We start from the raw sequence: 56,228 nt of genomic DNA, 5'->3' as shown, positions 1-56,228 counted from the left end.
GCGCGACGCCATGGACCAGCGGCGCGAGCATCATATAGCACAGGGCGATGCCGTGCGGCAGCAGAATGGACGCATTCTCTATCGGCGCAACCTGCTCGCCAATCTGCGCGAACGGGAAGTGGCCCGCGTTGGTGCGGAAATGGCCAGCAGCAAAGGCTTGCCGTTCCGGGCGGCTGTCGATGGCGAAAATGTCAGCGGCAAGTTCACCGGGACCGCACATCTATCGAGTGGCAAGTTCGCCATTGTCGAACAGAGCCACGAGTTCACCCTTGTCCCATGGCGGCCGGTGATCGACCGCCAGCTAGGGCGTGAAGTCATGGGCATGGTTCTGAACGGATCAGTTTCGTGGCAGCTTGGACGGCACAAGAGCTTGTCACTGTAGTCGCAACTGTCCTTAACGAATTTGCGAATCGCGGATTTGCTCGACGTTCAACATATCGCTTGGTTGCCATCGATAAAGCTACTGGTTGTCGTCATCATAGACGCGCCTGCATTCCTCAATTCGGGGAAGATTTTTCCATATCCAAGAGTTAACGCTTTCAAGCACCTGCAATAACTCGGAGCCCATATCGGTCAATTGATATTCAACGCGTGGCGGCACTTCGGGGAAATAGTGCCGTATCACCAAGCCATCTCGCTCAAGATTCCTCAGGGTAAGAGTCAACATACGATGTGTGATCCCTTCAATCTCGGACTGAAGCGCTGAGAAACGAAGTGTTCGTCCGTTAGCGAGCGAAAGATGCCAGATTACTTGAGCCGTCCATTTGTCTCCAAGCTTTCCACAAATCCCGTTGGATGGGTATGGCTGGAAGTGGCGACCATCATCCGCATGGTTACTTGTTTTACTGACCATCATCTTCTCCAAAACGCACATCTTTGTGCCTGACGCTAAGAAATGTGCGGTCTTCCGACCTGTTCGGAATTGTATATATGGATAGCTCTTGTTCAACACGAGGGTATCCCATGATAAACGATCGACGTCCAATCTTGGTTTTTGGCGCCACTGGCCGGCAGGGCGGATCAGTTGCCAAAGCATTGTTGAAGGCCCGCTGGCCTGTTCGTGTTCTTGTGCTCGATCCTTCAGGTCTCGCGTCCGTTGCGTTGCGAGATGCAGGTGCCGAGCATGTGCATGGGTCGCTCGCGGACACGGACGTGATTGCTTCCGCGATGAGAGATGTCCATGGCGTCTTCAGTGTGCTGCCAGCTAACCTGTCGGCGGAGGAAGAGGTTCACTATGGAACTTCGATTGCTGATTTGGCGGCGCAAAGCCGCATCGAACACTTCATCTATTCCTCGGGTGCAAGTGTTGGTGACAGGTTGACTGGCGTTCCGCGGTTCGATGCGAAGCCGCGGATCGAAGCACATATTCGCGCCTTGTCAATCACGGCAACCATTGTCCGGCCAATGATTTTCATGGAGATGCTCGTGCGGCCCGGCTTCGGCCTGGATGAAGGACGGCTGATCTCCCTGATCCGCCCCGATCACTCGATACAACTCACTGCCGTGGAAGACATCGGAAAAATTGTTGCAGCGATGTTTGCGGACAAACCGCTGTTTGCTGGCGTGACGCTAAAGATTGCGAGCGACAGAGTTACAGGCCACGAGTTAGAAGCCGCCTTTACCGAAGTTGCCGGCAGAACCATCACGTATTCCCGATTTCCAGATGAAGTCCTAGCAGCCAATGTTGATCTCCGACATATGGCGTCGAGCTTGGAGGATGGGCCGCTTGCGGAGCATGTCGATCTGACCGCTATGCGGAAACTCAATCCAGAGCTGCTTTCATTGAGGTCTTGGCTTGCTGGCAGCGGCCGCGATGCCCTCAACAGGGCGCTGAGCAAAGTGAGCGAGTAATAGTGGTCAATTGTGGGGCTCGCTCCTACCTATCCGCAGGGAGGTCGGTCGATGCGAGCATACTCAGCAACGCTTTGTCGATGACCCCACGGAGAAGCTGGTCACCTTTCGCAAGCAGGCGGCGAGCTTGCTGATGATCGATGAGTAGGAGACGTGTATGCGGCGGCGAAGGCAAAAAGAACATGTCGGCGAAGCGATCCCCCTGTCCTCTTTGCGCAGTGGTCGTTTCCCCATGGCTGTCCTTGTTCAGACGCTTGCTGTCGCTGAATATCTCAGCTTTCACCGCGCCGCCTTGGCGCTCGGCGTCAGCCAGTCGAGCGTTAGCGCTCGGATAAAGGCGCTGGAGGAAGACCTTGGCATTGTTCTCTTCGACCGCAACACGCGCGGCGTCCGACTGACGGAAGCCGGACACTGTTTCGTCGATCAGGTTGGCGAGGCCATGGGCATCATCGACCGCGCCATCAAGATCGCCGGGATGCAGGCGCGCGGCGAGGCCGGAGAACTTCGCATCGGCGTGCATGCGCTCACCCCAGGCTGTTTTCTCGACCGGCTATTGGAGCGCTTCCACATCGACCATCCCGGTATCCGGCTGCAAGTTGCCGAGGGAACGGCGAGAGAGGCTCAGTTCATGATCCGCGAAGGCAGGCTTGATGTGGCCTTCGGTGCTTGTATGCATGAGACACCTGATCTCAGTTCTTGCGTGATCTGGCGCGACCGCCTGATGGCCGCGATGCCGGTAGAACATAGCTTGGCGTCACAACCAGTTGTCGATTGGGACCAGCTTGTGGATGAAACGTTCCTAGTTTGTTATAGCGGCACTGGGCCACAGGTTCACGACCTGATCGTGGCTCGGGCCGCCGGCAAATGGCTGACGCCAACAATCCAACGATTAGATGTTGAGCGCAGCACGCTGCTGTCCATGATAGCGAATGGGCACGGCATCTCGATTTTCGCCAAGGAAGGTGCGGCGGACAGTACGGCGAATGTTGCTTTCCGACCGATTCGGGACGAGCCTGAAACCATCCCGTTTTCCGCTATCTGGTCGCCGTCCAATCGCGCGCCCGCTCTTCTCAAGTTGCTCGCGCTGGCGAAGAATATGCGCTGATCATTTCCAATGACCCGATAGCAACCAATCACCAGAAGAGTGCCGGAAGAATACCGCGACAGCCCGCCCTATTTGCCGCCGATAGTATCCTACATCCCTTGGGCAATGCCTTTGCTGTTGCAGAACCGATGATTGCCTATTCTCTGATCAGCTCCGTCTCTCTTGCCGATTGGAGCCTGTATGCGCGGAGGCCGAATACTCTGGGGGCAGATTGCTGTCGTATTAACCATTGTCATGGTGATGACATGGGCCGCGACGCAATGGGTGGCGTTCCGGCTTGGCTTTCAGCCGCAGCTCGGAAGCCCGTGGTTTGATCTGGCCGGTTGGCCGTTCTACCATCCGCCCGCCTTCTTCTGGTGGTGGTTTTCCTTCGACGCCTATGCGCCCGCGATTTTCATGCAGGGCGCGGCGATTGCCACGTCAGGCGGTATCCTCGCCATTGCCGCCGCCATCCTCATGTCGATCATCCGGGCACGCGAGGCCCGCAACGTCGCGACCTATGGTTCGGCGCGATGGGCCGAGGACAAGGAAATCCGCAGCGCCGGGTTGCTCGGCCCGGATGGCGTCTTGCTCGGCCGATACGATCGCGACTATCTGCGTCATGACGGGCCGGAGCACGTCCTATGTTTTGCTCCCACGAGGTCGGGCAAAGGCGTCGGCCTTGTGGTGCCGACGCTGCTGACCTGGCCGGGAAGCTGCATCGTCCACGACATTAAAGGGGAGAACTGGACGCTGACAGCGGGCTTTCGCTCTCGGCACGGTCGCGTCCTGCTGTTCGACCCGACCAACGCGAAGTCATCGGCCTACAACCCGTTGCTGGAAGTGCGGCAGGGCGAATGGGAAGTCCGCGACGTGCAGAATATCGCGGACATATTGGTCGATCCCGAAGGCAGCCTCGACAAGCGAAACCATTGGGAAAAAACCAGCCACAGCCTGCTGGTCGGCGCGATCCTCCACGTCCTCTATGCCGAGAAGGACAAAACCCTGTCCGGCGTCGCCAACTTCCTGTCCGATCCTCGTCGTCCGGTCGAGGCGACCTTGCGCGCGATGATGGACACGCCGCATCTGGGCGATGCCGGCGTGCATCCCGTCATCGCCTCATCAGCCCGCGAGCTGCTGAACAAGAGCGAGAACGAACGGTCGGGCGTGCTGTCCACCGCCATGTCGTTCCTCGGCCTCTACCGCGATCCGGTCGTGGCGCGCGCCACAGACCGTTGCGACTGGCGGATTGCTGATCTGGTCGACAGCCGCCGGCCGGTCACACTCTACCTTGTCGTGCCGCCGTCCGACATCAACCGGACCAAGCCGCTGATCCGGCTCATCCTCAACCAGATCGGCCGCAGACTGACCGAGGAACTGACGCTATCCGGCAAGCGGCATCGCCTGCTCATGATGCTGGACGAGTTTCCGGCATTGGGGAGGCTCGACTTTTTTGAAACCGCGCTCGCTTTCATGGCAGGCTACGGCCTCAAATCCTTCCTGATCGCGCAGTCTCTCAACCAGATTGAGCGCGCCTACGGGCCGAACAACAGCATTCTCGACAACTGTCACGTACGCGTCGCCTTCGCCACCAATGACGAGCGCACCGCCAAACGGGTATCGGATTCCCTCGGCACCGCGACCGAAATGCGCGATTCCACCAACTATGCAGGACATCGGTTGGCTCCGTGGTTGGGGCATCTGATGGTGTCGCGGCAGGAAACAGCGCGGCCGCTCTTGACCCCCGGCGAGATCATGCAGCTTCCGTCCGCCGACGAGATCGTCATGGTCGCGGGAACGCCGCCGATTCGGGCGAAGAAGGCTCGCTATTTCGAGGATGCTCGATTGCAGGAGCGCATCCTGCCGCCGCCCGAGCTGCCATCTGTTCCGGCGACTAAGCCGGCAACCGATGACTGGACGAGCCGCGTTATCCTAGCGGCGGACAGGCCAGCGATGACCCCTGCCAGTGGCGCGGAGGGCGATGCCGACAATGCTGGCATCCGCCGCGAGCCGGAATTGCCCGAGCATGAGGAGATCATCCCGCCGCCACTAACGCCCGCCCAAGAGTTCGACATTCTGGACGAAGATCCGGATGTGGACTCCGCCAAGGCCCGCGCACTGCGCTCGCGGATGCGGATGATCGCCCGGCAGGCCTCGATGACCCCCGATGACGGTATAGAACTTTGAGAGGCCGCCCATGACGACGCGCACCCGCATGAATGTCTATTTCGACCCAGAACTGCTCAAACAGGTCGAGGCGCTTTCGTTGCGCCGCCAGATATCGAAGTCCGCCATTGTCGAGGCAGCCGTCGCGTCGTTCTTGTCGGGCGACACGTCGGATCGGCTGGAAGCGGCCATGTCGCGCCGCCTCGACAAGATCGGCCGACAAATCGACACGCTGGACGAAGATCTCGCCGTGCTCGGCGAGACCCTATCCTTGTTCGTCCATTTCTGGCTGACGATGGCCCCGCCGTTGCCCGACAGCGTCAAGCAATCCGCACGGATTAAGGGGAATGAGCGGTTCGAGGGCTTCATGCAGAACCTCGGTCGCAGACTGGCGAACGGGGACAGATTTCTCAAGGAACTATCAAGAGATGTGCCACAAAAATTCGCTGCAGAAGCGTTCTCTCAAGAAGGTAATACTACTCCAGATGATCAAGTCGGCACCACTTCAGCGAGATGATGGGTATAGAGACCGCGCTATCGAGTGCCTTGGGGAACGCGAAGGACCGCCCTTCCTACTATCTCTTTGCCAAGAACGGCGCGCGCGACTGCATCGGTGTTGCGCCAATCCTCGACAATCGCAATGCTCGGATTCAGTCGGCCGCTCCCAACTTTCTCAGCCAGACTACTCAACACCGATGTGGTGTCGATGCGTCCTAGTTCGTTACCCAGAAAAAAACCGTACAGCATTGTGCCGCCATATGCAGTTCCGGGACGTAGTCGAAAGGCGTCGGGTCGAAAAGTCGTGACATCGTCATGTGCTGCGTTGCCGAACAGAACGCAAATTCCCTCCGATGTCAGATTCACGAGGGCCTCGGCCAGTAGCGTACCTCCAACGCCTTCCAGTATGAGATCGAAAGGTTGCTTCGAAAAAATTCCATCTTCCAGTAGCACGATGTCCCGCGCACCGAGAGATCGAACCAGGGTGTCATCAGCCGGGCTTCTTATAAGAGCGGTTACATGTGCATTTGCTTCGCTCGCGAGCTGAATTGCTAACCGTCCCACGGCACCCGTGGCCGCCGTGATCAAGACTCTGTTCCCTGGCCCCAATTGTTTTTTGGAAAGGGCTAACATTGCAGTCATTCCCGCCACGGGCAATGAAACAACCGTCTCGAATTCAACGTTGTCCGGAACTGCGGCAGCTAACTGTTCGGGTGCTGCAATCTGTTCTGCCCATGCTCCCTCCAGCATTAGTCCAAACACCCTGTCCCCGGGCAGAAACCGGCTGTCTGTATCGGACTCCAATACAATGCCTGCGTATTCCCAACCGGGACGCCAGCCCGCCGGAGAATCATTGAGAGCGGTATGGATTTCACCATGGTTTAACGAGATAGCATTTACCGAAACGAGTATCTCGCCTGCCTTGCGCGCCGGCGGGGGAGCTTCCGATAGAATGAGATGACGTCGGTTTTCCTGTAGATCGACATGAACGGCTTGCATGTAGCATATCCTGGGTGTTTAGTTTCTCAAGGATACTTAGCAACCCACACACGGCGATGTAAGAAGGAACCAACTGGCAACATGGGAACCGCGGAGAAACCACCCTCTCAAGTTTTGCAACCAAGTGGCTGTGGTCTTGCGACTGTCCTTGAAGCAGTTTCAGGAAAATGGGCGCTGATGGCTGTTGGCGCCTTATGTGAGGGACCTCTTCGTTTCAATACTTTGCGACGAACAATAGGCACTGTCTCGCAGAAGACGCTGACTCAGACTCTGCGCACTCTGGAGCGGAATGGGCTGATTCATCGAGAAGTCATTGCTACCGTTCCGGTAACAGTGATCTACTCGCTTACAGATTTAGGCGCGGAATTTGCTGCAGCCTCTCAGCCTCTTCGTCGCTGGTCCGAGAAAGTTGAGTTACGTATTCTGTCCAGTCGGGCATCATACAGATCCGAACCAGATATTTCGTGATCAATCCTATTCACCGCCATGCCCCGCCGATGGCCGCACGCGCGTAAACACCTGTTGAAACAGCCCAAAATCAGGTTCTTTTAATCGACCCCGATCCGGGGTCCGTCTTTTGCGCGCCCCGTCATGAACGGGGCCGCTATGACTGCATCATATCAGAAACCGGAAACGATCGCCCGTGGCGCGCGGATGCTGCGCACTGCGCTTGGAGCATCCATCGCCCGGTTTCTGGAAGATCCTGGTGTGGTTGAGGTGATGCTGAACCCGGATGGCCGGATCTGGATCGACCGTTTGTCCGAAGGGCTGGCCGATACGGGGGAGAGGCTGTCCGCCGCCGATGGCGAACGGATTGTGCGCCTCGTCGCCCATCATGTCGGGGCAGAGGTTCACGCCCGCAGCCCGCGTGTGTCGGCAGAGCTTCCCGAAACCGGCGAGCGGTTTGAGGGGCTTCTGCCGCCTGTTGTCGCCGCACCTGCCTTCGCCATCCGTAAGCCCGCCGTCGCGGTGTTCACGCTCGACGATTATGTGGCTGCCGGGATCATGACCGGTCTTCAGGCGGAGGTGCTGCGCCTGAACGTCGCCACGCGCGCCAACATCCTCGTCGCAGGCGGCACCTCCACCGGCAAAACCACACTGACCAATGCGCTCTTGGCCGAGGTGGCGAAGACCTCGGATCGTGTCGTCATCATTGAAGACACGCGCGAGCTGCAATGCGCCGCGCCCAATCTCGTGGCCATGCGGACCAAGGATGGCGTTGCCACGCTTTCCGATCTGGTGCGCTCATCGCTGCGCCTGCGCCCTGATCGCATTCCGGTCGGTGAGGTCCGCGGGTCCGAAGCCCTTGATCTGCTCAAAGCCTGGGGAACAGGCCATCCCGGCGGCATTGGCACCATCCATGCCGGTTCCGGCATCGGTGCGCTGCGCCGCCTCGAACAGCTCATCCAGGAAGCCGTCATCACCGTCCCGCGCGCTCTGATCGCCGAGACCATCGACCTTGTTGCTGTCCTCGCCGGACGCGGATCGTCGCGACGGCTGGTCGAACTCGCCCGCGTTGATGGGCTGGGACCGGACGGCGATTACGCCATTACCCCCGCTACCACCTCGAAAGGAGGCCCATCATGATCCCCACACTTTCCCGCGCCTGCCGCTTCATGGCGACATCGGCGGCAGCCGTTTCCATCAGCCTGATGCTGGCGCCCGCCGCTCATGCCTCCGGCTCGTCGATGCCCTGGGAAGCGCCGCTGCAATCCATCCTTCAGTCGATCGAGGGGCCGGTCGCCAAGATCATCGCCGTCATCGTGATTATCGCCACCGGCCTGACGCTGGCATTTGGCGACAGCTCCGGCGGCTTCCGTCGCCTGATCCAGATCGTGTTCGGCCTCAGCATCGCGTTTGCGGCGTCGAGCTTCTTCCTGTCGTTCTTCTCGTTCGGCGGCGGGGCGCTCATCTGATGGCGGGCGGCCTCGAACAGCTCGACGCGGTGCCGGGCTTCACTGTCCCGGTCCATCGGGCGCTGACCGAGCATATTCTGCTCGGCGGCGCTCCGCGCTCCATCGCGATCATGAACGGCACACTGGCCGGGGCCGTCGGCCTCGGCCTGCGCCTCTGGCTGGTCGGCCTCGCCATCTGGGCCATCGGCCACTTCGCTGCCGTCTGGGCGGCGAAACGCGATCCGCTCTTTGTCGAGGTCGGGCGCAGGCATCTGCGCATCCCCGGTCATCTGTCGGTGTGAGGGCGCGACCATGATGAACCTTGCCGAATATCGCCGCACCTCTGCTCGGCTTTCCGACTATCTGCCATGGGCAGCCCTGGTTGGGCCCGGCGTCGTGCTGAACAAGGACGGCAGTTTCCAGAGGACCGCGAAGTTTCGAGGGCCGGATCTGGATTCTGCTGTCGCCGCCGAACTGGTCGCGGTCGCCGGTCGCATCAACAACGCCGTGCGCCGTCTGGGTTCCGGCTGGTCGATCTTCGTCGAGGCACAACGCTCCGAGGCTGCGACCTATCCCGACAGCCGTTTTCCAGATGCAGCCTCCGCACTGGTCGATGCCGAGCGCAAGGCCGGGTTCGAGGAAGCGGGCACGCATTTCGTGTCGGGCTATTTCCTGACCTTCCTCTGGCTTCCGCCCGCCGAAGATGCCGCCCGTGCCGAAACCTGGCTCTATGAAGGCCGAGAGCAATCCGGCGTCAATCCGCATGAACTGATGCGCGGCTTCATCGACCGCACCGACCGCGTGCTGGCGCTGCTCGACGGCTTCATGCCGGAATGCCGCTGGCTCGATGACGCTGGCACGCTGACATACCTCCATTCGTCGATTTCCACGAACCGGCATCGCGTGCGCGTGCCCGAAGTGGCCATGCACCTCGATGCGCTGCTGACCGACCAGCCCCTGACCGGAGGACTGGAGCCGCGCCTGGGCGATCAGCATCTGCGGATCCTGACCATCATCGGCTTCCCGACCGCGACCACGCCCGGCCTGCTCGACGAGATGAACCGACTGGCCTTTCCCTATCGCTGGTCCACCCGCGCCATCCTGATGGACAAGACGGACGCGACGAAGCTCCTCACCAAAATCCGCCGCCAATGGTTCGCCAAGCGCAAGAGCATTGCCGCGATCCTCAAGGAGGTGATGACCAACGAACAATCGGCGCTGGTGGACACCGATGCGTCCAACAAGGCGCTCGATGCCGACATGGCCTTGCAGGAACTGGGTGCTGACGTCGCTGGCATGGCCTATGTCACCGCCACCGTCGCCGTTTGGGATGCCGATCCGCGTATCGCCGACGAAAAGCTGAGTCTGGTCGAGAAGATCATTCAGGGCCGCGATTTCACGGCGATGCCGGAAACCGTCAATGCCGTCGATGCCTGGCTCGGCTCGATCCCCGGACATGCCTACGCCAATGTCCGGCAGCCGCCGATCTCGACGCTAAACCTTGCCCACATGATCCCGCTATCGGCCGTGTGGGCGGGGCCGGAACGGAACGAACACCTCGGAGCGCCCCCCTTGCTTTACGGCAAGACCGAAGGTTCGACGCCGTTCCGGCTTTCCCTTCATGTCGGTGACGTGGGCCATACCCTCGTCGTCGGTCCGACCGGCGCAGGCAAGTCCGTACTTCTGGCGCTGATGGCGCTGCAATTCCGCCGCTATGAACGCAGCCAGATATTCGCTTTCGATTTCGGCGGCTCGATCCGGGCATCCGCACTCGCCATGGGTGGCGACTGGCATGACCTCGGCGGCGGTTTGACCGAGGGATCGGAGGTTTCCGTCTCCCTGCAACCGCTAGCGCGAATTGGTGATGCTTATGAGCGGTCATGGGCCGCTGACTGGATCGCTGCGATCCTGATGCGTGAGGGCATGACCATCACGCCGGAGGTGAAAGAGCATGTCTGGACGGCACTGACCTCGCTGGCATCCGCACCCGTTAGCGAGCGCACCATCACCGGCCTTGCGGTCCTGCTGCAATCCAATGACCTGAAGCAGGCGCTGCGACCCTATTGCGTCGGCGGCGCCTATGGCCGGTTGCTCGATGCCGAGGCTGAACATCTCGGCCACGCCGATGTGCAAGCCTTTGAGATCGAGGGACTGGTCGGAACCGGCGCGGCCCCGGCCGTGCTCGCCTATCTGTTCCACCGGATCGGCGACCGCCTCGACGGTCGACCCACGCTGCTCATCATCGACGAAGGCTGGCTGGCCTTGGACGATGAAGGCTTCGCCGACCAGCTCCGCGAATGGCTGAAGACGCTCAGGAAGAAGAATGCTTCCGTGATCTTCGCCACGCAGTCGCTCTCGGACATTGACGGGAGCAACATCGCATCCGCCATCATCGAAAGCTGCCCGACACGGCTGCTCCTGCCGAACGAACGCGCGATCGAGCCGCAGATCACTGCGATCTATCGGCGGTTCGGCCTCAATGACCGGCAGATCGAGATCCTCGCACGGGCAACGCCCAAGCGGGACTATTACTGCCAGTCGCGGCGTGGCAACCGCCTGTTCGAGCTGGGCCTGTCCGAAGTCGGCCTCGCGCTCTGCGCAGCATCATCCAAAACCGATCAGACCCGCATTGCCGATCTCGTCGCCGAGCATGGGCAGGAGGGCTTCCTCGCCGCCTGGCTGCGCGATCGCGGCGTCGAATGGGCGGCGGAGCTGATCCCCGATCTCACCAATCTCATCGCCCAGACTGAAAAGGAGTCCTGACCATGACTATCCGTCTTTCCCGTTCGCGCGCCATGCTCATGGCCGCAACACTGCTTGCCGCGCCGCTTGCGCTCTCGCCCCTGCTGACCAGCCCGGCCCACGCGCAATTCGGTTTCGGTCGCATCGTCTATGACCCGACCAACTACGCGCAGAACCTTCTGACCGCCGCGCGCACGCTGGAGCAGATCAACCACCAGATCACTTCGCTTCAGAACGAAGCACAGATGCTCATCAATCAGGCGCGCAACCTGACCAGCCTGCCATATTCCTCGCTCCAGACCTTGCAGCAGAACGTGAGCCGCACACAGCAGCTTCTCGCCCAGGCGCAGAACATCGCCTTCGACGTGCAGAACGTCGATCAGATGTTCAGCCAAAAATACGGCAATGTCTCGCTGTCGGCCACCGACACCCAGCTTGTCGAAGATGCCCGTTTGCGCTGGCAGAACACAGTTGGCGGTTTGCAGGATGCCATGCGTGTGCAGGCCGGCGTGGTCGGCAATATCGACACCAATCGTGCCGAGATGTCGGCCTTGGTCGGCCAGAGCCAGAACGCCACCGGCGCTTTGCAGGCTACGCAGGCGGGCAATCAGCTTCTCGCCCTCCAGTCGCAGCAACTTTCCGACCTGATCGCGCTGATGTCGGCGAATGGCCGGTCCGAGGCGCTGATCGAGGCCGAGCGTGCCACCGCCGCCGAACAGGGCCGCGTCCAACGTGAGCGCTTCCTGACGCCGGGATCGGGCTACCAGCCCGGCAATGCCCGGATGTTCGGCAACGGCAACAACTGACCGGACAGGAGGGGCGCGACATGGACGACAAGATGCTCGCACGACTGGGCGCGATCATATTCGTTGCCATCGCCATCACCGCAACGGTGATCGAAATGACCCGCGAGGATGAACCGGCGCAGAACCGACCGGTGCCATCGCTTCAGCCCTCTGCCGATCCGCTGCGCCAGAGCCTGCGCAGTTGCCAGCAGCTAGGTGAGGCCGCCGTGAGTGATCCCGGTTGCCTCGCCACCTGGGCCGAGAACCGCGACCGCTTTCTCGGCCGGACGTCGGTGCCAGCCGCCCCTCATCAGAACGGGGGAGAGTGAACCATGGGTGGCACCGGCGTCATCGACAATTTTCTGGACGTATTCACCAGCTATATCGACAGTGGCTTTGGTCTGCTTGGCGGGGAAGTCGCCTTCATCGCCACCACGCTGATCGTCATCGACGTGACGCTGGCGGCGCTGTTCTGGAGCTGGGGTGCTGATGACGACATCATCGCTCGGCTGGTCAAGAAAACGCTCTTCGTCGGTGTCTTCGCCTATCTGATCGGCAACTGGAACAATCTCGCCCAGATCATCTTCGACAGCTTTGCGGGTCTGGGCCTGAAGGGATCGGGCACCAGCTTTTCCGCCGCCGATCTGCTGCGTCCCGGCAAGGTGGCGCAGACCGGCCTTGATGCCGGTCGCCCGCTGCTCGAATCCATCTCCGACATGATGGGCTACTGGTCGTTCTTCGAGAACTTCATCCAGATCGCCTGCCTGATGTTTGCCTGGGTGCTGGTGCTGCTCGCCTTCTTCATTCTCGCCGTGCAGCTCTTCGTCACGCTGATCGAGTTCAAGCTGACCACGCTGGCAGGCTTCGTGCTGATCCCCTTCGGCCTCTTCGGCAAGACCGCCTTCATGGCCGAGCGCGTTCTCGGCAATGTCGTTTCCTCCGGCATCAAGGTGCTGGTCCTGGCCGTCATCATCGGCATCGGATCGACCCTGTTTTCACAGTTCACGGCAGGCTTCGGCGGCGTGACGCCGACCATCGACGATGCCATGGCGATCGTGCTGGCAGCCCTTTCCCTTCTCGGCCTCGGCATATTCGGTCCCGGCATCGCTTCCGGTCTGGTTTCCGGCGGCCCGCAGCTTGGCGCCGGTGCTGCCGTCGGAACCGGCCTCGCCGCAGGCGGCATGATGATTGCCGGGGGCGCCGCCGCTGGCATGGCCGCGAAGGGAGGAGCTGCTGCGCTCTCTGGTGGAGCGGCTGCCGTCCGGGGTGGTGCTGCCGCCGCAGGTGCGGCGAGCGCCGCCTACAGTGTCGGTTCGCTTGGCCAGTCTGGTGCTGCCGGCGTCGCCTCCGGTCTGGGCGGTGTTGCCCGTGCGGCAGGCTCCGCCGCCGCATCGCCCCTGAAACGTGCGGCTTCCAAAGCCTCCGAAAGCATCAAGTCCAGCTTTTCCGACGGAGCGCGTGCCGGCTTCGGCGTCACCGGCGGCTCTTCGACGGCTGGAACAGTCGGAGGCGCAAACGAGGCTGCAAGCGCTGCCCCGTCACCCGCCGCGCAGGCTGGCGGCTCTCCGGCATGGGCAAAGCAGATGCAGCGCAAACAGACACTCAGCCACGGCACGTCGATGGCCGCCCATGCCGTGCGCTCCGGCGACAGCCATGGCGGCGGCTCCTCCATCAATCTTTCTGAAAGTGACCGCTCATGAACATCTTCAAACGTCCATCTGCCCATTACGGCAAATCGCCCGAACCCGAGACGCCCTATCAGAAAGCTGCCCAAGCCTGGGACGAGCGTATCGGTTCGGCTCGCGTGCAGGCAAGGAACTGGCGCATCATGGCCTTCGGTTCGCTGATTCTCTCGGCCGGCTTCGCCTCTGCCCTTGTCTTGCAGTCAGCACGCGGGACGGTAGTGCCCTGGGTGGTGCAGGTCGATAATCTCGGCCAGTCGCAGGCCGTCGCGCCTGCCGTGGCTGAATATCGTCCGACAGATCCCCAGATTGCGTTCCATCTCGGCCGCTTCATCGAGCAGACGCGCTCGATCCCGTCCGACGCCATCATCGTGCGGCAGAACTGGCTGCGCGCCTATGAGTTCACCACGGACCGGGGTGCTGTAACCCTCAATGATTATGCCCGCGCCAACGACCCGTTCACAAAGGTCGGTCGGCAGCAGATTGCGGTCGAGGTTTCCAGCGTCATCCGCGCCTCGAATGACAGCTTCCGTGTCGCCTGGACCGAACGCCATTACGAAAACGGCCAACTCTCCACCACCGAGCGATGGACCGCAATCCTGACCATCGTGATCCAGACGCCGCGCGATGCGGAACGCCTGCGCGCCAATCCGCTCGGCATCTACGTCAATGCAATTTCATGGTCGCGGGAGATGAGCCAATGACCCGCATGATGGCCCGCAATTCCGGCTTGCCGGTTCTCCGTAAACCCGCTTTGGCGGTTTTGTTGCTGTCCGCCACGATGCTGGCCGGTTGCGCAACCAACCGCACCCCGCAGTTCAGCTATGATGCTGATGTACCCGCCATGCCCGTGGTGTCAGCAGCCGTCACTGATGACCGGCCCCGGCCTTTGCACACACCCCCGGCATGGACTGTGGCGCGCGGCGGAACCGCTGCCGGAACGCCGACTGGCCGCGTCGAGAATGCCAATGCTGCCGCCCGTGTCGAACCGCGCCGGGAAAGCTATTACAACGCCATCCAGATCTACCCCTGGTCGGAAGGGGCGCTGTTTCAGGTGTATGCCGCACCGGGGCAGATCACGACAATCGCACTTGAACACGGCGAAAGCCTGACCGGCGCGGGGCCGATTGCGGCAGGCGACACCGCCCGATGGATCATTGGTGATACCGAAAGCGGATCAGGTACAAGCCGCCGCGTCCATATCCTCGTCAAACCGACCCGTGAGGATATTTCCACCAATCTTGTCATCAGCACGGATCGCCGCGTCTATCTCATCGAGCTTCGCGCCCGCGCGGCGCTCTATATGCCCGCTGTGGCCTGGGCCTATCCCGCGATACCTGCCGGTCAGCGCCAGAGCGTTCCGGCAGCCCCCATCATTCCTGTCGAGACGGCCCGCAACTATCGTTACGGGTTGACCGGAGACACGCCACCGTGGCGGCCGATTTCCGTCTTTGACGATGGACGCCGTGTCTATGTCGTCTTCCCGCGCGGCATCGTGCAGGGCGAGATGCCGCCGATCTTCGTCATAGGCTCCGAGGGCGAAACGCAGATCGTCAACAGCCGCATTCACCAGAACATTCTGATCGTGGATCGCCTGTTCGGGGCTGCCGAGCTGCGCCTTGGCAGCGGCGATCGCCAGCAGACCGTCAGGATCGTCCGCGTTGAACAAAGGCAGGCGGCCCAGCCTGCAAAGACCGGGGAGAATCCGTCATGAGCGAAGAGACGACCACCAATGCGCCTCCCATGCGTCTGCGCTCCGAGCCGCCGCGCGTCACCCGGCTGTCGCGCAAGATGCTGGCCGGTGTGGGTGCCGTCGCGCTCCTCGGCATTGGCGGCGCATTGATCTATGCGCTCCAGACCCGCGACATGAGTGGAGATGGCGAGGAACTTTATTCAACCGAGAACCGCCCCACAGCGGACGGGCTGGCCGGTCTGCCGCGCGATTATACTGGCCCCGTCCTGGGACCAGCTTTGCCGGGCGACCTTGGCGGCCCGATCCTTGACGCTCAGAACAGGGGGCAACCCGTTACGCCGCCCGCTATGGCAACACCTGCTCGTGATCCTGCCGAGGAGCGTCGTCTCGCCGAGGAAGAAGCCGCACGTCTTAGCACCGTGTTCTTCCAGTCGGGCCAAAGGACGGCGACGACACCAGGCTCTAACATGCCGGGCCTTACGGGCCTTGACCTTGGCGGTCAGCCCGCAACGCAGGACCGACACACGGCATTCCTGAACGGGCCGGTGGATCGTCAGACCGTTGCCATGGATCGGATCATGGCACCCGCGTCTCCCTATATCCTTCAGGCAGGGGCCGTGATCCCGGCGGCGATGATTACCGGCATCCGTTCCGATCTGCCTGGCCAGATCACCGCGCAGGTCACGGAAAATGTCTATGATAGCCCGACCGGCAGCCTGCTCCTGATCCCGCAGGGCACCCGCATCATCGGCAAGTATGACGCCGGAGTGCAGTTCGGCCAGCGCCGTGTGCTGCTGGTCTGGAACCGCCTCATCCTGCCCAATGGCCGCTCTATCGTGCTGGAGCGCCAGCCGGGTGCTGACGCTTCCGGCTATGCCGGTCTTGAAGATGGCGTCGATTACCACTGGTGGGATCTGATGAAAGCCGCGGGCCTTTCCACGCTGCTCGGCATCGGCACGGAACTGGCGACCGACGACGAAGACCGCCTGATCCGCGCCATCCGCGACGGGGCACAGGACACCATCAATCAGGCCGGACAGCAGATCGTCCAGCGCCAGTTGCAGGTTGCCCCAACGCTGACCATCCGACCTGGCTATCCCGTCAGGGTCATCGTCACCCGCGACCTGGTACTCGAACCCTACAGGAATTGACTATGACGAAGCTGAAACTTGGGCCACTCGTTGAAGACAAACCCGTGAAAGTGACGGTGGAACTGCCCGGTTCGCTCCACCGTGATCTGATCGCCTATGCAGAGGTGCTGGCCCGCGAAAGTCGCCAGCCCACTGCCGATCCCGTCCGGCTCATCGTGCCGATGCTGGAGCGGTTCATCGCCACAGATCGTGGGTTTGCAAAGGCGCGGCGGGGCAGGGGATAAGAAAGATAGATGACGAATTCTTTGAATGATAATGCTGGCAATGTTTGCATGCATTTTCGTCCTTGAATACAGGTCGACATCGATGCCTCTCGGTTTTCTAGCCGCATGGGCTTAAAGCATATTTTTATATCCGATAGTCCCAAGGAGCGGAAACGAAGCGGTATCCTTGTTCGGCGCGATCGACGTATCCGAACCCCGGAAAGTCCAAATGCGCACCAGCGACCATCAACTTGTCCGTCGCCACCATGTCCAGTATTCTCTTGCGCGTGGCCGCGGCCGCTCTCCGATCGGTGTCCAGCGCAAAAGCCCAATCAGGATTGGCAAATTGGTATGCCGGGGCAATCAGCACGTCTCCCCAGAATAAGAGGCTTTCATTCCCGCTATCCACCCGCAACCCTATGTGACCCGGCGTGTGCCCTGGCAGGGCCATTGTCCTGAGGCCTGGTGCGATCTCGGCATCCGGCTTGATTAATCGTTTCTGTTGATCGTACGGGGCGACCTTAGCACGCGAGATATGCAGGCCTTCACGAACCTCCTTTGACGAGGAGCCGTAAACCGCTTCATCGTGGGTAAACTGCCAGTCTGTTTCAGAGGCGATGACTTCTGCCTCGGGAAACCTTGCGGTACCTGTCTGCACGTCCGTCATGCCCCCGACATGGTCAGGGTGCAGGTGCGTCAGGAATATCGTGTCGATGTCGTTGATGTGGATTCCCGCCGCTGCCAGCGCTGCGTGCCAATTGCCGAGCGTTGGGGCAAGCCCCGCTGGCGATCCTGTATCGACTGCAATCACCCGGTTTCTGGTTCGGATAACGAAGGCATTGATACCCAGTGCCATCGTATCCGGAGAATGAGGATGATGCGCTCGTTTCGCCGCTGCGCCTGCCTCGTCTTCGTCATAGCCAGGCATCATTGTCGGAGGTCTTTGGATCACACCGTCCATAAGGGCGATAACCTCGATCTCACCCACCACACGGCGCTGGGAGTGTGAAATCTGCATTTCGCCGTCTTGCTTGGCCAGGGCTTTACCACCAAGACGCAGAAGTGCTGGCGCCGCCAGCACAGCTGGAGCCAGAGCTATTTGTTTTGCGAAAGTCCGTCTCGAAACAGGCATTGTAGATCCTTTCGTAGTGTCCATTGCGCCAGGTTCAAAACATAAGTATCTATAATGCTATGCTCGTCATATCGCGGGGATAATTATAGTTATCATAAGCAGATGTTATGGAAAATATTGCTGCCATCCACTCCTTGGTCACCGCCTGCGAAACAGGGTCCTTGTCCGCTGCCGCTCGACGACTCGGGATCACCCAATCGGCGGTCAGTCAGCAGATTGCCGCGCTGGAACGGTCGCTCGGGCTGGTTTTGGTGATACGCGGCCGGAATGGCATCCGTCCCACCGAGGCAGGCAAACTCGTCGCCAGCCACGGTGCGGAGGTGCTGGACTGCCTGTCGCAAATGCAGGATGCGCTTGCTGACCTGAAATCCGTACCCGAAGGTCGCGTCTCGATCTCCTGCGCCCTTCTGATGGCGCAAACCGTGCTAGCGCCGGTGCTGGCTGATCTTCAAAGCCGATATTCCAAGCTGAAGATTGACCTGCATGCCAGCGATAACGTGACCGATCTGACCGAATCCGGGTTTGATCTTGCGATACAGTCAAGTCTGAGTGCGGTTGGAAACGGCACAGCGCGTAAGCTCGCCGATATCGATCTATGCCTTGTCGCCTCGAAAGCTTATCTTGATCGGGTGGGTCGGCCCCGGACGCGGAAGGATCTGGAGTCCCTTGACTATATCCAGTACAGAGACGATCCCGATGAGAACAAGATCGTTTTCTCCGATAGCGAGACGGCTCCTGTAACCGTTGCCTTCGCCGCTCAGATGCCAAATCTTCTGGTGCATGCGGTCCAGAACCATATGGGTTTTGCCAAGGCCCCTCGTTTTCTAGTCGCAGATCTTCTGGCGGGTGGTCAGGTCGAGACCATCTTGCCTGAATATTACATCGTCCCGAAACCGCTGTACCTGATCCGTGCGACCGGCCTTGCCACGAACCGCCGCGTCAGTCTCTTTATTGACCGCTTCATCCTCGAACTCGCTGCCACCGAACATATCCGTCTAGCACCTGACCTAAAGCCTTCGGAAGGGGCAGATGGACTTCATCAATGATCACGAGAAGGTGGGGCAACTATCATCCGCCAGGTTGGCTTTCAAGCCCCCTGTGAAGCCTAGAGAGAAGAGGCGGTCCAACGGCAGCAATCGGCAAGCTGGACTGTCCAAGCCTCGTAGTGCCACGGCATGAAGGCATCGATTTCGCTGCAAGGCCATTCATTCACGAAGGCGCTCAAGTATACATCCGCGTCAGGCTTTCGGATCATCTGCCTTAAGAACGCCGTTTGGAGTAACGTGGCATTCGGCGGCGTTGTCGCACTATAGTGAGCAATCGGTGATGTTTGGCACCCGAGGCGCTTGGGTGACACCAGACGCCAGCGTCATTCTTCGGTATGCACAGATACCGGCACGGGCTGGGTGGGGGCGATCCGGTCCAGCGTCAATTCGCCGAAGTGCTTGTCGAACAGCGCCGCGGCCTCGGCCATTGTGTCCGCCATCACGGTATTGACGTTCCTTTCCACTAGGCAAGGTCCTTGTTCGCTGCGATTGCCGATGGCAAAAAGATTGGGTCGTCCGAGCGCCTCGTAGACGTCCAGAAGTGTGATCTGACAGAGCGGCCGCGCCAACTGCCACCCCCCGCCATGCCCCTTGCATGAATGCACGAGGCCTGCTTCGCGCAACCCTGCCATAGTGCGCCGGAAAACTGCCGGGTTCGTTCCCATACTGCGCGCCAGAACCTCAGATGTGAGCGGGGCACCCGCCTGCTCCATGTGCAGCAGGACATGGAGAACGTCCGACAGCCGGGTATCCCTGTTCATCGCTTAGCCTTTCTACTTCTCATGGTGACGGTACGAACCACATAGCCATAAATGAAATACGACATTTTTCGTATCTTTTATTGATACATGACGATAGTGCGATTATGTATCTTCTGATGATACATGTCTTGGTGTGCCCGTGTCCAGTTCGAACGGGGCGGTCATCATACTCTTGAAGGGAAAACCGCATGTTTTACGACGCGATTATTATCGGGGGGAGTTTCGCGGGCCTGTCGGCGGCGCTTTACCTCGGGCGCGCCCGACGATCTGTGCTCGTGCTCGACACCGGCGCGCCGCGCAACCGCTTCGCAGTCGCCTCTCACGGCTTCTTTGCTCAGGACGGTAGCGATCCGAAAACCATGCTCGACACGATGCGCGGGCAGGTGGCGGCCTATCCTACCGTGCAGTTTCAAAACCGGAAGGCTCTCGATGTGGTACAGCGGGATGGCGCTTTTCAGGTGATGCTTGAAACAGGAGAGACCGCAGCAGCCGCAAGGCTACTGCTTGCCTTCGGCGTCTCCGACATCCTGCCAAGCTTGCCTGGGATCGCCGAACGTTGGGGGAAGACGGTCATTCACTGCCCTTATTGCCACGGTTATGAGTTCAGCGGCTTGCGACTGGGAGTTCTCAACCTGTCGCCAATGTCAGTGCATCAGGCCAGCCTAATCCCCGAATGGGGCCCGACTACGTTCTTTATGAATGGTGGAACTCTCGAAGCCGGGGAAGCATCGATGCTCGAACAGCGCGGCGTGGTGATCGAGCCTTCACCGGTGGAGCGTCTTGTGGGGAACGGAACAGCCCTCTCGGCTGTCCGACTGGGCGACGGCAATGAATTTGCCGTCGATGCGCTGTTTATCGCACCGCCCAACAGCTTGAGCAGCGACATCGCCGAACGCCTCGGCTGCTCGATGGAGCAAGGCCCGTTGGGATCGGTGATTTCGGTCAACGAGATGAAAGCCACCAGCATTGAAGGGGTCTACGCCGCTGGCGACGCCACGCGTATGGCCGCCACCGTTACCTTCGCCTGTGCGGATGGGGTCATGGCCGCGCTCGCCATTCATAGGTCCCTGGTATTCGGAGGGGAATAGCCATGACTCCCAAGCACACCCCTTTTGTCGATCAAGTCACTGTCGCCTCTTACGTCGAAAATGTCCGACGCATTGTGCCGGGTCTAGACGATCTTCATCGCATGGCGATGCTGCTTCTGGCCGAAGAGGCACCGGAAGCCGCCCATATCCTCGTTGTCGGGGCGGGGGGAGGTATGGAAATTAGGGCCATGGCCGAAGCGCGACCGGCCTGGCGCTTCACCGGAGTAGATCCCTCCGGGCCAATGCTGGACCTGGCGCATGAGATGCTTCAGCCTGTCGCCGATCGTGTTGATCTACGCAAGGGCACGGTTGCGCAGGCCCCCGATGGCCCGTTCGATGGTGCAACTTGCCTATTGACCCTCCATCATCTCGACGGAGGCGAACGGCTACGAACGCTGGAGGGCATCCGGCGCCGTCTCACACCAGGGGCTAACCTTATTATCACTGAGCATACGGCTCCTGACCCCGACCCTGTTCGGTGGATGACGCGATCCGTCGCCTTTGGTGACCGAGACGGGCTTGATTGGGAGAAGGCCGAGACCACAGGCAGGATGATGATCGAGCGGTTGACGTTATTATCTCCCGCCGATGAAGAGAGTTTCTTGCGCGAAGCCGGCTTTACGGAAATCGCCCTGTTTTATGCTGCTCTGTCTTTTCGTGGTTGGATTGCAAGCGTCGGCCGGCCCTGATCAGCGTGTCGCAGCCGTTAAAATACGTTCAGGCCAGGACTTTGCACCCCATCTGGCTGTAATCTTCGCGTAATTCTGTTGCCCTAGCTGCGATGTGATCGAAGCGGTGCTCGTGTCGCCCAAAAGCAGACATGAGAATACAAGGGAGACGGGAATGAAAATTCGCAGCAAGGGGATACAATTGTCCCGGCCCGGCTGGCCAGAAGTCGCAGTCGCTTTGCTCATCTATTTGATGCTGCTAGCCGTCATCGCCGTCATGATGGCACGGATTTCCGACGAGTATGCCGTATTACGTGGCAATTTTGGCATGGTGGCTAATGGTATAGCCGGAGTTCTCGCGTTAGCAGCGGCGATTTCCATGCGCATCCGCAGCCTAAGAAAATTCGGCTTTTGCCGCGTTGCTGTGGCATGGCTATTTGCGGGCGTGGTGATTGGGATTGCGGCCTACGGCATCAGTCATGTCTTGGAGGCCGTCTATTTCACCTACATCGCCGAGCAAAACACTCAGGCAGATTTTCGGGCCGCCGCAACTGATGGGGCGCTCTCGTTTCTCATATTGCTGGTGAGTGGCGCGATTCTTACGCCGTTTGGCGAAGAAGCCGTGTTTCGCAGCGTCGTCGCCAACGCTTTGAATCGCTATGGCGGATGGGCCGGCGTCGGCGGCAGTGCATTCATCTTTGCTGCCATTCACGGGCCAAGTGTGGTCTTCCTCAACGCATTTCTTATAGGCGTCCTCACCGGCCTGCTGTTTCGCAAGACAAATTCGATTTGGCCCGGCCTTGTCGTGCATGTCGTTTTCAACGGCCTATGGCTGATCACCTATGCGGTCGTCTGAATGGTTCGGCTCCCGGGGAATTTGGTTTCAGGCCCTGTGGTCGCGGCCATTTAACATGAAGAACCGCAGCGGGAACTGAAGATCCACTGTTTTTTACTTCAGCGATGGCGAAGACGATCCGGTTGACGATAAGGGCGAACAGCCCATGATTATTGGCGCACAGCTTTAAAACGATGCGGCCTCGGTCGTCCCGCGTGACGCTCCGTTTCCACAACTCGCCCGCCCATTTAATCGGGCGAGTTATGCCGGTGGGGCAACGGACCAAAACGCGGTCACTCAATTTTATGACACGGAGGGGATGCGCGCGATAACCTTTATCTCAACATCAAACCCTGCAAGCCAGTTCACTCCAACAGCTGTCCAGTTTGGATAGGGCGCTTCTGGGAAGGCCTCGGCCTTCGCCGTCATGAAGGCCTCGAACTGCTTTTCCGGATCGGTATGAAAGCTGGTCACATCAACGATATCGGCAAAGCCGCATCCGGCTGCTGATAGGACGGCTTTGAGATTGGCGAAGGCGCGGCGGGCTTGCGCCGGATAATCTGGTTCAGGACTACCATCTTCTCGACTGCCGACCTGCCCAGATACGAAAAGCAGATCACCGGATCGAATTGCAGCCGAATAGCCATGCGCTTCGTAAAGAGCATGGCGGTCGGCGGGGAAAACAGGGGTAGGGGTCGTCATTATTACCTCGTGGGTTCGAGAGCCTTCACACTTGGCAAGGTTTCAGATACGATACGTATGTGTATTTGACATACTGTTCGTATGTCAATCGGGTGTGTGACAGAAAGGCAACCTAGTGGTGAGAGACACGTCCAGAAACCGGTCTTCAATGATGGAGGAAACCCGGCTTAGACTGATCGCTGCAGGAAGGCGCGCCTTTGCTGAGAAGGGTTTCGCTGCAGCGTCAATGGACGACCTTACGGCTGCTGCCGGACTTACGCGAGGTGCTCTGTATCATCATTTCGGCGACAAGAAGGGGTTGTTGGCCGTAGTTGTGGCGCAGATCGATGGAGAGATGGCCGAGCGCGCTCGGCTGGCAGGAGAAAAGGCAGTAACCGGTTGGGCAGCGCTGGAAGCACAGGGCGTAGCCTACATCGAGGCGGCACTTGATCCCGAAATTCAGCGTATTGTGCTGTTAGACGGGCCGGCCTTTCTGGGCGATCCATCGCAATGGCCCAGCCAATGCGCATGTCTTGAGGATACCCGCGTTGCGTTGGCCAAAATGTCCGAGGCTGCTGTTCTCAAGCCAGTTGACATTGAAGCCGCGGCACGCCTGCTGAATGGGGCGGCTCTGAATGCAGCACTTTGGGTCGCGGCGAGTGACGATCCGCATGCAACACTGCCCAAAGCAATAGAAGCCTTCCGGCTGATGTCGTCGGGGTTCCTGGCGACCTGAAGCAAAAGCATCGTTGCAGCAGCGTATGGAAACAGCAGACGTCCGATTTGCGCGGGCTCTTATCTTCAACTCTCATATTCCTCTGTCCACTCGTCCGGGCACCGACCGTCGTCGCCGCCTGCAGGAACATTGTCTTGGTTCCAGTTTGGCCGTCAGTTGGGTACGGCGAAGCTTCGGTGAACGGTATGGACGTGCGAAGCATTGATCGGGCCTTTCCTCCCTGACGCAATGGGAAGGCGAGCGTTTTGAGCACGATCACCGTGTCCCTGCAGATCAAGGGTTCTAACAGGGATGAAATGCGTCGGTGTCACTGTCGACGATTCTACGTAACTTCTATGTAATTTTCGGCGGCCATAGGTCTCTGCGTTGGTGCGCCTCAATGATCGAATGGTGATCGTCGCGGCGATGATCGAAAGGACAGACATGAAAAAGATTATTTCAGGCATATTCGTTTGCTTGATGCTGACAGCGTGCAGCCAGACGGAAAAGGGTGCAGGCATTGGTGCGGCGGGTGGCGCCATCATTGGTGGGCTGGCAAGTGGCACTTGGGAAGGTGCTGCAGTGGGAGCTGCGGCAGGTGGCGCGGGAGGGGCCGTGGTAGGAAACATCCGCGAACGTAATGACAAGAACCGTCGCGACCGCTGGGAACAGCGGGACCGCCGAAACTACGATTGCAGATATCGGGATTATTACGGTCGCTGCCGATAAAGATTCCGGCCTGCGTGGCGCAAGCCAAAGGCGAGACGGATACCGGTCGGACTTCGGTTTCTCCGGTCTCCATGTCCATCGCAGTTTTATGATATCGATCAACTTGAGGTTTAGGATGGCACGAACGTCGAGTTTATCTGAAGCGGAGCAGTAGATTCGCTATAGAGACCATTGGGAATGATAGTCAGGAACTTGACTGATTAGGCGACTATGAAACTTCTGCTTATCGAAGACGATCCGGAAATGACGGATGCCTTGAGGACGGCCCTCTCGCAGCATGGCATCGTGCTGGACGCTGTTGGAGATCTGGCGATGGCGCGGGAAGCAATCGCCCTGGCGGATTACGATATTGTCCTTATCGACCGGCAACTGCCGGATGGCGATGGCAGTACCTTCCTCGCCGATTTGCACCGTACGGGTTCAAATACGCGATCGATCATCATCTCTGCTCTGAGGTCAACCGACGAGCGAATTTCCGGCCTCAATGACGGTGCCGATGACTATTTGCCGAAACCGTTCGAAATTCCCGAACTGATTGCCAGAATGAGCGCTGTGCTGAGGCGGGTGCCGACAGCAGGCCCATTCGTCCTGTCGGCAGGAAACGTTACCTATGATCGGGTTTCATGCGATGTGCATGTCAACGGCGTCAGGCTTGCGCTCACCCGCAGGGAACTGCTCATCATCGAAACTCTTCTGAGAAACCGTGGTCGCACCGTGTTGCGCTCGTCCCTTGAGGGGCAGGTCTATTCCTTTGACGACGAAATCCAATCGAACTCACTGGAATCGAATATGTCTCGCCTGCGCCGAAAGCTTGTCGAAGCCGATGCCGACATTGTTATCAAGAACATTCGTGGCATAGGCTACTACCTTCATGAGCAGAAATAGGATGACCAGCACATCCCTTCGCTGGCGATTCACTTTTGGTTTTATTGTCCTGCAGCTCTGCGCGGTCATCGCATCGCTCAGCCTGGTTTTCTATCTCCTTTCCGGCCTCAAGCCCGATGTGGCGATCACGTCCATCTGGCTGTCTCAAGAAATCGCAGACTCGGTCCGTCTCGAGCCGAATGGCCGACCCCATCTGGTTCCGACGACCGGGCTCAAAGAGATTATGGAGGAAGCGTCTGATCTGTGGTTCGTGGCAGACCTGGGCAAAGATATCGTTCTGGCACATGGCGTGCCTCCCGGGAAAATTGCCGACAACATGCCATTCTTGCGGACATTCAGAAGTGTCGAACTTCATGGTGATCTAGACGATCCGTTGAGTGTCGCCCGCATGGAGCGTTTCGACACAGACGCCGGTGAGGCGACGATTTTTGCCGGCGGTGTTTCGATGTCCCAATATGGTGTGACAATGCTGTTGGGAAACCTTGCCATCGGCGTGCCGGCGCTGATCCTCGTCGCTATTTCGCTCATTGGCACCCCTTTTGTCACACGCTGGGCTTTACGATCTTTCAGCGATCTGACGACTCGTCTCGACAGGATAGATCTCGACACACGTGGCTCCCTGGTGGAAGAGCGGGGATTGCCCAATGAGGTGCTTCGACTCGTGCGCGACATCAACAGGGCGCTGCGTCGTCTAGATAATGGCTTTGAGGCGACGGAGCGTTTCTTCGTTAACGCGGCGCATGAACTTCGAACGCCGATCGCTGTCCTGCAGGTGAGGATTGATACGCTTTCTCCAAGTTCTGACAAGACCCACCTGCAGATGGCCATCAAGCGACTTACAGCAATTGCGAACCAGCTTCTCGATACCGAGAAGTACCGACAGAAGCCCCAGCAGAATGCTCCTGTCGATCTCAACTGCGTTGTGTCGAAGGTGGTTGCCGACCTTGCTCCCCTGGCGATCGCCAAAGGTTACGAGATTTCGTTCGACAGCGATGCGGAAAACCTGTTCGTTCCCGGCGATGCCGAAGCTCTGGAGCGTGCATTCGTCAATCTCGTCCGTAATGCAGTCCAGTACGGAGGCGGAAGAGGACAGATATCGGTCAGTATTGAGGCTGACGGCAGCGTGACGGTCGCGGATCAGGGCTGCGGAATTGCCGGGGATAAGCAATCGCGCATATTCGAACCGTTCTACCGGGTCAGCCCTCACGGCTCAGGTGCGGGCCTGGGGCTCAGCATGGTCAACGAGATCGTGACCCGTCACGGCGGCTACGTTGAGCTTTCGTCCGCTCCAGGCAAGGGCAGCACATTTGCCGTGCGCTGGCGCGAGAAGCGCGTTTTCCAGCAGTGGTAGGTGCCGTCGCCTGCGCCAACAGGTCAAGGCATCTTCATCCGTCGACGTCGGCTGGGCACGACCGCGATCGCTTGATGCTTGACGGGCAATTGCTGGCACGCCATCCACATTGCAAACACTCTTTGCCGATCGGTTGATTTTACAGTGCTTGCCAAACGGATAGGCGCGACGACGGCTCCCCGTAATTTTCAGGTAACTTCCGTGACAGAGAAAGCCCGCAAATTTCAATAGCACGGGCCACGACTAAATGACACGACACATTACCCGCAAGCGTTTCATCCTGGCGGCGGCAATCCTTGTCGGTCTGCTGGGCGTTTGGCTGTTGTTTCTGCGTCCGCAGGTAAAGCTTGAACTGGTGACCGCGCAAGCGCGAACGGGCGACATTGAAGAGGTGGTGCTGGCGACCGGAGTTCTCGAACCGCTCGAGTTGGTGCGTGTCGGCGCCCAGGCCTCGGGTCGCATTGAGCGCCTGGCTGTCAAGATCGGCGACATCGTCGAGGCTGGCCAATTGGTGGCCGAGATCGATTCAAAGACCCGGCGTAATACCTTGCGGGACCGGGAGGCCGCCCTGGCCAACATCCGCGCCATCCATACCGCGCGCCTAGCCAGTCTGGGGAAAGCCGAAAAGGATTTCGAGCGCCAGCGTGAGCTGCTGGCAGGCGGTTCGACGCCACGCGCCCAGCATGACGCGGCTGTAGCCATGCTACACAGTGAGCGGGCGCAGGTTCAGGCGCTGGACGCCCAGATCAGCCAGGCCCAGGTCGCGCTCGATTCTGCGGGCATAGAGCTGGCTTATACCCGCATTACCGCCCCAATCGCAGGCACTGTGGTCGCGATCGTCACTGACGAAGGACAAACCGTAAATGCCCTGCAGACTGCGCCGACTATCGTCATGATCGCGCGCCTGGACACAATGACGGTGCGCGCGGATATCTCCGAGGCTGACGTCGTGCGCGTCAAACGGGGCCTGCCGGTATGGTTCAGCATCCTTGGTGATCCAAAGCGCCGCTTCGATGGGGAGTTGCGACAGGTAGAGCCGGCCCCAGCTTCAATCGCAAACGAGAGCAACGCCGCTGCTAGCCGGATTAGCTCACCCAACGGCGCGGTCTATTACACCGGGCTGATCGACGTGGCGAATGCCGACGGGGTCCTGCGGCCCTCAATGACGGCGCAGGTGTCCATCGTTTTGAGCCGCGTCAGCGGCGCCGTCCTGGTTCCGCTCAGTGCAGTGGAAGGGGCGCCCCGGGCCGGCGATACGGCGCGTGTGCGCATACTGGACGCGATGGGCGAGGTCCAGATCCGGCAGGTCCAGGTCGGCATCGATAACGGCGCGGACATCCAGATCCTTAGCGGTCTTCAGGCAGGCGACACCATCGTCCTGGGAGCATCCACGGACGAACGCACGGATGGTCAGGCTCAACTGGCCGCGGCGAAGCGGTAGGGAGCGTTATGACGGAACCACTGATCCGCGTACGTGGGGTATCCCGCGCTTTCCCCGCAGGCGACGAGATGGTGCGGGTGCTGAAAGACGTCGACCTCGACATCGAGGCCGGCGAGATGGTGGCCATCATTGGCGCCTCGGGCTCCGGCAAGTCGACGCTGATGAACATCCTTGGCTGCCTCGATCGTCCGACGGACGGCAGCTACTGGATCGAAGGGCGCGAGACCTCGAAGATGTCCGTGGACGAACTGGCGGCGCTACGCCGTGAGCGTTTTGGTTTCATCTTCCAGCGCTATCATCTGCTTGGCGATCTCAGCGCGGCCAGCAACGTCGAGGTGCCGGCCATCTATGCCGGACGTAGCCGATCCGACCGGCACAAGCGAGCGATATCCTTGTTGACCCGGCTGGGCCTCGCCGAGCGGACGGGCAATATCCCGGGCAAGCTTTCGGGCGGCCAGCAGCAGCGGGTGTCGATCGCCCGCGCCCTGATGAATGGCGGCGAGATAATTCTGGCCGATGAACCGACCGGAGCGCTGGATACGCACAGTGGCGCCGAAGTCATGAAGATCCTGCGCGAGCTTCATGCCGAAGGGCATACCATCATCCTCGTCACTCACGACAAGAAGATCGCCGAACACGCGGATCGGGTTGTCGAGATCAGCGACGGTGTTATCATTTCCGACGAGCGCAATATATCCAAATCCGCCGCGACGGCCCGTCCCATCCGCGAGCACGCGCCGGGCGCTGGCTGGCGTGGCGCAATTGATCGGGTGACCGAAGCCTTTCGTATGGCGGGCGCGGCGATCTGGGCGCACAAGATGCGCTCGCTTCTGACCATGCTCGGCATCATCATCGGTATCGCCTCAGTGGCGGCTATCTCGGCACTGGGAGCCGGTTCGCAGCAACAAATCCTGAGCAGTATCAGTTCGCTCGGCACCAACACGATCGAGGTGCGGGTCGGAAAAGGCTTCGGCGATCTGGAAGCGGGCAAGATACGGACGCTGGTTCCCGCCGATGCCGAAGCGCTGGTGAACCAGCCCTATGTCGACAGCGTGACACCAACCGTTACGACGAGCGTAACTGTCAAGCGCGCCGCTGTGGCCGTCAATGCGTCAGTCACCGGAGTTGGCGCCGACTTCTTTCGTGTACGGGGTCTTGATCTGGCACATGGACAACTGTTCGATGCCCAGGACATTATCGCCTACAGCCAGAATGTGGTGATCGATGCAAATGCTGCGCGAGACCTGTTTCCAGACCGGGTAAACCCGGTGGGGCAGGTCATCCTTCTGGGCACAATGCCGGCGAGGGTCGTGGGTGTGACGAAACGGGAAAACTCCTTCGGCCCGGCTGTTGATACACTGACCGTTTATGCGCCTTTCACAACCGTCATGGGCCGCATGCTGGGTCGTCCGAACGTCGACGGTATAACGGTCCGTATCAGAGACGATGTTGATCCGGGCAATGTCGAGGCCGCAGTTTCGCGCCTTCTCGAGCGTCGACATGGCGCGAAAGACTTCTTCCTCACCAACTCGGCGACCATTCGCGAGACTATCGAGGCGACCACGCAAACCCTGACGCTTCTGATTTCGTCGGTCGCTGTTATCTCGCTGATTGTCGGCGGCATCGGCGTGATGAACATCATGCTGGTGTCCGTGACCGAACGTACCAAGGAGATCGGGGTTCGTGTGGCCGTCGGCGCGCGCCGCAGCGATATTCTCTCCCAGTTCCTGATCGAGGCCATTCTGGTCTGCCTCGTCGGCGGCTTCATGGGAGTGATGCTCGCCCTCGGGATCAGTGCTCTCTTCAATTTGCTGAGCCCCGACTTCAAAATGATCTTCTCTTCGGGCTCCATCATGGTAGCCTTCGCCTGCTCAACCCTGATCGGAATCGTCTTCGGCTTCCTTCCCGCCCGCAATGCGGCAAAGCTGGACCCGATCGAAGCCTTGGCGCGCGACTGATGACCTTGGAAGGACATCGTAAACTTGACGGTGTGGGAAAACGAAGCATGACAAACCGTAAGCTGGTTCATCGCCGCTATGGTTTCCCAGCCAAGATCATGCCTCATGCTATGTGGCTCTACTTTCGTTTCCCTCTCAGCCTGCAGATGGCCGAGGACATGCTGGCGGCCAAAGCCATCCTCATCTCGCCTCAAACGGTCCGGCTGTCGAAATGGCACCCACGTTGTTGCGTGGTACCAAATCGCCGAGGGAATTGAGTATGGAGGGAATCCATCCGAGGCAACGCTATGTAAGGTGAAAGAGGAAACGGACTTAAAATCCGATAACTTCTATTCACCAGATATAGGCGAGCAGTTCTATGATGTCGATCGGCGCACAATCAGCATGTTCCACTGGTCCGTCGGCTTTGAAGATGGTGCCGTTTGCAGGGCAGCGCCCAGTCCTAACACACGTAGAGGCCGAGTTCATTCAGTGGAAACTCGCTCAACATCTTCTCATCAATCACATGTCGCGTAACTCGGGATCATTGCGGCACAAACTATAACGGATTCTCATATGAAGCTTCGCCGCGGTTTACCAACTGACGTTCCTTTTATTTATCGCTTGGAAAAACACTACATTGAAGAGCTTGAAAATGATCAGCTAACCAGATGGCAGGAAAATACTGAGCGTCACCTCGAACAATGGATTGACAGCCTTCCCAACACAACAGTTGCACAGTTGCAGGGCATGCGGGCAGGCTATCTGTTTTGGGAGCGCGAAGGCGACAAAGCGCTAATTGCGTCGGTGAATGTTGCTACTGCATTCAGACGCAAGGGATTCGGCTTGGCTCTGTTAGAACGTTTCGAGAGTGAAGCTCGACTCGCCGGGTGTGCCTTGGCGGAACTGGGGGTCATTACCAATAATCCTGCGCGATATCTATATGAAAAAATTGGCTATCAGCCCTCGGGTATAGAAGGCCGATATTTATTGATGGCCAAGTGTTTATGAAAATGACGAGCTTCCGATTTTGGGATATTGGGCTGGAATTTTCCGGGGTTCATCAGCCGAGAAATGATTATGTTGAAGTTGCCCGAAGAGGCGAAACATTCCGAGGCAACCTCTTCTAGATCTTTTGTCTCGTACATAATCGGAACTGCCGGGGCGACTTGCCCAAGCGTTGTTTGAACACTTCATAAAATCTGGGTGTGGAACCAAAACCGCAATCAAGGGCGATTTCGAGAATGGCGTCATCCGTTTCTGCAAGCCTCTGCATCGAACGCGCCAGACGATAACGGGCGAGATACTCCATGACGGTGATGCCAAGCACTTCGCGAAATGCGCGATTTGCCGTTGTCGCATGTAGGCCAGCGAAACCAACAGCGTTGCTAGATCGCTACCTTCACCGAATGTCGGTATCGGTATTTGCGTGCCCCCGCAACCAAGAAACAACAACAAATACAATATGTTAAAACCTCCGTAAGGAGGCTTTTGTCGTTTCCAGAGTCAGACGTGGAAGCACACTGGAAGCACCGCGGATATGGCCGCAGCGTAAAAACGGCGGATCAGCCTTCCATGAAAAATGGTGGAAGGCTGTGGCGGAAACGCAACGCCGTCGAAGGTGAGTAGCGCCAGGGAAGTGCCGAACGACCAGGCGCCAGTCACTGAAATATCTGGAAAGGTCGTTGCGGCTACAGGCGAATGTCCGACATCCGCCCGTACCTTGGACGCCACAAGTCGGCAACCATCCACCAATTAATCAAAGTGGCCGGTGCGCGGCTCTCATTCTTGCCACCCTGTTCGCCGGACCTAAGTACGATCGAACAGGCCATCTCCAAGATTAAACATTGGGTGAGAAATGCGCAAAAGCGCGCCATCGCCCACACATAGCGTCATATCGGCAGCTTGGTCGCAACCATCCAGCCCGCCGATTGCCAAAACTATCTCGATAATGCCTGATAAGATTCCGTCAAAAGATGAAACGCTCTAGATATCAATGACCAGTTTGCCCTTCGCACGCCCACCTTCCAGCTCGTCATAAGCATGCGGCGCTTGGTCCAGCGAAAAGCTGCGATCATCCACAATGGGACTGAGCTGACTCGCCTCGACTATCTTGGCTATGTTCCTCAGGATCTCGCCGTGCTTGGCTTTCTCGTGATTATGGAGCATCGGGATGAGCATGAAAATTCCATGCAATGTGAGGCCCTTGGCGTGGACAAGTCCGAGATCCAGGGTGGCCCTTGCCGCCGTCGTTGCGATGCGTCCGTCGAGGGAGGCCGCCTCGAAGGAATTTATGAGGTTCGGACCACCGACTGTATCGATGATAGCGGAGAAGCCTCGCCCCTCGGTCAGACGCTGCTTGTATTCGGCAGGGCTCTCTTGCTTGAACAAGATCGCTTCGCTGGCACCCAGCGAAAGTGCAACGCGTGCGTCATCCTCATTCTCGACAGTCACTGTGATCGAGTTGGTGATACGCTTCGCGAGTTGAAGCGCGATGTGCCCGACGCCGCCTACGCCGCCATGGATGAGAAGGTTGTCATCTTCACGCAGTTGTAGGCGCTCAAGCAGGTTTGTTGCGGTAATCGACACCAGAGGAAGCGCCGCACTCTCTTTCACTGAAATGTTCGATGGCCGTTTCGCGATCAACTCCTGGTCTGCGGCAATGTACTCGGCAAGAGCGCCACCGCGTCCCTTCACGCCGCCAGCGCAGCCGAATACCTCGTCTCCGACTGAAAAGCCTTCAACGCCATCCCCGATCGTCGCGATCACTCCAGCGAAGTCGCAGCCGATCACAGACGGAAGTTCTGGGCCGATAGGAAGACCTGCGCGGATTTTGTTATCGATCGGGTTGAGCGAAGCCGCTGCTATCCGGACAACCACCTGCCCCGGACCCGGGCGAGGAGTTTCGATGTCCTGGACCTCGAAATTGCTGGTCGGGCCGTGTTCTTTTAGGATTAGTGCTCTCATGACAAATCTCCCGTTTGTGTATCACTGACGGGTAAGCGATGTTCATAAATCAGACAAACGAATAATACTTCTTGACCCTATTAGCTTTACTAATGACGTGGCGCTTCGCTCATGTTAGATCGCGTTTCGATCTGAATGAATCAGATCGGCGCTCTACCCTTTCTATTTCAAGCATAATCTTATCGATCCTCGTTTCACTCCGGTCGGATTATGCTCTAGTAACCTTGCTATGAATAGGGACTTTCCAATGCGCGTTCCAGACCTCGAAATCGATTTGCTTCGCTCTTTCAGCGCCGTCGCTCTTTCAGGAAGCTTTACCACCGCAGCAGAGCTTGTAGGCCGCTCACAGTCGGCAATCAGCCAGAGGATATCGCGTTTGGAGGCGACCCTTGGCCAGAAGCTGTTCGAGCGAACAGCGAAGGCCGTGGTACTGACCCGAAATGGGGAGCGCCTTCTAGCCTCAGCCCGACGATTGCTCGATTTGAACGATGCCGTGGTACGCGATTTGATGCGACCGACAACAAGTGGTAATTTGCGACTGGGAATATGCGAAGACTTCATTCCTTCCCAACTGCCCCAATTGTTGTCCAGGTTTAGTCACGTCTATCCAGACGTCCACCTCGAGCTGATGACCGGACTGAGCGGCGAGCTCCACGCAGCCTACCGAGATGGCCAACTGGATGCTGTCATTGCAAAAAAGGATGGCGGGGCAAAGAAGGGCCGCGTGATCTGGCGGGAGCCTTTGGTCTGGACAGCGAGCAGCGACTACGAGGTCGACTTTTCTCAGCCGGCTCGGCTCGTTATGCTGCGCGCTCCCTGCGCGTACCGGGACATAATGATCACCGCATTGGATTCGGTTCGACAGGAGTGGATGTCAGTTTGCACTGCCTCAAGCCTGATGGGCGTACAAGCAGCCGTCGCGGGCGGTCTTGGCATCACCGTGCTTGGCGCGACATTCGTTCGCGGAAGCATGACGACCCTACAAGCACCCGACCATTGGCCTGCGCTCCCGATGACCGAAATTGCGGTCGTCTCCGAGGACGACTCCCCGACAAGTCCAATCGGAACACTTGTGACGTTTCTCACGGGCTACCTTGCGGCCTCGGAAAATCCATACCTTCAGGGCATTGGCAACATCTCAGGCAGAGTTTAAGGCGACTGCGGGATTGACTGGCTGCCGCCATGCGGCGAAACGATCATTCGCCAAATCGCGGCTTGACTCTTAGGAGGGCGTCAGGGGCGTTCAATAGTTGTCTATCCGCTACTCCGAGAGGTTGGCGAAAGCTGGCATAAAGCCTTCTGTCGGAAGCGTCGGCGACAGTTACGACAATGCACTCGCCGAAACGATCAACGGTCTCCATAAGCCCGAAGTCATTCATCGGTGCGGGCCATGGAAGAACTTAGAGGTGGTAGAATTCGCCACTCTGAAATGGGTCGACTGGTTCAACCACCGACGACTTCTGGAGCCAATCGGAAACATGCCGCCAGCCGAGGCTGAAGAGCGATACCACGCCATGCTGGATGAACCAGCTATGGCCGCATGACGCAAACCAAATGGCCTCCGGCAAATTCGGTGCGGTTCACCTGATCAAGATCGGCGTCCGATAGCAGCTCCCAGTTACTTGGCGGTCGCGGGCCACAACTCGGCGATGGGGAGGGAGGTGTTGTACTTTACCTGCTTTAGAGCGAAACTCGACCTGATGTTCGCAACACCCGCGGTCTTCGAGAGCTTGTCCAGGATAAAGTCTCTAAGCGCTACGGTATCCCGAGCGACGACCCTCAATAAATAGTCGGCATCGCCTGACATCAAATAGCACTCCATGACCTCCGGGAGCTGGCTGACGGTAGCCTCGAACAGCCCTAATACCTGCTCGGACTGACGCTCCAACGTCACATGGATGAAAATACTGATAGTGCCGCCGAGCTTCTCCGAGTCCAGTAAGGCAACATGTCCTTTGATTATACCGGTCGCCTCGAGGGCTTTGACGCGCGCGAGACAAGGCGACGGAGACAATCCGACGCGTGAGGCGAGCTCAACGTTGGTGAGCTTGCTCGATTTCTGAAGTTCCGCGAGTATCTTGCGATCAAAGTTATCAATCTTCATAAAGCACCCCATTTCTGCTGCTCCGCATGCATCTAGAAGCACGATATGCCGATTTCACCGCCGCAACGTCCATAATCAGCATAAACCACTCCTGTCTTTATGGTACAAGCGTTCTAAATCAGGAGGAATAAACCATGGACGAGATTTCCGGTCAAACGATAGCAAGCGCAGCTAACCCAACGGACAGTGATCCTGTAGAGACGCTGGATTGGCTGCAGTCGCTCGAAGCGGTAAACAAGGTGGAAGGCGGGCGTCGCGCGCGTTACTTGCTGGATGCACTCGATCGTCGAGCGAAGCAGCTTGGTGTCGTGGAGGAAAGCCTCCCATATTCGCCGTACAGAAACTCGATTGAGCTGAGCAAGCAGCCTCCCTTCCCAGGCGATCTAGCGATGGAGGAGCGTATTACGTCGATCATTCGATGGAATGCGCTCGCGATGGTCGTTCGCGCCAACCGAGCTTACGGCGAGCTGGGCGGTCACGTCGCAAGCTACGCTTCCGCAGCAGAAATCTTCGAAATCGGCTTCAATCACTTCTTCCAGGCAAAGAGTGAAGCCCACGGGGGTGACCTCGTATTCTTCCAGCCGCACTCGGCCCCCGGTGTCTATGCACGCGCGTTCCTCGAAGGTCGTCTCAACGAAGAGAACCTGGCTCACTATCGACAGGAAATCACGGGGGATGGCCTGTGCTCCTATCCTCATCCCTGGTTGATGCCCGATTTTTGGCAATTCCCCACCGGTTCGATGGGTATCGGCCCGATCAGCGCCATCTATCAAGCTCGCTTCATGCGCTACATCCGCGACAGAAAGCTGTATGACACCGACAAACAGCATGTCTGGGGCGTGTTCGGCGATGGAGAAATGGATGAGCCCGAGTCCATAGCCGCGCTCTCGCTCGCTGCCCGCGAAAAGCTGGATAACTTGACCTTTATCATCAACTGCAACCTGCAGCGCCTCGATGGCCCTGTTCGCGGCAATGGGCAAATCATCCAAGAGCTGGAAAGCCTTTTTAAGGGCGCTGGCTGGAATGTGATCAAGGTTCTCTGGGGTTCGGAATGGGATCCGATATTCGCCCGAGACGAAAATCATAATCTTCTGAAGCGCTTTGCTGAGACCGTCGACGGTAAATACCAGACGTTGGGCGCGAAAGACGGCGCCTATAACCTTGCGAATTTCTTCGACGAAGACCCCGAGGTGCGGAAGCTGGTTGCACATATGTCAGACAAAGACATCGACCAGCTGAAGCGCGGGGGCCACGACTTCCGCAAGCTCTACGCGGCATTCAAAGCCGCCAAGGAGACTAAGGGGCGCCCGACGGTGATCCTTGCAAAGACGAAGAAAGGCTACGGCATGGGTGGAGCGGGAGAATCCCGGATGACCGCTCATCAAGCGAAAAAGTTGGACATCGATGCGCTGATCGCCTTTCGGGATAAGTTCAATCTCCCTCTTACCAATCAACAGGTCGAAGACCTAGAATTCTTCAAGCCTGCCGAGGACTCGGCCGAGCTCGCCTACCTGCGAGCCCGTCGCGAGTCGCTCGGTGGATATTTACCTAAGCGCCAGAAGTCGGTCGAGCGAACGGAAGTTCCCGCCTTCGCGACTTACGCGGACTTCGCGGTACGAGCCGACAACAAGGAAATGTCGACAACAGTGGCAGCAGTCCGTCTCTTCAGCAACCTGCTGAAGAGCAAGGAACTGGGCCCCCGGATTGTACCCATCGTCGCTGACGAAGCTCGTACGTTCGGGATGGACAATCTCTTCAGGCAGGTCGGCATCTATTCACCAGTTGGGCAGCTTTACGAGCCCGAAGATGCTGGTTCGATGCTCTTCTACAAGGAGTCCGTCGACGGTCAATTGCTTGAGGAAGGCATCACAGAGGCTGGGGCGATCTCGTCGTGGGTCGCTGCGGCTACGTCATACAGCGTTCACGGCAAGGCAATGCTGCCGTTCTACATCTACTATTCCATGTTTGGGTTCCAGCGTATCGGGGATCTTATCTGGGCAGCAGCCGATCAGCGAGCTCGCGGTTTCCTGATCGGTGCCACTGCAGGCAAGACAACCCTTGGAGGCGAGGGACTTCAGCATCAGGATGGCAACAGCCACTTGATGGCCGCTATGGTTCCGAACTGCCGCGCATATGACCCAGCTTACGCCTACGAGATGGCGGTGATACTCGATCACGGCGCACGGAGGATGTTGCAGGATGGTGAGGACGAATTCTACTACATCACCGCCATGAACGAGAGTTACGCGCAGCCTTCGATACCAAAGGATGTTGAAGACGGCATAGTCAAAGGCATGTATCGTCTGAGCGGCCCCAAGGATGCCGCCGCTGTCAGGTTGGTCGGATCAGGCGCAATTCTTCCAGAGGTCGTCGCAGCCGCGGACGTTTTGAAACGGGATTGGGGCATCGAAGCCGAGGTCTTCAGTGCAACAAGCTTCAGCGAGCTCGCGCGAGATGCGCGTGAATGTGAGCGAAACAATATCTTCAATGCAGAGGCGCCTGTGCGCAAAAGCCATGTGGAGACACTGCTGGCGGGGTCTGCTCCTATTGTCGCGGCGACTGATTATGTAAGGGCTTATCCTCAGCTGATCGCATCTTACGTGTCCGCGCGTTTCCTGGCGCTGGGGACTGACGGCTTCGGTCGGAGTGACACTCGGCAGGCGCTGCGGTCGTTCTTCGAAGTCGACAGACAGCACATAGTTGTCGCCGTCCTGTCCTCGCTCGCCGCAGAAGGCGGGATCGATCGGAAGAAGGTTACTGACGCGATCAAGAAATACAATCTCGATGGCGAGCAACCCGCTCCGTGGTTGCGCTGATGTTCCACACTTCGCGCCTACGGGGTGCGAAATGGTGACATGCCGATGGGCGCAGTTACGCGCGCTCACTCCAATCATTTAGGGAGGATGCGCCCATGGGCGTTCAATATACAGTCGAACTGCCGGATATCGGCGACTACAAGGACGTGCCCGTCGTGGAGGTCCTGATTAAGCCCGGAGACGCGGTAGCGGCGGATCAGTCGTTAATCGTTCTCGAGTCCGACAAGGCGACGATCGAGGTACCGTCCCCCGTGGCCGGAAAGGTCGTCGAGCTGCTTGTTGAGGTTGGAAAGAAAGTCTCGAAGGGCGTCCCGGTAATCATCATCGAAGCAGTCGCAGAGACGGCGTCTGCTCCTTCTCGTGCTCCAAGTCCCGCTCCCGTATCCCAATCATCGTCCGTAGCGGAGCCCACGGCCGAACCCGCTGCGACTGTAAATACGGACGCTCGCACGGCTGCGATACCAGTTGAGCAGCAAAAGGCTACCACGGCCACCGCGGTTCCCGACATCGCAACGAACTCCCATGCTACTCCTTCCGTTCGAGCTTTTGCCCGACAGCTTGGCGTCGACCTGTCCGCTGTCAAAGCAACGGGTCCAAGTGGACGCATCCTCCGCGGGGACGTCCAGCTGTATGTCAAGGCGCAGCTAACAGGGGGCGCCCCGTCGGCTGCCCGGAACACTCGTGACACGTCGACTTCGGGAATACCACCGATGCCGTCGTTCGACTTTTCGAAGTACGGTGAAATCGAACGTCTGCCGCTCTCGCGCATCCAGCAGATTTCAGGTGCCAACCTGCACCGCAACTGGCTGAATATCCCGCACGTTACAAACTTTGATAATGCAGACGTGACAGACCTCGAGGCTTTCCGGCTCGCGGTCAATGGAGAGAAACGTCAGCCTCAGGTGAAGCTGACTATGGTCGCGTTCATGCTGAAGGCGTCCGCTCTTACGCTCGCAGCGTATCCGCGGTTCAATTCCTCGCTGGAGGGGAGTCAACTGATCCAGAAGCAGTACGTCCACGTGGGCTTTGCGGTCGATACACCCAAAGGACTGATGGTTCCGGTGATACGCGACTGCGACAAGAAAGGCTTGATCGAGATCGCGACGGAGATGTCCGCTCTGTCGGAAAAGGCGAGGCAGGGCAAGCTCCTGCCGTCCGACATGGAGGGAGGGTGCTTCTCTGTTTCGTCTCTCGGGGGCATCGGTGGAACGGGGTTCACTCCGATCATCAACGCGCCGGAAGTGGCTATCTTGGGAGCTGCCCGGTCACAGATGCAGGCCGTATGGGACGGCAAGGAATTCCAGCCCCGACTGATCATGCCGATGAGCTTGTCGTGGGACCACAGGGTTGTCGATGGCGTGGCCGCAGCCCGCTTCCTCGGCCACCTGGCTTCCCTCCTGGGCGACTTCCGACGCGCCCTCCTTTAATCCCGCGCCCGCAAATTCGAAAGTATCACAATGTCCACTGTAGAGATTCTTGTTCCCGATTTGGGTGACTTCAAAGACGTTCTGGTTGCGGAAATCTTTGTCAAGGATGGAGACCTCGTAGAGGTCGAGCAACCGATAGCGTCAGTCGAAAGTGACAAAGCCACGATGGACATTCCATCCCCTTGGGCAGGCGTCTTGAAAAGCGTGAAGGTCGCTCCCGGGGATAGAGTAAGCAAAGGGTCGCTGCTTGCGGTTTTAGAGACATCCAGTTCGGTAGAAGAAAACCCGTCGCCTGCAGATGGAGGGGAAGAGGAGGCGACGAGCCCGATGGCGACGACGATTGATACACCGTTGGAGGGGATCTACGATCTGGTCGTTATTGGCGGCGGGCCGGGTGGCTACTCAGCGGCGTTCCGCGCGGCTGACCTGGGCCTTAAAGTCGCCCTTGTGGAGCGGTATGATGCGTTGGGCGGCGTCTGCCTGAACGTAGGGTGCATACCCTCGAAGGCGCTGCTTCATCTTGCGGCGGTCAAAGAGGAAGCGGATCGGATCGGAGCTCACGGCGTTTCATTCTCCGATCCTTTGATAAACCTAGATAAAGTTCGCAATTTCAAGAACGCCACTATCAAAAAACTTACCGACGGACTGGCTCAAATGGCCAAGATCCGCAAGGTAGAGCGTATCACGGGGACTGCTCGTTTCGGTGGCGCTCGCCAATTGGAGGTCGCCGACGGAAACGATTTGCGACGGGTCGATTTCAGGAGCTGCATTATAGCAGCCGGTTCCTCGCCGATTTCTCTGCCGTTTCTTCCGGAAGATGCGCGCGTCGTCAACTCGACGGGTGCCCTCAAGCTGGATGCGTTCCCTGAGCGGATGCTTGTAATCGGAGGCGGGATCATTGGTCTCGAGATGGCGACGGTTTACAGCGCACTGGGCTCTTCGCGTATTGACGTGGTGGAACAGCTGGATGTTATTCTGACCGGCGTAGATAGAGACCTCGTATCGGTGTGGCAGAAGAAGAATGCCCACCGTTTCGATCGCATAATGACCTCAACCAGGCTCGATGCCGTGCATGCTTCAGATGGCGGCCTTACGGCAAGCTTCGGGGGATCGCAGGAAGCAGCATCATATGATCTCGTGCTTCAGGCAGCTGGCCGACGCCCCAACGGTGATCAAATTGGCTTGGAAGCAGCCGGTGTCACTCACGAAAGAGGCTTCATCAGTGTAGATAAGCAAATGCGGACGAACGTTCCTCACATTTTTGCAATAGGGGATATTGTTGGGCAGCCGATGCTCGCGCACAAAGCGGTACATGAAGGCCACGTCGCGGCCGAGGCGGCAGCCGGGCACAAAACGGCTTTCGAGGCGATGGTGATCCCGTCGGTAGCCTATCTGGATCCCGAAATAGCATGGGTGGGTGTCACTGAAGACACCGCCAAGGCGAGCGGCCAAGAGGTGAAAGTATCTCGTTTTCCTTGGGCTGCCTCGGGGCGAGCTATTGCCAACGGTGCAGAGCACGGAATGACGAAATTGATCTTCTCGAAGGAGAGCGGAAGGATTATCGGCGGTGCAATTGTCGGACCCAACGCCGGCGACATGATCGGAGAGATTTGCTTGGCGATCGAACTCGGTGCGGACGCAGTTGACATTGCCCGCACGATCCACCCGCATCCTACCCTAGGAGAAACAATCGGAATGGCGGCGGAGGTCGCCGAAGGCACCTGCACCGACCTCCCTCCCACAAGACGGTAGTCAGGCTGAAGCGCTAAGATGAATTTGCCGGCTGGGTTTACGATTGAGCCGAGCCAGCTTCCCTCAAGTGCTTATCGTTTGTACATCAAAAAGTCATGAAGCCCGGGTCGCTAGCGATCCGGGCTTCATGTTCTCAGGCTCAATCCGGTCAGAGAACGAGTGTCTAGAGCGGTTCCAGTTAAAACGGAGTCATTGGAACCTTTGGGGACCGCTCTATCTATTTGTTTTTACGTATTATCCTACGCATCGAGAGCCAAGATCAGAAATCAGTCCAGTGGACTGATTTCCCCGCGTAGGCGCTTCGCACTTTTGGCTCGAAAATGCTCTAAGCAGCACCACCGTCAATCTTGCGCAGCGGAAATACCTCAGCACTTTCGACGAGTGCGGGGATTTTCTCAAGAATTGCCCGGATATGCGGGCTAGCCGCATGCTTCTCCAGAAGATCGCGGCTTTCCCATTCTTCTGTCCATACAAAGCGGCGCGGCTGGTCAAGGTCACGGTTTAGCTGATAGCTGATGCAACCCTCCTCCTTCAACGTGGTGGCAATAACTGAACGAAACAGCGCTTCGAGCTCCTCTTCAACGCCGGCTTTCGACATGAATATCGCAACGGTAGGTGTGGTCATCCTGTCTCCAATCTTTTGCCTGTTGTTTTCGCTCAAGGTTTCCCGTAAGCGCCTTGATAGGTGCCTTCGCGGATAGATTTGATCATCTCGTCCTCGCGTACCATCTGAGCCTTCACCGCCTTCAGCAGGTCCGTTGCGACCGACAGTGGGAATGAGACAACCCCGTCTTCGTCGCCGGCGACAATATCGCCCGGCAAGATCACAGATCCTCCAGCCGATACAGGCACGTTGATCTCGCCCGGACCGCTTTTATACGGTCCTCGGTGGATAACGGAACGGGCGTAGCAGGGAAAATCAGACAAGGCGAATGCTGCCACATCCCTGATCGCTCCATCTATGACGAAGCCTTCAACGCCGCGAGATTCGGCGATCGTCTTCATGATCTCGCCGATCAAGGCACGCGACTCGTCTCCTCCGCCGTCTACGACGACCACATCACCAGCGCCAACCATTTCCAACGCTCTCAAAATCGCGAGATTGTCGCCGGGACGGGTCTTCACGGTGACCGCGGTGCCGATCATGTAACGCCCCTTGTGGAACGGTCTTAATCCGACACACCCAGGAAGCCGCCGAAGATTGTCCGATATGACCGAGGTCGGCGCGCCGCGGAATCCTTCGATAACGTCTTCGGGTACTTTCAGGATTTCGGTCGAAGCAATAGATACTGTCACGGTCTGTTTCCTCAGATATAAACTGGTCTAACAACGCCAGCGCGCACCGTTTGCCGCTACTTCGCGCCCGCAGCGTTGGCTCTGTTCCAGCCACGATGGTCGTCGCCAAAGCCTTCCCAGCCTGTTTCCGTAACGACAACAGTATCTTCGAGCTTGATGTACCCTCGCGTGGGATGCTTGATGGCTGTTTCAATGGATACCACCATGCCGGCTTGCAGCGGGCGGTGTTCATCATAACCGTCGTAAGGAACGGGACCGGTCCCAGTGAGGCGCGGGCCCTCATGGCTGACCAAACCCATTCCATGAGCCAGAAACTCCATGTAAGGCTTGTGAGGAGACTTTTCGATTATTGCCTCAGGCACCGTGAAGATGTCACCGCCGCGCGTTCCCGCTCGGATCGGCTTTCGGGCCACGTCCTGGATTTCCAAAACGAGGCCGAGCAGATCCTCGAGCTCGCTATCTGGCTCGCCCAGTATTCCCATGCGGCACAAATCGCCGATGTAGCCGTGATAATTACCTGCCGAATCCAGCGACAATATATCGCCTTGCTTGTAAACCAGGTTCGATGGCGACCTGTTTAGATCCGCTCCCGCGGTGGGCCAGCAATATTCAAACTTCAGGTCACGGTTGACTTCCTCACGACGGATTTTTGCCACGAGGTCATTCTTGGTCATCCCCGGCGCGCAGTAGTCGAAAGTAGCCTTCATGGACTCGACGACGCGCTCAGAGGCTTCCTTGAGAAATGCGAGTTCTTCCGGTGTCTTGATCAGCCGCAGCCGTTCAAGGACGAAATTCGCGTCCACAACGCGACAGTCATTGTCGTACAGCAGCTGGCCGCCGTCCATCGGCACGAAGGATTTTTCAACGCCTATGATGGAAGATAATGCGCCGATCTTCCTGATGTGGTCGACTGCGAGCTGCATTGCGTCAACGCTGGTCCACGTGACGGTTTGCGTAACTGGTGTCCAGAACTTGCCGAGAAGCTTCTCAAAGTTTTCCAGCGCGGCGCCGAAGTACGCGCTGTTTTCGGGCTTGCCTTTTTGGTAGACAAGGACGGGGAGATATCGGCTCAACGCGACGGCGTCCATGTAGTCGAAAAAGAAGAAGCGATAGCCACCTAGCAGATACTGGATGTTGTGCTTGGAGGTAACGATTAGGACGTCTATGCCGGCTTCATCGAGGAGTCGATCAAGAAGGGCGGCGTCGAAGGGCAGAGAGGTAAGTGCAAGAGGCGGTGAAGCGTTCATGGAATATCCCCTTATGAATGATTGGCCTGAGACACTTCGCGAGGGTGTCAGGCGGCTCTAAAAGGTCGCGGTGGAGTAAGCGCCGATCGGTGTCTAGACGGCGCTGTTGAGGGGGGAGAGCGATCCGTATGACCGAGACCAGTATACGAGCGGCTGCTCCTCACCGGAGACGATCTCTTCCACGCTGCCTATGAGAAGGACGTGCGACGCAATAGGACGGGTTTCAACCAATTCGCAATCGAAGGCGGCGACAACACCCTCGAGATAACGAGGCAGTTCTCCGGGTTTTCCTGCCCACCTGGCGGCGGTGAGGTCGTAAGGACGTCCTGTGCGCGGACGGCCCGAAAAGCGTTCGGAGTGTTCCACCTGCTCAGTCGACAATATGTTGATCGAAAAGCGGCTGTGAGCGGATACTGCCTTGCAGATGGGACTGGTGGCTTTAACAGAAACCAGCACCAAGGGTGGGTCAGCCGACACAGAGATGAAGGTACCCACCGTTAGAGCAATACGCTCCTCAGGGGCTCCCGCCACGACGACCGCGACGCTCAGCGGTACCCGGCTCATGGCTGCCAGATATTGATTGCGCAGGGGTTCTGGAGTGCTTGCTGCAGTTGATGTAAGAACTGTGGTTGTCATGGCGGTGAAGCCTTCTGAAAGTGTTTGTGGTGAGGCCCGCAAAGCGGCACGACTGCCGGACCACTAAAGCGTGGGGTTATCCAGCGGCAGTCCCAACGCGGTTCGGCCGTGCGAAATCGCACTGACATCCCAATTCTGGGTAATGTGCCGGTTTGCTGCGCTCATATCCGTGAAGTAACGCGACAGAGGGTTACGTTCGTAAATCGCACCACCGCCGGCAGCGTCCCACACTACGTTGACGGCGCGCGTCGCAAGCTGGCCTGCAAAGGTCGCCTCAGCACGGCAGCGAGCTCGCTCTTCGTCGGTAGGGAGCCGGTCAGATTCGAGGATATCCGTCATCTGCTCACACGCACCGTAAATCAGGAGACGGGCGGCCCGGAGACACGACAGAGCCTCCGCAACTTTTACATGTTGCGTACTGAAATCGATGACAGCCTTACCGGAGACACGCGAAATCCGCGTACGGGCCTGATCGAGGTAAATATTGACAGCGCCTTCTGCGATTCCAAGCGCCGTGCCTCCGATGTACACGCCAAACATGCAGTACAAAGGTGCGCGCATATTGATGGCTTCACCTTCGAACAGGGGTGCGCGGGCGCGCATGGTTTCACCAGTGGTGGTGCGGTGTTCCGGGACAAACACTTCCTCCAGCGTAACATCATGGCTCGCAGATCCCCGCAGGCCAACAGCGTGCCAAGTATCAAGGATCGTATAATCCTTCTTGGGAACGAGGAAGTGGCGATCCTCTTCTTCGCCATTGGGGCCTTCAGTAAACGCGGTGAAGATCGCCCAGTCCGCGAGGCTTACACCGCTCACGAAAGGCCAGCGACCGGAAAGTATGTACCCGCCCTCAACGCGGCGCGCCTTGCCGAGGTTTGGGATCAAAATCCCTGAAAGAAGGGCTGAGGGATCGTCCAGCCAAACGTCCTCCTGCGCCTGCTCCGGCCAACGGCACATCATCGAGTTATGCGAGATATTCTGGACAATCGACCAAGCCGAGGAGCCGCAAGCCTCACCAAGAGGACGCATGACGTCGACAGCTGCCCGGAACGGCGCGTCAGCTCCGCCAAAACGCGCAGGCTGAAACAGTCGATGGATACCCGTGCGCTTGACGTCCAGGCGCGTCGCCTCGGGGGGCTGTCGCAGCGAGATCGTCTCGGCAGCCCGTTCGCGCAATGCAGGCGCGAGTTCTTGCGCCCGCTTGATAAGCTCGTCTGCGGTCCCGGCACGCTCGATCTGCGGTCGCGTTTCATTCTTCAGTGCGCTTTGAATAGTCACGTATCATGCTCCCATTTAATCTGATTTTTATGGAACATATGTTATATTAAAAACTAGCGCAACCCCATTATGGATCGTCGGAAGCCGCCGAAGAGCGCGGTTGCTGCGCTCAAACGTTGCTGATAAACTAAATCAAACGTTCGAACAGGAGTTTGCAATGCCGAAGTTAGGGATGGAGGCGATCCGCCGGCGCCAGGTGATGGATGCCGTTATCCACATCTTGTCTACGAATGGCTGGCGAGACTTGACAATCCGGGAGGTCAGCGATGTCGCTGGTATCTCGTCGGGTGTCGTCACTCACTATTTTAGCAACAAGCGGGCACTCACGCTTGATGCGATCAATGACGCGACGCTGCAGTTTGTGAAGGCTCTGACCAAGTTCGAGCATCGTCGCGGCGACGCTGTGGAGCGGCTCACGGCGCTCGTGGATTTCGTTAGCCAGCCATCGCCACCCGGTATGCCGGAGTGGCGATTTTGGCTGAGTTTGTTCGGGCGGATGCCATTCGACCGGGTTTTGCAGACCGAGGTTCAGAAAGTTCACAGGCTTTACGCGGAGGTCATTGTACGGCTCGTTGAGGCGGGGGTGGTTGAGAGGCATTTCCGCCCGGTCCGCACTCCCGAAGACATCGCGGTGAAATTCATCAGCGCTTCAATCGGATTGTGCACTCATATGGTGGCAGATCCTCAGGACATGCCTGCGGAGAGATCGCGGCGGATTCTTCTCGACCTTCTCGGTCAGGACCTTGGCATCTCTCTTGGAGAGTCAGTCTCCTCGAGACCTGTCCTGGTGAGCGGCGAGTGAAAAGGGTCGCCTGCCCAGGCTCGCGCTAGGGGTTGTTTCTCAAGGAGTATGCGTAGTTGACAATAATCTATCCGGACGACTTCAGGGGTAAACGCGTCTACAGTCAGGCCTTGATAAACGCGGCTCGTAATCTGATTCCAGTTTTGAGAGAGCGTGCGGAAGAGACTGAAAAGCTTCGCTCATTACCTCCGGAAACAAGCCAGGACTTGCGTCGAACGGGGATCGCGCGTCTGCTCCAGCCAGGGAGCTTTGGCGGCGCGGAAGCACCTCTCGAAAATCTCGTCGACATACTGATTCCTGTTGCAAGCGGTTGCCCATCGACGGCGTGGTGTCTCGCCCAGTACTTGTTCCATAATTACATGATTGCTCGGTGGCCGATCGAAGCGCAAAGAGAGGTATGGGAGGACCCGACATGTCTTGTCAGCGGCATTTTGGTGCCAAGGCTAGGGAAGGGGCGCCGCGTCGATGGTGGATACGAGCTGAAGGGTCAATGGCCTTTTGTCAGCGGTGTTGAGCCTTCGGACTGGTGCATTCTTTCAGGCATGGTCGAGCAGGAAGCCGCCCCGGACGAGGAGCGTTACTTCCTGGTTCCTACGTCGTCACTGACTATTCTGGATACCTGGGACCCAATCGGTCTCCATGGTTCCGGCAGCCATGACGTAAAAGTAGAAGATCTTTTCATTCCCGAACATCTCAGCCTTCCAATCCAAAACATGAAGGGAGGCGACTTCCCGGGAAAGACCGTAAATCGGGGCGCGGTTTATCGACCTCCTCTCCACATGATCAGCGGGATTTTGCCGGCGGCCTGTCTTATTGGGATGGCCGAGGCGATGTTTGAGAACTTTCTCCTGCAATCAAGAGGCCGGAAGGCTCTGCGAACAAGTGAAGATACCGCAAGTTATCCAACCCATCAGATGCGGGTAGGCGAGGTGTCTGCTTCCCTTCAGGCGGCTGAGATGCTTATTCGAGCAGACTGCCGCGAGATCATGGAATTCGCGGCCGCCGACTTCAGCTACTCAGCTGTAGAGCGTTCCAATTATCGATCAAATTCCGCCTATGCAGGCCAGCTGGCAAGGCGGGCGTCGGAGGTCGTCTGGGATTTGATTGGTGCGCGGGGCGCGTACGCGACCAATATGATTGCAAGCTACTACCGCGATATCGCGGTTGCTTCGCGACACACTGCGATTAACTGGGAAGTCAACGCAACGGAGCATGGTCGAGCCCGGCTAAGGCTCCCTCTCACCAACCCGTCTCTTTAAACCTGTTCGTAGCGTTTTGTGCCTCGCACAAAAAGTGAACTTACGAAATTGTACTCTAAATAAGCACTAAAATCCGGCCCTAATCCTTGACAATTTTTTTTATATAGGATGTTCTATATAAATCAGCTGCAAAGACAGACTGATGGGAACGACTGATTAGGGAAGAAGACCGCGAACGGTTCGCCGCTAGTCAGCAGGTTTATCTCCGGAGGTTTTCATGAGTGATTTATTTTCACTAGCTAAAATGCTGGCCGAGGGCCGCATTTCTCGTCGTGGCTTTATGAAGACGGCGGCGGCGTATGGTGCTGCCACGGCTACGTTGGGAGCCGGCGCGCTTTCCGTCCGTGCGGCAGATGGCCCCCTGGTCGGGTTCAGCTTTCCAAGCTTCGACGCTTTCCGTTGGCCGCACGATCGCCACTACTTTGAGATGCGCGCAAAAGAACTTGGGCTGCGTTACATTATCCAGGGCGCAAACGAAGACGTCGCCACGCAAGATTCGCAGATCGACGCGATGCTCTCGCAGGGTATTCAGGCTCTCATCATCATCCCGGTCAACGTGGAGTCCGGTGCCAAAATCGTCGAGCGTGTAAAGAACGACTCGCCGGATATCCCCATTATCTCCTACAACTACGTCATACCGTCCGCCGCCATCGATTATTGGGCTGGCCGCGACAATTATCTGGTGGGTGAGCTTCAGGCTAAACAAGCTCTCAAGGAAGCCAGGAAAGGCAACTGGGCGATCGTCAGCGGCCCGGAAGGCATCGACGTCGCCCGTCAGAAGACCGAAGGTGCGCTTCGTATTCTTAAGCCCTATATCGACTCTGGCGAAATCAAAATTGTTTCTCACCAGTGGCATGACAACTGGCGTCCCGAGTCGGCTCTCAAGCAGATGGAAGACGCTCTCACCAAGAACAATAACGACATCCAGGCTGTCGTTGCGAATGAGGAAGGCCTCGCGCTTGGAGCTCTCAAGGCGCTGACTGAAGAGGGGCTCAACGGAAAAGTCTGGATCTGTGGTGAAGACGTTTGGCCTGAAGGCGCTCGCTCGATCGTCAAGGGCGACATGGCCATGAGCGCCTGGACGGATCTGATCCAAATGGGTCGCGTGGCAGCAGAAGCAGCGGACGCACTCATCAAAAGGCAGAAGCCTCAGAGCAATGACACAATAGATGTCGGCGGAAAGAAAATCCCCGGCATGCGAATTCAGTCGCGTGTCGTCAACCGCGAGACACTGCCCGAGTTCCTGAAAGTCACTGACTGGTTGAAACCGGAAGATATTGGCCTGAAGGTCGAGTAGGAGCGGGAGTGGTGGAAATGTCTGTAGCGCTTGCCTCCTCCAGCAAGCAGGGTGCCGCCGAGTTGTTAAAACTCGACGGCATTACCGTCGAGTTCGGTGCCACCCGTGCTTTGAATAATGTCAGCTTTAATGTCGCCGCCGGTGAGGTCGTCGGATTGATGGGTGCCAACGGCGCGGGCAAAAGCACTCTCGCGAAAGTCATCGTGGGAGAAATACCTTGCGGCGCTTATCGCGGCACCGTCACTTGTGACGGCAAGCTGGCGGCTTTTGCGGATGCGCGTGACGCGCACTCGGCGGGCGTAGCGCTCGTTCACCAGGAAGGCGCAGTCGTACCTCATCTCACGATTGGCGAAAACGTAATGCTCACGATCGAGCCGTCCCGCTTTGGCGTTATCGACTGGAAAGAGCTTTATTCCAGAGCCGATGCCGCCATGCGGAGGCTGGGTCTCGACATTGACACCAGGCGACCGCTCGCGGGGCAGGGTGGCGTCGCGCTGATGGAGCAAGTTGAGATTGCTCGCGCGATCGCCAGCGGCAGCCGCGTATTTGTGTTCGACGAATCGACTTCGGCGCTCGGCGCTGACGAGATCGGTCTTCTCTTGGACCGGATGCGCGAACTCGCATCACAGGGCGCGGGTATAATCTTTATATCCCATCGTACGGACGAGATCCTTAAAGTGTGTGATCGCGTCGTAATACTACGGGACGGTCGCGTAGCGCTTGAGGCCGCTCGTTCAGAACTCGATCAGGGGGCCATCGTTCGGGCGATGCTCGGTGGTGCATTGGCAGAATCCGAGCGTGCCAACGAGAATGGCCGTGCTATCCAGGGGAAAGCTGCCGTTCGGCTCCGCGATTGGCACCGCGCGCGCGCATTGGAATCACCGCGCGATGTCGGTCCGATTAGCCTCGACGTCCAAGTAGGAGAAATCATTGCGGTTTATGGCCCTCTTGGCGCAGGTAAAACGGAGTTTGTCGAATCTCTCTACGGCTTGATGCCGGAGCTCACGAGCGGATCTGTGGAGCTAGCAGGGAGCGATTTTAGGCCACGGAATCCACGTGACTCGATTTCTCAGGGCATTGCCTACGTGTCCGCGGAGCGCCAGAAAGACGGTCTGGTTCCGCATCTTTCCGTTGTCGAAAACATGATGCTTGGATGGCACAAGGGAGCTCCCCGCAAAGGTTCAATCGTCAATCACGAGCAGTCAAAGGAACTCTGTCGGTCATTCATCTGCGACCTCGCAATTCGCACGCAGGGTCCGGACCAGCCGATCAGCAATCTAAGCGGCGGCAACCAGCAGAAAGTATTGCTCGCGAGAGCGCTGATCAACGAGCCGCGGCTCGTTCTTCTGGACGAGCCAACACGTGGCATCGATCTTGGCGCGAAGCAGGATGTATATCGCCTTATCAGGAACGTCGCAGCAGCCGGGACGGCCGTGCTTTACGCCACGATGGAAGAGGATGAGGCTCTGGAGCTCTCGGACCGCATTCTTGTGCTGCGCGACGGCAAGATCGTCACACTCCTGAACACTAGAGACACAAACCGTCATGAGCTTCTGGCTCTGGCCGGCGGTACTGTAATTGAGAAAATGGTGGAACAGCAATGAAAACGAATGTAGCTAATCTGAAAGGTGACACGGTTATAATCACCTCTCCAGGGGTGAAAGCCTCAACCCCAAGCCGTGCCAATTCCGTCATATCGATCCTGCGTTCGGCCGCTGGCTTGCTCGTTGCCATCGCTCTTGTCTGGCTGGTCTTTTCCGTGCTGACCGACGGTGTGTTCGTCAGTGATCGAAATCTCAGCAATTTGATGCGCCAGACCGCGATCACCGCCATTGTCGCTCTTGGTATGCTGGTCGTAATCGCTCAGGGCGAGATCGATCTTTCCGTCGGTTCATTCATGAGTCTCTGTGTGACGATCGTCGCCATGATTGAGGCAAGTGGTACGGTCGCCCCTTGGGTAACGATCTGTGCCGCGCTTGCAATGGGCGTGGCAGTTGGCCTTTGGAACAGCGCTTGGATCGCCAAACTCGGCCTGCCTTCTTTCGTGGCGACACTTGGCTCACTTATGTTGCTTCGCGGCTTGGCCCTCGCCCTGTCTGGCGGCAGAACGATTTCCGGCATCTCGGACGATATCCGCTTCTTCGGGGACGCTTTCGTAACCGGCCCTGCTCTTTGGGCGTTCATCGCTATAGCAGCGTTGGTATCCCTGTGGCCGCTCCGCTCAATCAAGAAAAGTGATCATCCGCGGAGTGTGATAGTTCGTGTTATGCTTGGCTTCGCTAGCGTCGTCTTGCTTGCCTGGGCAACGATTTCCTATCGCGGTCTTCCGATGCCTGTATTTATTACGCTCGCAGCTGCCGGTGTCCTCTCGTGGATGCTCAGCAACACGGTCTGGGGCCGTCATGTCTACGCGGTCGGTGGTAATCGTGCTGCCGCGAAGTCCGCAGGCATTCCGATTACCAAGCACCTGGTGACCTCCTTTATTCTGATCGGAGTTTTGACGGGCATCGCAACTCTGATGTTTGTAGGCCGATTGGGGTCCGCACCACCTGAGTCAGGTTTGTTTCTAGAGCTGAATGCCATTGCAGCTGTGGTTATCGGCGGGGCGAGCCTCTACGGCGGAACCGGCAAGGTGTCCGGCGTACTGTTGGGTGCACTGCTAATGCAGAGCTTGGGCAATGGTCTTTCACTCTTGAACGTTCCCACTGCCTATCAAAACATCACGAGTGGTATCGTCCTTATGCTCGCTGTATACATCGACGTTCTTTCCAAGCGCGGAGGCAAGCTATTCGCACGTCCCTGATTAAAGTGGCCGCAGTTTCCCTGTTGCCTGTGGCGCTCGTCGCTTACGGCACAGGATACGTGGTCAGCAGTGGGCGTAAAGGGTCGCGCGCGCTGCGACAACGGCTCAGGCGAGATTGGCGGACCGTATCATACGGGCCGCTGCAAGTCCGAACGCCTCCTACCTGGGGTGATTTCGAACCGACCGTCGACGGCATGCTTGTCCTCCACAATCGGCCAGCCAAGATGAGAGTCGACGGCGACCTTGTCTGGTACGGATCCACGATCGAGATACGATTCTACGCCGCCGGCGAGAAACGCGCAACGATCGACAATGCCTCTCGATCTTGGCGCCGGCAATTGGGAACGCCGGCTTCTTCGATCATTGCAGAGCTGATAGTCGCGAATGGTGTTCGGCCAATTAAAGAACGCGAGGCACTCGCTGTTTTTAAAACAGTCAGCCTCGCTGGCAGCTCGTCTTCGATCGTCTGGCCCAGGCCATGCGATGTCAACATTGCTCTAAGGAGCGTTATACCAAGGCACGATTCGAAGATAGCTCGGGATTTCGAGACATTTTAAATATTCGTTGCGGATTCTGCGGGTTTTGATCGGGTTCGGTTCGGGGCAAGGACGTGAGTCCGAGCGCTTTGAAGTCAGCGATCCAACGCGCCTCGTCGTATCCCAGCCAGTTGAGCGGAGTATCCCATGCAGGATCTTTGGCGTTTGTCGGCAACTGAGTTAGCCAAACTGATCAAGACGAAGCAAATTTCAGCGAAAGAGTCCGCAGAAGCGTCCCTTGACCGGCTTCATGCCGTCAACCCGATGATTAACGCAGTGGTGGATCACCGTCCTGACGACGTGATGAAACAGGCAGAGGCGATAGATGACGCTATCGCTCGGGGTGACCAGTTAGGTACTCTCGCGGGCGTTCCGGTGACGACGAAGATCGGCGCGGATCAGGAGGGTTATGCCACGAGCGACGGCATGCGGCTTCAGCGGGGCAATCTCGCGCCAGCAGATAATCCTGCCATTGCCAACCTGAGAAAGAGCGGCGCTATTCTGCTTGGCCGTACGAACTGTTCGGCAGTTTCCTATCGGTGGTTCAGCACGAACCTTCTTCACGGAGACACCAAGAATCCCCACGATCCAGACATCACACCTGGGGGGTCTTCGGGAGGGGCAGGGGCCGCCGTCGCCGCGGGGATTGGCCAAATTGCTCACGGCAGCGATATAGCGGGTTCGATACGATACCCTGCTTACGCATGCGGCGTGCACGGTCTAAGGCCTAGTCTCGGTCGGGTGCCGCATTTCAATCCATCGTTTGGCGGTCGGACGATCGGCGGCCAGATTGGGGCAGTCTCCGGACCTCTCGCAAGGACAATCGCGGACCTGCGTCTGGGGCTGGAAGCGATGTCGGTGCCGTGCCCTTACGATCCCTGGTATGCCCCTGTGCCGCTCGAAGGCCCGGCGCGTCCGAAACGCGTTGCGCTTAGTGTTGACCCGGACGGTCTTAATCCGAAGCCTGAAGTGGTCTCTGCGGTACTTAGAGCCGCGGATCACCTCAGTCGCGCGGGATGGATTGTCGAGGAGGTGCGCGATACGCCTCCTCTGCGAGAGCCCGCCGCCCTGCAAGCACGCCTTTGGTTGGGCGATTGCTATGAAGCCCAGTTGGAGGCTGCTGAGCGCGAGGGCGATCCAGGTGCGCTCGCATGCCTGGTTGGCATGCGGGAGAGGGTCTATCCGTTCGATCTTTCAGGGACTTTGATACGTCGTGACGAGATAATTCGGACTTGGTTTGCTTTCCTAGAAAAATATACCGTCGTTCTTATGCCTGTATCGGGTGAGCTGCCCTTCAAGGACAATCTTGATCTAGAAAGCCAGTCTGAGCTCGAGCGCGTTTGGCATGCCCAGATGCCGCAGGTAGGAATTCCATTCATGGGCTTGCCGGCCTTGAGTATGACAACGGGCTTCGTGGGTCGTATTCCAGTCGGGGTCCAGTTGGTGGCAGCCCGCTTCCGTGAGGACTTGTGCCTAGCAGCGGGAGAAACCATCGAGGCGGCAGGTGTAGAGATCGCTCCTGTTGATCCCGTACACTGAGAACGGAGTGATTGTCGATGGCAGCCCGCGGTGCGTTCAAAAGGTACCCGGTCCTCTCGATCGGTGATGCATGGAAAAAACCAAAAGTCGCTCCAGAAGAGATTGGTCAGCTCCTTGGTGATCATGGGCCGCGCGGACATAGTTCTTTCTCCCGAAGCCCGCGATATCGATAAAGTGCCATCGCGCCGAGGATCAGTTGGCTGCAAATGCGGTCGAAGAAAACGACAGGTGAAAGTTTGTCCGCATTAGATAGATTTTACGCCGGCCCGTTAGCTATGGTCGGCGCAACTGGTTGTTACGTCGCAAGCGACACGACGATGAAGCTTGCCACCGCGGGACTTCCCTTATATGAGACCCTGGCTTTACGAGGCGTATTCGCCACTGCGTGTGGGGTGCTGCTGGTCTTTGTAACAGGGCAGGTGCGCGCGATACCTGGCCTCATTGATAGGTGGGTTCTGACGCGTAACGCCTTGGAGCTGGCCGCAGTAATTTGTTACATTGATGCGCTGGTGAACCTGCCAATCGCGAATGTAATTGCGATACTCCAGATAACACCGCTTGTCGTCCTCTTGGGGGCGAGAATTGCATTCAAAGAGCGACTAGGTGCCGCTCCCATGGTATGCATTTTGCTTGGTTTTACTGGAGCTGTCATGATCGCCCACCCGACAGGCGAGGGCTTGTCGTCATACGCGCTTCTCGCAATTGGCACTGCATTTCTAGGTGGCGTCCGCGATATCGTGGGCCGGATGGTCCCGGTTAGAATCGCAGGGCTCGTCGTCGCACTCGGCGCTAGCATTATCGTCTTGATCGGTACTGCGGCAATGCATCTGATAATCGAACGCACCGTCGTGCCAAGCCTAAAACAGGTCAGTCTTCTGTCCGGCTCGGGATTCTTTTTGTTCAGCGGCCATTATCTGCTCTACAGTGCCTATAAATCAGGTCCGATAGCTGTCGTTGCTCCTCTGTACTACCTGGTAGCCCTCTGGGCGATATTCGCCGGTGCTCTCTTTTTCCGTACCGTACCAGATGCATTGGCGATCGCGGGAATGGTTCTGGTGGTGCTCACAGGGGCCGCCATCATAGTATTTGATCCGAAACACAAAGGCAAACGATCGGCGCGGGTCGATTGATCTCGTAAGTCGAAAGACGTTATTTCTGCGGTAGGATCAACACCGCGTACCTGGCGCATAGGCGTCGCATCATGCAAATCTCGTTGATAGTTCAATGGAAGGCCGAGATAATCATCTGACATCAGGATTGGGGCTGAGACTGCTTCTTTAGGGCTTCGCAGAAATCGCTGTCGAGAGCGGCATTATTGCATGGACCGGAATAAGCGGGGGGCGAGTTTCAAATGTTTGATTGTGCAGTTTCAACTTTCATACGGACGGATTTCGAGCTTGGTGTTTGTAGCATGCGATTACCGGCGCTGCATCCGATCTTAATTTCAGTTGTCTTATTTGGCAAACTTGCGTGATCGCAGCGATGTTGCACTAGGAAGCGGACCCCCATTAGCTGATGCAATCCATATCCTTGTCGCAGCGAGCTTGAGCTCGACAAGGTAGTTGTCAGCGCGTCGATCATATCGAGTGGCCAAGCCGCGCATCTGTTTGATACGATTGAAGAACCGCTCGACGAGATTACGCTGACGATAGACCCAACGGCTAAAGCTGAAGGTCTGTTTGCGATTGGCTTTTGCAGGAATGTTCGCCCAGCATTTGCGTTGCATGGCGAAGTTGCGAATTGCGTCGGTATCATATGCCTTATCGGCCAGGATCGTTGTGCCGTGCTGCAGATCACTGGGCAGCTTTTCAGCCATAGGCGCATCCGCAGCCTGACCTGCCGTGAGTTCCAGCTTAACCGGTCGGCCATCTGCATCAACGAGAGCATGGATTTTCGTCGTCAGGCCAACACGCGAACGTCCCATGCAAGGATCGGCAGGCCCCCTTCTTAGCATTGGCACCATGCTGGTGAACGCGAACGCAGGATGAATCGATCATCACGATAACTCCGTGGTAACGCTTTGAAACCGCGTCAAGAAGGCGATCCCAGACACCTGCTTTACGCCAGCGGGAGAACCGATCGTATAGCGTTGTGCGCGGGCCGTATCGTTCGGGCAAATCCCGCCACGATGAACCGGTCCGAAACCGCCAAAGGATGCGGTTTATCACTCGACGAACATCGACGCGTTCAATCCCACGGGTGTTGGTCGGCAGAAGTGGCGCGATGACCGCCATTCTTCGTCGCTCAATTCGTGACGGCGCATGGCAATCTCCTGGAATAGCCCCCTAATTGCCCGGACAGTTTCTGCCACTTAAATAAGTGATAGGACTACTGTTCACATTATGACTGGTAATAGGTAAGCCCACGGTGAAGGCCGTCTTGCGATGACGGCCTGCTGACTGCCAGTCCTAGTGGTAACACTAGGAGTAGTCATATGACGAAGCATCCAAT

Annotated in this window: 52 protein-coding genes and 4 pseudogenes (1 of these 56 running past the window's edge); 42 read left to right on the top strand and 14 right to left on the bottom strand. The window is 58.0% G+C overall.

Translation table 11 applies throughout. The annotated features are described in order from the left end of the window. A protein-coding gene (locus QBD01_RS25485; RefSeq protein ID WP_392391478.1) for a relaxase/mobilization nuclease domain-containing protein crosses the window boundary here: on the top strand, window positions 1–382 show its final stretch. 1,691 nt of this gene lie to the left of the window's left edge; only the last 382 of its 2,073 coding nucleotides appear in the window; the start codon falls outside the window, past its left edge; it ends in the stop codon at window positions 380–382. Between the two features lie 78 nt (window positions 383–460). Here the strand turns inward: QBD01_RS25485 and QBD01_RS24835 are convergent, their stop codons facing one another. Beyond that, window positions 461–856, bottom strand: a complete 396-nt coding sequence (locus tag QBD01_RS24835; protein ID WP_280994962.1) for a helix-turn-helix domain-containing protein — start codon at window positions 854–856, stop codon at window positions 461–463. A gap of 107 nt (window positions 857–963) precedes the next feature. On the opposite strand from QBD01_RS24835, the gene QBD01_RS24830 reads away from it, so the two are divergent. From QBD01_RS24830 to QBD01_RS24815, 4 genes are all read left to right on the top strand, one after another. Continuing rightward, window positions 964–1,851, top strand: coding sequence for an NmrA/HSCARG family protein (locus QBD01_RS24830; RefSeq protein WP_280994961.1), 888 nt, complete (start codon window positions 964–966; stop codon window positions 1,849–1,851). A 157-nt stretch (window positions 1,852–2,008) separates the two neighbouring features. Beyond that, window positions 2,009–2,956 (top strand): LysR family transcriptional regulator, encoded by a 948-nt coding sequence (locus tag QBD01_RS24825; RefSeq protein ID WP_392391477.1) that lies wholly within the window; start codon window positions 2,009–2,011, stop codon window positions 2,954–2,956. A 180-nt stretch (window positions 2,957–3,136) separates the two neighbouring features. After that, complete coding sequence (locus QBD01_RS24820) at window positions 3,137–5,122, top strand: conjugal transfer protein TraG (protein ID WP_280994960.1); 1,986 nt, start codon at window positions 3,137–3,139, stop codon at window positions 5,120–5,122. A 10-nt stretch (window positions 5,123–5,132) separates the two neighbouring features. Beyond that, window positions 5,133–5,618, top strand: coding sequence for a CopG family transcriptional regulator (locus QBD01_RS24815; RefSeq protein WP_280994959.1), 486 nt, complete (start codon window positions 5,133–5,135; stop codon window positions 5,616–5,618). Window positions 5,619–5,635: 17 nt separating this feature from the next. Here QBD01_RS24815 and QBD01_RS24810 read toward each other — a convergent pair whose 3' ends face one another. Continuing rightward, on the bottom strand, window positions 5,636–6,598 hold the full coding sequence (locus QBD01_RS24810) for an alcohol dehydrogenase catalytic domain-containing protein (protein WP_280994958.1): 963 nt from the start codon (window positions 6,596–6,598) through the stop codon (window positions 5,636–5,638). On the opposite strand from QBD01_RS24810, the gene QBD01_RS24805 reads away from it, so the two are divergent. The 12 genes from QBD01_RS24805 to QBD01_RS24750 all read left to right on the top strand — a co-directional run bounded on the left by QBD01_RS24805 (window position 6,584) and on the right by QBD01_RS24750 (window position 16,770). Further along, complete coding sequence (locus QBD01_RS24805; RefSeq protein ID WP_392391476.1) at window positions 6,584–7,066, top strand: winged helix-turn-helix transcriptional regulator; 483 nt, start codon at window positions 6,584–6,586, stop codon at window positions 7,064–7,066. The two genes, QBD01_RS24810 and QBD01_RS24805, sit on opposite strands and share 15 nt — an antisense overlap. A 138-nt stretch (window positions 7,067–7,204) precedes the next feature. Next, window positions 7,205–8,185 (top strand): P-type conjugative transfer ATPase TrbB, encoded by a 981-nt coding sequence (trbB, locus tag QBD01_RS24800; protein WP_280994956.1) that lies wholly within the window; start codon window positions 7,205–7,207, stop codon window positions 8,183–8,185. After that, on the top strand, window positions 8,182–8,514 hold the full coding sequence (locus QBD01_RS24795) for a TrbC/VirB2 family protein (protein ID WP_244455947.1): 333 nt from the start codon (window positions 8,182–8,184) through the stop codon (window positions 8,512–8,514). Before trbB ends, QBD01_RS24795 begins: the two co-directional genes overlap by 4 nt. After that, window positions 8,514–8,795 carry a VirB3 family type IV secretion system protein gene (locus tag QBD01_RS24790; RefSeq protein WP_094544663.1) on the top strand — a complete coding sequence of 94 codons (282 nt, stop codon included), beginning with the start codon at window positions 8,514–8,516 and terminating at the stop codon, window positions 8,793–8,795. The genes QBD01_RS24795 and QBD01_RS24790 overlap by 1 nt, the downstream gene beginning before the upstream one ends. 10 nt (window positions 8,796–8,805) lie before the next feature. Next, window positions 8,806–11,256 (top strand): conjugal transfer protein TrbE, encoded by a 2,451-nt coding sequence (gene trbE, locus QBD01_RS24785; RefSeq protein ID WP_280994955.1) that lies wholly within the window; start codon window positions 8,806–8,808, stop codon window positions 11,254–11,256. Between the two features lie 2 nt (window positions 11,257–11,258). After that, entirely contained in the window at window positions 11,259–12,041 is a 783-nt protein-coding gene (gene trbJ, locus QBD01_RS24780) for a P-type conjugative transfer protein TrbJ (RefSeq protein ID WP_280994954.1), read from the top strand. A gap of 20 nt (window positions 12,042–12,061) precedes the next feature. Next, the gene (trbK-alt, locus tag QBD01_RS24775) at window positions 12,062–12,349 is read left to right on the top strand and encodes a putative entry exclusion protein TrbK-alt (protein ID WP_280994953.1); all 288 of its coding nucleotides are present in this window, start codon (window positions 12,062–12,064) and stop codon (window positions 12,347–12,349) included. A gap of 3 nt (window positions 12,350–12,352) precedes the next feature. Then, a complete protein-coding gene (gene trbL / locus QBD01_RS24770; RefSeq protein WP_280994952.1) occupies window positions 12,353–13,720 on the top strand; it encodes a P-type conjugative transfer protein TrbL in 1,368 nt (455 codons plus the stop codon). After that, the gene (gene trbF / locus QBD01_RS24765) at window positions 13,717–14,406 is read left to right on the top strand and encodes a conjugal transfer protein TrbF (protein ID WP_280994951.1); all 690 of its coding nucleotides are present in this window, start codon (window positions 13,717–13,719) and stop codon (window positions 14,404–14,406) included. Before trbL ends, trbF begins: the two co-directional genes overlap by 4 nt. Beyond that, window positions 14,403–15,416, top strand: a complete 1,014-nt coding sequence (gene trbG / locus QBD01_RS24760) for a P-type conjugative transfer protein TrbG (protein ID WP_280994950.1) — start codon at window positions 14,403–14,405, stop codon at window positions 15,414–15,416. The genes trbF and trbG overlap by 4 nt, the downstream gene beginning before the upstream one ends. Beyond that, a complete protein-coding gene (locus tag QBD01_RS24755; RefSeq protein ID WP_280994949.1) occupies window positions 15,413–16,546 on the top strand; it encodes a TrbI/VirB10 family protein in 1,134 nt (377 codons plus the stop codon). Before trbG ends, QBD01_RS24755 begins: the two co-directional genes overlap by 4 nt. A gap of 2 nt (window positions 16,547–16,548) precedes the next feature. Further along, window positions 16,549–16,770, top strand: a complete 222-nt coding sequence (locus tag QBD01_RS24750) for a DUF2274 domain-containing protein (RefSeq protein ID WP_280994948.1) — start codon at window positions 16,549–16,551, stop codon at window positions 16,768–16,770. 124 nt (window positions 16,771–16,894) lie between these two features. Here the strand turns inward: QBD01_RS24750 and QBD01_RS24745 are convergent, their stop codons facing one another. Further along, entirely contained in the window at window positions 16,895–17,881 is a 987-nt protein-coding gene (locus tag QBD01_RS24745) for an MBL fold metallo-hydrolase (protein WP_280994947.1), read from the bottom strand. A 107-nt stretch (window positions 17,882–17,988) separates the two neighbouring features. On the opposite strand from QBD01_RS24745, the gene QBD01_RS24740 reads away from it, so the two are divergent. Beyond that, window positions 17,989–18,927, top strand: coding sequence for a LysR family transcriptional regulator (locus tag QBD01_RS24740; RefSeq protein ID WP_280994946.1), 939 nt, complete (start codon window positions 17,989–17,991; stop codon window positions 18,925–18,927). Between the two features lie 323 nt (window positions 18,928–19,250). Here QBD01_RS24740 and QBD01_RS24735 read toward each other — a convergent pair whose 3' ends face one another. Then, entirely contained in the window at window positions 19,251–19,688 is a 438-nt protein-coding gene (locus QBD01_RS24735) for an Rrf2 family transcriptional regulator (RefSeq protein WP_280994945.1), read from the bottom strand. A gap of 188 nt (window positions 19,689–19,876) precedes the next feature. Between QBD01_RS24735 and QBD01_RS24730 the strand changes: the two genes are divergently transcribed. From QBD01_RS24730 to QBD01_RS24720, 3 genes are all read left to right on the top strand, one after another. Next, on the top strand, window positions 19,877–20,776 hold the full coding sequence (locus QBD01_RS24730; protein WP_280994944.1) for an NAD(P)/FAD-dependent oxidoreductase: 900 nt from the start codon (window positions 19,877–19,879) through the stop codon (window positions 20,774–20,776). Between the two features lie 2 nt (window positions 20,777–20,778). Beyond that, window positions 20,779–21,465: a class I SAM-dependent methyltransferase gene (locus tag QBD01_RS24725; protein ID WP_280994943.1), complete on the top strand. Its 687-nt coding sequence runs from the start codon at window positions 20,779–20,781 to the stop codon at window positions 21,463–21,465. Window positions 21,466–21,619: 154 nt separating this feature from the next. Beyond that, the gene (locus QBD01_RS24720; RefSeq protein WP_280994942.1) at window positions 21,620–22,300 is read left to right on the top strand and encodes a type II CAAX endopeptidase family protein; all 681 of its coding nucleotides are present in this window, start codon (window positions 21,620–21,622) and stop codon (window positions 22,298–22,300) included. Between the two features lie 282 nt (window positions 22,301–22,582). Here QBD01_RS24720 and QBD01_RS24715 read toward each other — a convergent pair whose 3' ends face one another. After that, complete coding sequence (locus QBD01_RS24715) at window positions 22,583–22,981, bottom strand: RidA family protein (protein ID WP_095445553.1); 399 nt, start codon at window positions 22,979–22,981, stop codon at window positions 22,583–22,585. 151 nt (window positions 22,982–23,132) lie between these two features. On the opposite strand from QBD01_RS24715, the gene QBD01_RS24710 reads away from it, so the two are divergent. The 8 genes from QBD01_RS24710 to QBD01_RS24675 all read left to right on the top strand — a co-directional run bounded on the left by QBD01_RS24710 (window position 23,133) and on the right by QBD01_RS24675 (window position 31,029). Beyond that, on the top strand, window positions 23,133–23,696 hold the full coding sequence (locus QBD01_RS24710) for a helix-turn-helix domain-containing protein (protein WP_280994979.1): 564 nt from the start codon (window positions 23,133–23,135) through the stop codon (window positions 23,694–23,696). A gap of 423 nt (window positions 23,697–24,119) precedes the next feature. Beyond that, window positions 24,120–24,404: a YMGG-like glycine zipper-containing protein gene (locus QBD01_RS24705; RefSeq protein ID WP_280994941.1), complete on the top strand. Its 285-nt coding sequence runs from the start codon at window positions 24,120–24,122 to the stop codon at window positions 24,402–24,404. Between the two features lie 210 nt (window positions 24,405–24,614). Continuing rightward, the gene (locus tag QBD01_RS24700; protein WP_280994940.1) at window positions 24,615–25,289 is read left to right on the top strand and encodes a response regulator transcription factor; all 675 of its coding nucleotides are present in this window, start codon (window positions 24,615–24,617) and stop codon (window positions 25,287–25,289) included. Window position 25,290: 1 nt separating this feature from the next. Further along, complete coding sequence (locus QBD01_RS24695) at window positions 25,291–26,640, top strand: HAMP domain-containing sensor histidine kinase (RefSeq protein WP_280994939.1); 1,350 nt, start codon at window positions 25,291–25,293, stop codon at window positions 26,638–26,640. 247 nt (window positions 26,641–26,887) lie between these two features. Next, window positions 26,888–28,081: an efflux RND transporter periplasmic adaptor subunit gene (locus QBD01_RS24690; protein WP_280994938.1), complete on the top strand. Its 1,194-nt coding sequence runs from the start codon at window positions 26,888–26,890 to the stop codon at window positions 28,079–28,081. A gap of 8 nt (window positions 28,082–28,089) precedes the next feature. After that, on the top strand, window positions 28,090–30,039 hold the full coding sequence (locus QBD01_RS24685) for a MacB family efflux pump subunit (RefSeq protein WP_280994937.1): 1,950 nt from the start codon (window positions 28,090–28,092) through the stop codon (window positions 30,037–30,039). Between the two features lie 47 nt (window positions 30,040–30,086). Then, entirely contained in the window at window positions 30,087–30,296 is a 210-nt protein-coding gene (locus tag QBD01_RS24680; RefSeq protein WP_392391475.1) for a hypothetical protein, read from the top strand. 298 nt (window positions 30,297–30,594) lie between these two features. Then, entirely contained in the window at window positions 30,595–31,029 is a 435-nt protein-coding gene (locus QBD01_RS24675; RefSeq protein WP_280994936.1) for a GNAT family N-acetyltransferase, read from the top strand. A 115-nt stretch (window positions 31,030–31,144) separates the two neighbouring features. Here QBD01_RS24675 and QBD01_RS24670 read toward each other — a convergent pair. Beyond that, window positions 31,145–31,378 (bottom strand): annotated as a pseudogene (locus QBD01_RS24670) (helix-turn-helix transcriptional regulator); the annotation flags it as partial. Between the two features lie 362 nt (window positions 31,379–31,740). On the opposite strand from QBD01_RS24670, the pseudogene QBD01_RS24665 reads away from it, so the two are divergent. After that, window positions 31,741–31,977: pseudogene (locus QBD01_RS24665) on the top strand (transposase); the annotation flags it as partial. A 27-nt stretch (window positions 31,978–32,004) separates the two neighbouring features. Here the strand turns inward: QBD01_RS24665 and QBD01_RS24660 are convergent. Continuing rightward, a complete protein-coding gene (locus tag QBD01_RS24660) occupies window positions 32,005–32,985 on the bottom strand; it encodes a zinc-binding dehydrogenase (RefSeq protein ID WP_182522669.1) in 981 nt (326 codons plus the stop codon). A gap of 247 nt (window positions 32,986–33,232) precedes the next feature. Here QBD01_RS24660 and QBD01_RS24655 point away from each other — a divergent pair, with 247 nt between their 5' ends. Together QBD01_RS24655 and QBD01_RS24650 are read left to right on the top strand one after the other, a co-directional pair. Further along, window positions 33,233–34,138: a LysR substrate-binding domain-containing protein gene (locus tag QBD01_RS24655; RefSeq protein ID WP_182522668.1), complete on the top strand. Its 906-nt coding sequence runs from the start codon at window positions 33,233–33,235 to the stop codon at window positions 34,136–34,138. 97 nt (window positions 34,139–34,235) lie between these two features. Further along, window positions 34,236–34,529 (top strand): annotated as a pseudogene (locus QBD01_RS24650) (integrase core domain-containing protein); the annotation flags it as partial. 74 nt (window positions 34,530–34,603) lie between these two features. Here QBD01_RS24650 and QBD01_RS24645 read toward each other — a convergent pair. Next, a complete protein-coding gene (locus QBD01_RS24645; protein ID WP_182522667.1) occupies window positions 34,604–35,089 on the bottom strand; it encodes an Lrp/AsnC family transcriptional regulator in 486 nt (161 codons plus the stop codon). 134 nt (window positions 35,090–35,223) lie between these two features. Between QBD01_RS24645 and mdeB the strand changes: the two genes are divergently transcribed. From mdeB to lpdA, 3 genes are all read left to right on the top strand, one after another. After that, window positions 35,224–37,905, top strand: a complete 2,682-nt coding sequence (gene mdeB / locus QBD01_RS24640) for an alpha-ketoglutarate dehydrogenase (protein WP_182522666.1) — start codon at window positions 35,224–35,226, stop codon at window positions 37,903–37,905. 95 nt (window positions 37,906–38,000) lie between these two features. Further along, the gene (gene aceF, locus QBD01_RS24635) at window positions 38,001–39,332 is read left to right on the top strand and encodes a dihydrolipoyllysine-residue acetyltransferase (RefSeq protein WP_392391474.1); all 1,332 of its coding nucleotides are present in this window, start codon (window positions 38,001–38,003) and stop codon (window positions 39,330–39,332) included. A gap of 30 nt (window positions 39,333–39,362) precedes the next feature. Continuing rightward, complete coding sequence (lpdA, locus tag QBD01_RS24630) at window positions 39,363–41,084, top strand: dihydrolipoyl dehydrogenase (protein WP_280994935.1); 1,722 nt, start codon at window positions 39,363–39,365, stop codon at window positions 41,082–41,084. 325 nt (window positions 41,085–41,409) lie between these two features. On the opposite strand, the gene QBD01_RS24625 is transcribed toward lpdA, so the two are convergent. The 5 genes from QBD01_RS24625 to QBD01_RS24605 form a co-directional block, all read right to left on the bottom strand. Next, complete coding sequence (locus QBD01_RS24625; RefSeq protein WP_377515513.1) at window positions 41,410–41,682, bottom strand: putative quinol monooxygenase; 273 nt, start codon at window positions 41,680–41,682, stop codon at window positions 41,410–41,412. 59 nt (window positions 41,683–41,741) lie between these two features. Then, window positions 41,742–42,380 carry an RraA family protein gene (locus tag QBD01_RS24620; protein ID WP_280994934.1) on the bottom strand — a complete coding sequence of 213 codons (639 nt, stop codon included), beginning with the start codon at window positions 42,378–42,380 and terminating at the stop codon, window positions 41,742–41,744. A gap of 56 nt (window positions 42,381–42,436) precedes the next feature. Next, window positions 42,437–43,627, bottom strand: a complete 1,191-nt coding sequence (locus tag QBD01_RS24615; RefSeq protein WP_182522661.1) for a Xaa-Pro peptidase family protein — start codon at window positions 43,625–43,627, stop codon at window positions 42,437–42,439. Between the two features lie 93 nt (window positions 43,628–43,720). After that, window positions 43,721–44,263 (bottom strand): flavin reductase family protein, encoded by a 543-nt coding sequence (locus QBD01_RS24610; RefSeq protein ID WP_280994933.1) that lies wholly within the window; start codon window positions 44,261–44,263, stop codon window positions 43,721–43,723. 63 nt (window positions 44,264–44,326) lie between these two features. Further along, window positions 44,327–45,541, bottom strand: a complete 1,215-nt coding sequence (locus QBD01_RS24605; RefSeq protein WP_210277385.1) for an acyl-CoA dehydrogenase family protein — start codon at window positions 45,539–45,541, stop codon at window positions 44,327–44,329. A 157-nt stretch (window positions 45,542–45,698) separates the two neighbouring features. Here QBD01_RS24605 and QBD01_RS24600 point away from each other — a divergent pair, with 157 nt between their 5' ends. The 7 genes from QBD01_RS24600 to QBD01_RS24570 all read left to right on the top strand — a co-directional run bounded on the left by QBD01_RS24600 (window position 45,699) and on the right by QBD01_RS24570 (window position 54,907). Then, on the top strand, window positions 45,699–46,343 hold the full coding sequence (locus tag QBD01_RS24600; protein ID WP_182522659.1) for a TetR/AcrR family transcriptional regulator: 645 nt from the start codon (window positions 45,699–45,701) through the stop codon (window positions 46,341–46,343). A gap of 56 nt (window positions 46,344–46,399) precedes the next feature. Continuing rightward, window positions 46,400–47,602, top strand: coding sequence for an acyl-CoA dehydrogenase (locus QBD01_RS24595; RefSeq protein WP_182522658.1), 1,203 nt, complete (start codon window positions 46,400–46,402; stop codon window positions 47,600–47,602). A gap of 217 nt (window positions 47,603–47,819) precedes the next feature. After that, window positions 47,820–48,899 carry a substrate-binding domain-containing protein gene (locus QBD01_RS24590; protein WP_280994932.1) on the top strand — a complete coding sequence of 360 codons (1,080 nt, stop codon included), beginning with the start codon at window positions 47,820–47,822 and terminating at the stop codon, window positions 48,897–48,899. Window positions 48,900–48,916: 17 nt separating this feature from the next. Continuing rightward, window positions 48,917–50,503, top strand: a complete 1,587-nt coding sequence (locus tag QBD01_RS24585) for a sugar ABC transporter ATP-binding protein (protein ID WP_280994931.1) — start codon at window positions 48,917–48,919, stop codon at window positions 50,501–50,503. Next, entirely contained in the window at window positions 50,500–51,702 is a 1,203-nt protein-coding gene (locus QBD01_RS24580) for a hypothetical protein (RefSeq protein WP_280994930.1), read from the top strand. The genes QBD01_RS24585 and QBD01_RS24580 overlap by 4 nt, the downstream gene beginning before the upstream one ends. Window positions 51,703–52,385: 683 nt before the next feature. Beyond that, on the top strand, window positions 52,386–53,777 hold the full coding sequence (locus QBD01_RS24575; protein ID WP_280994929.1) for an amidase family protein: 1,392 nt from the start codon (window positions 52,386–52,388) through the stop codon (window positions 53,775–53,777). Window positions 53,778–53,983: 206 nt separating this feature from the next. Next, window positions 53,984–54,907: a DMT family transporter gene (locus QBD01_RS24570; protein ID WP_210277384.1), complete on the top strand. Its 924-nt coding sequence runs from the start codon at window positions 53,984–53,986 to the stop codon at window positions 54,905–54,907. 323 nt (window positions 54,908–55,230) lie between these two features. On the opposite strand, the pseudogene QBD01_RS24565 reads toward QBD01_RS24570, so the two are convergent. Further along, window positions 55,231–56,046: pseudogene (locus QBD01_RS24565) on the bottom strand (IS5 family transposase). Between the last annotated feature and the right edge of the window lie 182 nt (window positions 56,047–56,228).

Origin of the sequence: Ochrobactrum sp. 19YEA23 (assembly GCF_029909865.1) — a bacterium.
GTDB classification, from domain to species: Bacteria; Pseudomonadota; Alphaproteobacteria; order Rhizobiales; family Rhizobiaceae; genus Brucella; species Brucella gambitense.
The sequence above is the reverse complement of the archived record's forward strand: the minus strand, read 5'-3'. Positions and strand labels throughout refer to the sequence as shown.

What these genes read in the sequence shown, in the direction of transcription:
- QBD01_RS24835 (WP_280994962.1), bottom strand. Translation starts at nt 856, where the DNA reads ATGATGGTCAGTAAAACAAGTAACCATGCGGATGATGGTCGCCACTTC.
- QBD01_RS24830 (WP_280994961.1), top strand. Translation starts at nt 964, where the DNA reads ATGATAAACGATCGACGTCCAATCTTGGTTTTTGGCGCCACTGGCCGG.
- QBD01_RS24825 (WP_392391477.1), top strand. Translation starts at nt 2,009, where the DNA reads ATGCGGCGGCGAAGGCAAAAAGAACATGTCGGCGAAGCGATCCCCCTG.
- QBD01_RS24820 (WP_280994960.1), top strand. Translation starts at nt 3,137, where the DNA reads ATGCGCGGAGGCCGAATACTCTGGGGGCAGATTGCTGTCGTATTAACC.
- QBD01_RS24815 (WP_280994959.1), top strand. Translation starts at nt 5,133, where the DNA reads ATGACGACGCGCACCCGCATGAATGTCTATTTCGACCCAGAACTGCTC.
- QBD01_RS24805 (WP_392391476.1), top strand. Translation starts at nt 6,584, where the DNA reads ATGAACGGCTTGCATGTAGCATATCCTGGGTGTTTAGTTTCTCAAGGA.
- QBD01_RS24810 (WP_280994958.1), bottom strand. Translation starts at nt 6,598, where the DNA reads ATGCAAGCCGTTCATGTCGATCTACAGGAAAACCGACGTCATCTCATT.
- trbB (WP_280994956.1), top strand. Translation starts at nt 7,205, where the DNA reads ATGACTGCATCATATCAGAAACCGGAAACGATCGCCCGTGGCGCGCGG.
- QBD01_RS24795 (WP_244455947.1), top strand. Translation starts at nt 8,182, where the DNA reads ATGATCCCCACACTTTCCCGCGCCTGCCGCTTCATGGCGACATCGGCG.
- QBD01_RS24790 (WP_094544663.1), top strand. Translation starts at nt 8,514, where the DNA reads ATGGCGGGCGGCCTCGAACAGCTCGACGCGGTGCCGGGCTTCACTGTC.
- trbE (WP_280994955.1), top strand. Translation starts at nt 8,806, where the DNA reads ATGATGAACCTTGCCGAATATCGCCGCACCTCTGCTCGGCTTTCCGAC.
- trbJ (WP_280994954.1), top strand. Translation starts at nt 11,259, where the DNA reads ATGACTATCCGTCTTTCCCGTTCGCGCGCCATGCTCATGGCCGCAACA.
- trbK-alt (WP_280994953.1), top strand. Translation starts at nt 12,062, where the DNA reads ATGGACGACAAGATGCTCGCACGACTGGGCGCGATCATATTCGTTGCC.
- trbL (WP_280994952.1), top strand. Translation starts at nt 12,353, where the DNA reads ATGGGTGGCACCGGCGTCATCGACAATTTTCTGGACGTATTCACCAGC.
- trbF (WP_280994951.1), top strand. Translation starts at nt 13,717, where the DNA reads ATGAACATCTTCAAACGTCCATCTGCCCATTACGGCAAATCGCCCGAA.
- trbG (WP_280994950.1), top strand. Translation starts at nt 14,403, where the DNA reads ATGACCCGCATGATGGCCCGCAATTCCGGCTTGCCGGTTCTCCGTAAA.
- QBD01_RS24755 (WP_280994949.1), top strand. Translation starts at nt 15,413, where the DNA reads ATGAGCGAAGAGACGACCACCAATGCGCCTCCCATGCGTCTGCGCTCC.
- QBD01_RS24750 (WP_280994948.1), top strand. Translation starts at nt 16,549, where the DNA reads ATGACGAAGCTGAAACTTGGGCCACTCGTTGAAGACAAACCCGTGAAA.
- QBD01_RS24745 (WP_280994947.1), bottom strand. Translation starts at nt 17,881, where the DNA reads ATGCCTGTTTCGAGACGGACTTTCGCAAAACAAATAGCTCTGGCTCCA.
- QBD01_RS24740 (WP_280994946.1), top strand. Translation starts at nt 17,989, where the DNA reads ATGGAAAATATTGCTGCCATCCACTCCTTGGTCACCGCCTGCGAAACA.
- QBD01_RS24735 (WP_280994945.1), bottom strand. Translation starts at nt 19,688, where the DNA reads ATGAACAGGGATACCCGGCTGTCGGACGTTCTCCATGTCCTGCTGCAC.
- QBD01_RS24730 (WP_280994944.1), top strand. Translation starts at nt 19,877, where the DNA reads ATGTTTTACGACGCGATTATTATCGGGGGGAGTTTCGCGGGCCTGTCG.
- QBD01_RS24725 (WP_280994943.1), top strand. Translation starts at nt 20,779, where the DNA reads ATGACTCCCAAGCACACCCCTTTTGTCGATCAAGTCACTGTCGCCTCT.
- QBD01_RS24720 (WP_280994942.1), top strand. Translation starts at nt 21,620, where the DNA reads ATGAAAATTCGCAGCAAGGGGATACAATTGTCCCGGCCCGGCTGGCCA.
- QBD01_RS24715 (WP_095445553.1), bottom strand. Translation starts at nt 22,981, where the DNA reads ATGACGACCCCTACCCCTGTTTTCCCCGCCGACCGCCATGCTCTTTAC.
- QBD01_RS24710 (WP_280994979.1), top strand. Translation starts at nt 23,133, where the DNA reads ATGGAGGAAACCCGGCTTAGACTGATCGCTGCAGGAAGGCGCGCCTTT.
- QBD01_RS24705 (WP_280994941.1), top strand. Translation starts at nt 24,120, where the DNA reads ATGAAAAAGATTATTTCAGGCATATTCGTTTGCTTGATGCTGACAGCG.
- QBD01_RS24700 (WP_280994940.1), top strand. Translation starts at nt 24,615, where the DNA reads ATGAAACTTCTGCTTATCGAAGACGATCCGGAAATGACGGATGCCTTG.
- QBD01_RS24695 (WP_280994939.1), top strand. Translation starts at nt 25,291, where the DNA reads ATGACCAGCACATCCCTTCGCTGGCGATTCACTTTTGGTTTTATTGTC.
- QBD01_RS24690 (WP_280994938.1), top strand. Translation starts at nt 26,888, where the DNA reads ATGACACGACACATTACCCGCAAGCGTTTCATCCTGGCGGCGGCAATC.
- QBD01_RS24685 (WP_280994937.1), top strand. Translation starts at nt 28,090, where the DNA reads ATGACGGAACCACTGATCCGCGTACGTGGGGTATCCCGCGCTTTCCCC.
- QBD01_RS24680 (WP_392391475.1), top strand. Translation starts at nt 30,087, where the DNA reads ATGACAAACCGTAAGCTGGTTCATCGCCGCTATGGTTTCCCAGCCAAG.
- QBD01_RS24675 (WP_280994936.1), top strand. Translation starts at nt 30,595, where the DNA reads ATGAAGCTTCGCCGCGGTTTACCAACTGACGTTCCTTTTATTTATCGC.
- QBD01_RS24660 (WP_182522669.1), bottom strand. Translation starts at nt 32,985, where the DNA reads ATGAGAGCACTAATCCTAAAAGAACACGGCCCGACCAGCAATTTCGAG.
- QBD01_RS24655 (WP_182522668.1), top strand. Translation starts at nt 33,233, where the DNA reads ATGCGCGTTCCAGACCTCGAAATCGATTTGCTTCGCTCTTTCAGCGCC.
- QBD01_RS24645 (WP_182522667.1), bottom strand. Translation starts at nt 35,089, where the DNA reads ATGAAGATTGATAACTTTGATCGCAAGATACTCGCGGAACTTCAGAAA.
- mdeB (WP_182522666.1), top strand. Translation starts at nt 35,224, where the DNA reads ATGGACGAGATTTCCGGTCAAACGATAGCAAGCGCAGCTAACCCAACG.
- aceF (WP_392391474.1), top strand. Translation starts at nt 38,001, where the DNA reads ATGGGCGTTCAATATACAGTCGAACTGCCGGATATCGGCGACTACAAG.
- lpdA (WP_280994935.1), top strand. Translation starts at nt 39,363, where the DNA reads ATGTCCACTGTAGAGATTCTTGTTCCCGATTTGGGTGACTTCAAAGAC.
- QBD01_RS24625 (WP_377515513.1), bottom strand. Translation starts at nt 41,682, where the DNA reads ATGTCGAAAGCCGGCGTTGAAGAGGAGCTCGAAGCGCTGTTTCGTTCA.
- QBD01_RS24615 (WP_182522661.1), bottom strand. Translation starts at nt 43,627, where the DNA reads ATGAACGCTTCACCGCCTCTTGCACTTACCTCTCTGCCCTTCGACGCC.
- QBD01_RS24610 (WP_280994933.1), bottom strand. Translation starts at nt 44,263, where the DNA reads ATGACAACCACAGTTCTTACATCAACTGCAGCAAGCACTCCAGAACCC.
- QBD01_RS24600 (WP_182522659.1), top strand. Translation starts at nt 45,699, where the DNA reads ATGCCGAAGTTAGGGATGGAGGCGATCCGCCGGCGCCAGGTGATGGAT.
- QBD01_RS24590 (WP_280994932.1), top strand. Translation starts at nt 47,820, where the DNA reads ATGAGTGATTTATTTTCACTAGCTAAAATGCTGGCCGAGGGCCGCATT.
- QBD01_RS24585 (WP_280994931.1), top strand. Translation starts at nt 48,917, where the DNA reads ATGTCTGTAGCGCTTGCCTCCTCCAGCAAGCAGGGTGCCGCCGAGTTG.
- QBD01_RS24580 (WP_280994930.1), top strand. Translation starts at nt 50,500, where the DNA reads ATGAAAACGAATGTAGCTAATCTGAAAGGTGACACGGTTATAATCACC.
- QBD01_RS24575 (WP_280994929.1), top strand. Translation starts at nt 52,386, where the DNA reads ATGCAGGATCTTTGGCGTTTGTCGGCAACTGAGTTAGCCAAACTGATC.
- QBD01_RS24570 (WP_210277384.1), top strand. Translation starts at nt 53,984, where the DNA reads ATGCGGTCGAAGAAAACGACAGGTGAAAGTTTGTCCGCATTAGATAGA.